This is a genomic window from Streptococcus sanguinis (genome assembly GCF_003943655.1).
Classification (GTDB): Bacteria; Bacillota; Bacilli; order Lactobacillales; family Streptococcaceae; genus Streptococcus; species Streptococcus sanguinis_F.
Map to the genome: position 1 here is coordinate 1 of NZ_RJMM01000018.1, position 46600 is coordinate 46600.

Consider the following 46600-nt stretch of genomic DNA (forward strand, 5'->3'; position numbering starts at 1 on the left):
GAATTAAGAACAATATAAAAATGATTTATGAATTAAGAACAATATAAAAATGATTTATTACTTAAAAATTGATAATTCGTATAAAGTTTGAATATCTATTTAGAAATAAACAAGGAGCACACATGCGTTATGCACTTTTACTCCGCGGCATCAATGTCGGCGGGAAAAACAAGGTTGTTATGGCTGATTTGAAGAAAGATTTAGCAGGGTTGGGTTTTGAAAATCCGGTTTCCTACATCAATAGTGGCAATCTTTTCTTTGACAGCGAGGAGCGGGAGGAGAGGATTCGGGAGATTTTGACGGCTTATTTCAGTCGATCTTATGATTTTCCCCTGCCTTTCGTCCTTGTCAGCTCTGCCATGCTTGAAAAAGAAAGAGCCAATCTGCCTACTTGGTGGCAGGATGAAACAGCCTTTCGGCGTGATGTTCTCTTTTATCTGCCGGAGACAGACAGGGAGAGCGTTCAAGAGCTGGCAGGCATCTGGGCGAATGACAAGGAGCAACTGCATTTTGGGCAGACGGCTTTCTTTTATAGCAATGCTGACCAAGCGGACTATCTCAAGTCAAACTACCATAAGAAACTGCTTAAGTCTAGTTTTTACAAGCAGCTGACTATCCGAAACGGCAAGACTTTCCAGAAGATTGTGGAGTTGGTCGGAAATGAGTGAGCAAACTTTGGAAAATGAAAGGTGAGAAAATAGTGAAGCAATGGAAATTTTCAAGTAAAGTTATTTGGTTAGCACTCTATATTTTGTTATTTATCTTTGTCTTACTACATTTTATATTGAGTTTCTTTGGCTTGTCCTTTACTCCGCTCTTGTGGAACAAATGGCTTTTTCTTCTGGCAGCTGTTATATTTTGCCACTTATGGTTTCTCTTCTTGAAAAATAGAGAGTTCCGCTGGTTCCATCTTGTCTGGGCAATTCTGAGTGTATTTCCTGCTCTTTTTGCATGGTTCTTTGTTTTCTTTCATTTCTCCATCATCGGATCAGAAAATTCTGTCCCGATTAATATGGACTATGTTACTAATGACAATGAAATTATTTTGCGAAAGGGCTTTTTATTAGGTGAATACGATGAACACCATGATTTAGTAAATCCCTATATCATGAAAATCAAGGTTAATCGCGTTCGGTATATTGATTAATAATTTGCAAAGGTTCTCTACTCAACAAACTTGCTATGAGCTATTACAATGTCACTGTAAAATTCTCCATTTGTGTCGAAAGGAAAAAATCCATGTCACGTTCCCAAAAAACAATCCTAACAAACATCTGCCTTGTTGAAGATGTGTCGCGCGGTAAAGTCCTAATGCAGTATCGCTCTCCTGAGCGCTATCCTTGGTCTGGATATGCTTTTCCGGGTGGTCATATTGAAAAGGGAGAATCTCTCCATGATTCAGTTGTCCGTGAGATTTTAGAGGAAACGGGGTTAAATATTTCTCATCCGAAATTGGTTGGGGTTAAGAACTGGCATACGGATGAGGGGATTCGCTACATTGTCTTTTGTTACAAAGCGACTGAATATTCTGGTCAGATTCATTCGACAGAAGAGGGCGAGATCTCTTGGGTAGACAAGGAAACCCTGCCACAGCTGGACTTGGCCTACGATATGTTAGAACTTCTGCGTATGATGGAAGATGAGGAACTGTCAGAATATTACTATCACGAGCGCATCAAAGGCGGCTGGCGCAAGAGTATGTATTAAAAAATGTTTCCTTTTGTGTCTGAAGTGCAAAGATAGAAAGGTGGATGACTGTCATGATTTCATTATGGATTGCTATTGTTGCATTTTTTCTTTTGGGCTTAAACCATTTTTTTCCTTCTAGAAATGCTGGATTCGGTTTGAGATTTCCATTTGCTTTTCATACTTTAAAAGGATGGAAGCAGAGCCAATCTAGGTTTTATAGATCAGTGATTTTGCTTAATTTGCTCATTTTTCTTTATTCTTTGTACACAGATTTAAACGAGAATAGGGTCTTGGTCTTGTCAATTATTAGTATTGTATTTTCTGGAATATTAATTTTTTTAATTTCTTTTAAAGAATAGTTTGATTGTTTTATCAGTGATTTTTATAGCGACTATCTATCATTTGAAAGCCGGTTGGCGCAAGAGTATGTACTAAAAAGACTGACTAGGTTGGGACCTAATCAGTCTTTTTCTTGCTTGTTATTTATCCTGTAAAAATCCTAGGTCTCTCAAGGCGGCTTCTACATAGTCCAAATCCTGCTGGGAGTCGGCTTGTACTAGGTGATAGTGGACTCCATCTGTCAGCTCAGATAAGGGGCGAAAGGCACAGGATGCGACTTGCTGGAGAAAATGCTGGACATCGCGGCGGCAGGTCAGCTTCAGGTAAGTCTGGATTTCGCCATAAACTGGATGCTCAATCAAAATAGTCTGTACGCGTCCACCATTGTCCACGATAGCCAGCAACTCAGCTTCCATATCCTCAGCCCCATGCTGAACCTTGAAGAGCTGATGGACAGCAGCATTTTCTTGGCGGTCTTTATAAAGATAGCCACGATTGGTTGAGAGGATGGGGGCACCATCAGCCCGCAAGAGGGCGATATCTTGAACTATAATCTGTCTGGTCACATGGAAATGCTCCGCCAGTGACTGGCCATTGAGGGCAGCAGATGATGTTTTCAAAAGGTCTAATAGTTCTTCTCGTCTTTGCTTGGTCATAGCTTCATTGTAAACCAAAAGTCAGGAATCTTCAAGCTCTAGCGAATCTTTTTCAGCGCTTGATAGATGAACTTAGCAATGACAAAGTCGACCATGCTATGGATGACCGTACCAAGTCCAACCAGACCAAATAAGATATAGAAAGCATTAGCTGGATAGGCAGAAGTCGTGTAAAAGAAAATGCAGACGACCACTTCACCAAAGGCATGAATCAAGGCTAGTAGGAAATTAAATATCCAAGTCTTCTTCTGGCTGTCCAGTGTGTCCGGGTGCTTTTGCAGATAAAGAGCGCCGATGCTAGCAAAGAGCAAGTGGGATAGGGCTCTGAGCGTGATGATAAAAGGAAGTCCGGACATAAAAAATCCAATAGTGGAGCCAATCACGACAATCACCGTCATGAGAGGGGAGATAAACATAGCCAAAAAGATAGCGACATGACTGGCTAAGGTGAAGGAAGCGGGCGGAATGACAATTTTAATCGGCATAACTAGCGGGATAACAATAGCTAGTGCAGTCAAAAAAGCGGTCAGCGTCATAAACTGATTTTTAGATCTTGGTTTCATAGTGACTCCTTTTTATCTGTATATACACTAGTATAGTACACTGTTTTTGCAGAAAGGTCAAGACCTGTAAAAATCCTAAAAGAGATTTGTCAAAATGCTTAAAATAGCTTATACTAGAAAGGTATGGAAATAGGAGTAAACTAGATTTTTAGAATTTAGTTGACCTTCACATCGATTAGTGTTCTGCTGGACTTGAAAAATGAAAGAAGAGCTTAATCATATATAGAAGGCTGGTATGGGAATTTAGCAGCCTTGACTAGAAATGGAGAAGAAAATGAACAACTTACCAAACTGCCCCAAATGTAATTCAGAGTATGTCTACGAAGATGGAACGCTCTTGGTCTGCCCAGAGTGCGCCTATGAGTGGAATCCAGCTGAGGTCCAAGAAGCAGAAGAAGGACCAGTAGCGATCGATGCTAATGGCAATAAGCTGACTGATGGCGACACAGTTACCTTGATTAAGGACCTGAAGGTCAAAGGAGCACCTAAGGATCTCAAGCAGGGAACGCGCGTGAAAAATATCCGCATCGTAGAAGGCGACCATAATATCGACTGTAAGATTGACGGCTTCGGTGCGATGAAGCTCAAGTCAGAGTTTGTTAAGAAAATTTGAGGTCTCTATGAATCGTCGTTTTATCTTAATTTATCGAATTATTCTTTTTATCCTGGCCTTTTTGGGTGTGTATCTGGAAATCACTAAGTATGGCGTGGGCATGCTCATGTACTATACGGTTTTGTCCAATCTCTTGGTCCTGCTCTTTACGGGCTATCTTGTCTATCTGATGACGAGACCGGACGATGCTTGGAAGGCTCCGAAAATCTTGCGAATCAAGGGCGGGGTGACCATGTCCATCATGATTACTTGTGTCGTTTATCACCTCTTGCTAGCCCCAATTGCGACAGATTTTTACCGCCTGGAGAATTTTTTATGTCATTATATAGTACCCTTGGCCTTTCTTCTGGATACAGTAATCTTTGACAAATCGCGTCAGTACCGCTGGTTTGATCCGATTTCTTGGACAAGTGTGCCTTTGGTCTACATGGCCTTTGCTCTCTTTAATGGCTTTTTCTTGAAAATAGATATTCCAAGATCCAAGGACAATCCATTTCCTTACTTTTTCCTCAATGTCTTTAAGAAAGGCTGGCCTTATGTCATCCAGATGTGTCTGATTATCTTTGCAGCCTATCTTGTTTTTGGTTTTGTCTTTTACGGGATAAAATCCATCTCATTCTCAAAAAAGAAGACTTCTTAGAGACATGTACTTGTAGATGAAAAACAGATTTGCTCTGTTTTTTTTATATTGCTTCGATTTTTTCTTGCCAATATCAGATTTGTATGATATAGTTAACTAGTTAATTATTAACTGGTTAAATAAACAGGAGGAAAAAATGAAACACAATCAGAAACTGTTAAGTCTAGCAGGAATCATTCTTGCTTGTAATCTTTGCTTGGCGGCTTGTCAGTCTCAGCCGTCTCAACAGGAAAGCAGTCAAGAAAAGGTGAAGACCAAGCAAGAAGTGAAGAAGAAAAGCAAGGCGACCAAAAAAGGACAAGTTCCTGGTGTTGATAAGCCGACGGATGATGGTTTTCTCTTCAAAAGCGAGTCTCAAATTAAAGCTAGAACTAGTGAAGGTTTGATTTTAGAGCATGATGGCCATACGCACTTTATTTTTTATTCTGACCTAAAGAATAGTAAATGGGCCTATCTGATACCAAAAGATGGGCAAGTGCCTGCAGACTCCCCTCAGCTGGCAAATCAAATGAGCATTGCTGATGATGGCTATGTCTTTAATCCTAGAGACATTGTGTCAGAAGACCAATATGGCTATGTTGTGCGTCACGGGGATCATTTTCATTATATTTTGAAGCAGTCAGTGGGTAATCTTGCACAAGCACCGAGTTATCGTCCAACGCCGTCTAGCAATCCTACGGGGCATGTTTATCAGCCAACGCTTAGACCATCTATTCCCCAGCAGCAAGGGACAACTAAACGTCAGTTTGCTGGGATTGATTATCCTACAAGTGATGGATTCTTATTTAAAGGTACCGGAGTAACTGGCAAGTTGGCTACTGGTTTGCTGGCAGATCATAACGGTCATACTCATTTCATTCCCTATGAGCAGCTGATTGCTTCACCTTGGGAGTCATTGATTCCCGCAGAACATAAGAAAGCTGCTGAAGATGCCTACAATGGCCGACAAGGGCAAACACAGCCTTCGCCAGAACCGTCGCCAGCACCAGCTCCTACACCTGAGCCTTCACCAAATCCATCAGACGAGAAAGAAATTGCTAAGAAAAAGGCCTATTTGGCTCAGCAATTAGGAATCGATGAAAGCCTGATTCAAGTGAGCGATACAGATAAAGGAAAGGTATTTATCTATCCGCATGGCGATCATAGCCATTCGACCTTGGTCAGTGAGATTGATACGACTAAGGCTTTTGATCCTCATGGAAATCCACACGCTCATGACGCAGTTGGTATGGCAACCTTGAAAACTCTAGGATTTGATGATGAAATCATTGAAGATATTTTACATGCTACGGCGGACAGCCCATTCCCATCAGATGAGAAGGATACGGAAAAGATGAAAGCCTGGCTTGCAACTGTGAAATACTTAAATATCGGCCAGCGCAAAGATCCGCTAGAAAGAAAAGGTTTAGAACTGATGCCAAATATTGAAGTTCTGGGAATAGGCTTTACTCCGATAAAGGACATCAGACCAGTGCTGCAATTTAAGCATTTGAAACAGCTATGGATGACAAAGACAGGCGTTACCAACTATGATTTCTTAAAAGAGATTCCGACCTTGGAAGGTTTAGATATTTCCCAGAATGGCATCACCGATTTAACTTTCTTAAAGGATTACCCAAACCTCAAGACAGTCGCAGCAGCGGGAAATGACCTTACCGATATTTCACCGCTGGCGGAGTTGAAAAATCTGGAGTCATTGAACCTTGACTACAATAATATCTCTGATATTTCTGCTTTGACCAAGCTTTCAAAATTAAAAGCGGTAAGTTTAGAGCATAATCAACTACAAGATGTTTCTGCTCTGAGCCAAAAAGAAGATTTAACAAGACTTTTCTTATCCAATAATCCAAACTTAAATCTCAATACCCTCAAAGCTTCCAAACTTGAAGAATTAACATCTGATAATTCCAATGTTGAGAGCTTGAACTTCCTGAAGGATAATCCAAATCTGACAACTCTAAGCCTAAATGGCAATCGTCTGACTTCGCTGGCAGGAGTTGAAGCTGCTAAGAATTTAGTAACTTTGTCCGCAAGTCAAAACAAGATTACATCTTTGGACATTCCAGCCGCTCAGTCTTCCTTGAAGAATTTAAACTTGGCTGAGAATGAGCTGAAAAACTTGGAAGGAATTAATCAGTTTAGGTCTTTAGACAATCTGGCTGTCAACAAGAATAAAATCACAACCTTAGCGCTGCAGGAACCAAATAAGACGGTGACTTATATCAATGTCAGCGACAATCACATCCCTAAAGCAGAGCTTGAATTGAATGAAAATAAAATTCCGAAAGCCTTGGCGCAGCATTTCCCAGATGTTCAGGGTGGCAGCATTGACAATAATAAGCCGGCTGATCCAAAAGAAGAAAACAAGGAAGCGCCTAAGGAAAGTGAGCCTATGAAGACAGATGTCCAAGGGAAGTCAGCCTCAACTGAAGCAAGCAGTCAAGAAGCTTCAAACGATAGCGAGCATCCAGCTGGATCTGCTGAAGCAGAGTTAAACAATCAAGATGAGAATCTAGAAAACTCTTCTAAGCCATCACCAGAAGAAGTGCCAACTGCTGAAAATCCTGAATTAAAAGACGAGCCAGCTCAAGCAGAAGACAAAGAAAATCCAAAGAATTCAAAAGATAAGGAAAAGGCTGAGAAAGAGGCTAGCCACTAATCCTTACCCAGTCAAGCAGAAAAAATACAATTTTTTCTTGAAATAGTTTTGAATTTGTGATATAGTATAAAAAATTAAATAATCCTTTAATTCTATCCAGAGAGATAGACAAGGAGCAAGTAAAAAGATGGGTGGAGTGTAAGCAAGTGCGTCTTGTTTTAGCTTGCCTGACTAGATTTTTCTGAAGTCTCCTTGTAATAAGGAGACTTTTTCTATTGTTTGAGGAGGAAAGAATGAAAACAAAAGAAGTTGTCGATGACATCACCATGAATCGCGCGATTACGCGGATTACCTATGAAATCATCGAGCGCAACAAGGACTTGAACCAAGTGGTCTTGGCTGGCATTAAGACCCGTGGGGTTCACTTGGCTCACCGGATTCAGAAGCGGTTGGTTCAGTTGGAGAATATCGATATTCCAGTCGCAGAAGTAGATACCAAGCCTTTTCGAGATGATATCAAGGTTGAGGAAGATACGACAGTGATTCCAGTAGATATTACCGACCGTCAAGTAATCCTGATTGACGATGTCCTCTACACAGGACGGACCATCCGAGCAGCTATCGACAATCTGGTCAGTCATGGACGTCCCTCTCGGGTTGGTCTGGCTGTCTTGGTAGACCGTGGCCACCGCGAGCTGCCGATACGGGCAGACTATGTCGGCAAGAATATTCCGACTAGCCAAACTGAGGAGATTATCGTTGAGATGACCGAAACTGACGGTCAAGATCGCGTTTTGATTATGGGGGAGTAATTAGCTAAATGAGTCAAGATGTTAAGTATGATGTGCATGATATGCCAAAGCCAGGTTTGCTTTTAGGACTATCCTTTCAGCACTTGTTCGCCATGTTTGGGGCGACAGTCTTGGTACCGATTCTGGTGGGAATTGACCCAGCGGTAGCCCTCTTTTCCAGCGGTCTGGGAACACTGGCCCATCTGACTGTTACCAAGTACAAAATTCCAGCCTACATGGGATCCAGCTTTGCTTATATCGCAGCCATGCAGATGCTGATGAAGACAGATGGTATCGGAGCGGTTGCTCAGGGAGCCATCACTGGTGGTTTGGTTTACTTTATCGTAGCACTGATTGTCAAGTTTGCTGGTAATGCTTGGATTGACAAGGTGCTGCCTCCAGTAGTGGTAGGGCCTATCATCATGGTCATCGGTCTGAGCTTGGCTGGAACAGCTGTTAGCGATGTGATGAACAAGACTCTAGCTAATGGCGAAAAGGTTTATGATTTGACCCACTTCATTATTGGTATGGTCACTCTCTTAGCAGTCATTCTCTTTAATATCTATGGTAAGAAGATTGTGGGAATCATCCCAGTCTTGCTAGGTCTGATAGTCGGCTACATCTTTAGCTTGATTCTAGGAATCGTGACTGGGCAGGAAATCGTTTCTTTTGCCAAGGTAGGAGAAGCTTCTTGGTTCCACCTTCCGCCCATGAGTCTGCCTTTCTTGGACTATGATGTGAAATTTTATCCTAGTGCGATTTTAACTATGGCGCCTATCGCCTTTGTAACCATGACGGAACACTTCGGGCATGTCATGGTACTGAATAGCTTGACAGGTAAGGACTTCTTCAAGGATCCAGGACTGGACAAGACCTTGACTGGTGATGGTCTGGCTCAGATTATTGCAGGGCTTTTCGGAGCACCGCCAGTTACTAGCTACGGAGAGAATATCGGAGTTATGGCGCTCAATAAAATCTACAGCGTCTATGTCATTGCAGGTGCAGCGGTACTGGCTATTGTCATGAGCTTTGTAGGCAAGGTCTCAGCCCTGCTCCAATCCATTCCGAGTCCTGTACTGGGAGGTATTTCTATCGCCCTCTTTGGGGTAATTGCTTCGAGCGGTCTCAAGATTCTGATCGAAGCACAGACCAATTTTGACAATAAAAAGAATCTCTTGATTGCCAGTGTCATCTTGGTATCTGGTATCGGCGGTCTGACCTTGCAGCTGTCGGGTCTGCAAATCTCAGGAGTTGCCTTGTCAACTATTCTGGGAATTGTACTCTATCTTGTCCTGCCTGAGCCCAAGGATTGAGCTAGGTGCTAAATCATTAACTTTCGTTCAAAATAGCTTGCTCTCAGAGCGACTTTACTTGCAGCACTCTGGAAGCCCTCATTCTTTCATAAAGGAGAATTACATCATGTCATCCAATCAAATCGCTCTTAAGAACCTTGTTTCTATGGAAACTCTGTCAAATGAAGAAGTTATGGCCTTGATTAAACGCGGAATCGAATTTAAAAATGGCGCTAAAGTCCATTATGATGAGCAGCATATCGTGTCTAACCTCTTCTTTGAACCTTCGACTCGTACCCACAAGGCCTTTGAGGTAGCGGAGTTGAAGTTAGGCTGCGATCTTCTGGACTTTGATGTCAAGACCAGCTCGGTCAATAAAGGAGAAACCTTGTATGACACTATCCTGACCATGTCTGCCCTTGGCGTTGATGTTTGTGTCATTCGCCACCCGGAAGTGGATTATTACAAAGAGCTAGTGGAAAGCCCAACCATTACGACTTCTATTGTTAACGGAGGAGACGGTTCTGGTCAGCATCCTAGCCAAAGCTTGCTGGATCTGATGACCATTTATCAAGAGTTTGGTCGCTTTGAAGGCCTCAAGGTTGCGATTGCTGGTGACTTGGACCATTCGCGCGTGGCTAAGTCAAATATGCAGATTCTCAAGCGCTTGGGTGCAGAGCTCTACTTTGCAGGTCCGGAAGAATGGCGGAGCCAGGAGTTTGCGGACTATGGTAAGTTTGTCACTATTGATGAGGTGATTGAAGAAGTGGATGTCATGATGTTCCTGCGCGTGCAGCATGAGCGCCATGACTACGAGTCCATCTTTTCTAAAGAAAATTACCACAGACTGCATGGGCTGACTCAAGAGCGGTATGACCGCATGAAAGATACGGCGATTCTGATGCATCCAGCTCCAGTTAACCGCGATGTAGAAATTGCGGATCATTTGGTCGAAGCACCAAAATCGCGTATCGTTGAACAAATGACCAACGGCGTCTTTGTTAGAATGGCTATTATCGAAGCAGTTCTGAAAGGCCGTCAATAATCTCGGACAGTAGGCCGGGAGTGGGTGAAGCTGTGTGAAGCAATCCCACTCCCTATTATTATATATCTTATGTGGATGGTCGTGGGCGGTCTGCATCTTGGACAGGAGGGAACAATGGCAAAGAGACTTTTAATATTAGAAAATGGCATGATCTTCGAAGGGGAAGCTTTTGGAGCGGATCTTTTTGTGACAGGCGAAATCGTCTTTAACACAGGCATGACAGGTTATCAGGAATCAATTACGGATCAGTCTTATAACGGCCAGATTTTGACCTTTACCTATCCCTTGGTTGGAAATTATGGTGTCAATCGGGACGACTATGAATCCATTCTGCCGACCTGCAAGGGAGTGGTGGTCTATGAGTATGCACGTCGTGCCAGCAATTGGCGCCAGCAATTGTCTTTGGATGAGTTCCTCAAAATCAAAAAGATACCAGGCATTTCGGGAATTGATACAAGGGCACTAACCAAGATTATCCGCCAGCATGGAACCATGCGGGCAACCATTGCCAATGCAGAGGATAGCATTGAGCATTTGCAAGACCAGCTGCAGGCGACAGTTCTGCCGACTGATAACATCAAGCAGGTGTCTACCAAGCAGTCCTATCCAGCTCCGGGAACGGGTCGCAGTGTTGTATTGGTTGACTTTGGTCTCAAACATTCTATCCTGCGGGAGTTAGCTAAGCGCAACTGCAGCGTGACAGTAGTGCCTTATGATACCAGAGCTGAGGAAATTCTCCAGCTCAATCCTGACGGCGTCATGCTGTCCAATGGACCGGGAAATCCGGAAGATGTGCCGGAGGCTCTGGACATGATTCGTGGTGTTCAGGGCAAGATTCCAATTTTTGGGATCTGTATGGGACATCAGCTCTTCTCCATGGCTAACGGTGCCAAGACGCATAAGATGAAGTTCGGCCACCGTGGCTTCAACCATGCGGTACGCGAGATTGCGACAGGCCGAGTTGACTTTACCAGTCAAAATCACGGCTATGCAGTCAGTCGTGAGGATTTGCCAGAATGCCTGATTGTGACTCATGAAGAAATCAATGATAAGTCTGTCGAAGGTGTGCGCCATCGGGACTATCCAGCTTTTTCTGTGCAGTTCCACCCGGATGCTGCGCCGGGACCGCATGATGCAGACTATCTCTTTGATGAGTTTATGGAAATGATGGATGCCCATCAGGCTTACTAGGAAGCAAGATTGAGAGGTGCACTATGCCAAAACGTAAAGATATTCAGAAAATTATGGTCATTGGTTCTGGTCCTATCGTTATTGGTCAGGCTGCAGAGTTTGACTATGCTGGGACTCAGGCTTGCCTGTCCTTGAAAGAAGAGGGCTACAGTGTTGTCTTGGTTAATTCTAACCCAGCGACCATCATGACGGACAAGGAAATTGCGGACCGAGTTTATATCGAGCCTATAACGCTGGAGTTTGTTGCGCGGATTTTGCGTAAGGAGCGGCCAGATGCTCTGCTGCCTACTTTGGGCGGCCAGACCGGACTCAATATGGCCATGGAACTATCCAAGTCAGGACTTTTAGAAGAGCTGGGAGTGGAACTCTTGGGGACAAAGCTGTCAGCCATTGACCAAGCGGAAGACCGGGATCTCTTCAAGCAGCTGATGGAAGAGCTAGGTCAGCCCATCCCTGAGTCAGAAATTGTCAATACAGTGGATGAAGCACTGGAATTTGCGGCTGGCATCGGCTATCCAGTCATTGTCCGCCCGGCATTTACACTGGGAGGAACTGGCGGCGGTATCTGTAGCAATGAAGAAGAGCTGCAGGAAATCGCAGAAAACGGCCTCAAACTCTCTCCAGTGACTCAGTGTCTGATCGAGCGCTCCATAGCAGGCTTTAAGGAAATCGAATACGAAGTCATGCGGGATGGCGCCGACAATGCGCTGGTCGTATGTAATATGGAAAACTTTGATCCAGTCGGCATCCACACAGGTGATTCTATCGTTTTTGCACCTAGTCAGACCATCTCAGACTATGAATACCAGATGCTGCGGGACGCTAGTCTTAAGATTATCCGTGCGCTGAAGATTGAGGGGGGCTGTAATGTGCAGCTGGCTCTGGACCCGCATAGTTTCAAATACTATGTTATCGAGGTCAATCCACGGGTTTCCCGCTCATCAGCCCTTGCCTCTAAGGCGACCGGCTATCCGATTGCCAAGTTGGCAGCGAAAATCGCGGTCGGGCTTACATTGGATGAAATCATCAATCCAGTGACAGGCTCTACCTATGCCATGTTTGAGCCGGCTCTGGACTATGTGGTCGCTAAGATTCCACGCTTTCCATTTGATAAATTTGAGCAGGGTGAGCGCCGTCTGGGAACCCAGATGAAGGCGACAGGGGAAGTCATGGCTATCGGGCGCAATATTGAGGAGAGTCTGCTCAAGGCCTGCCGTTCTTTGGAAGTTGGTGTGAACCACAACGAGCTGCCTGCTCTCAGTCAAGTAAGCGATGATGAGCTGATGAGGAAGATTGTCAAGGCGCAAGATGACCGACTTTTCTATATCTCAGAGGCTATCCGCCGTGGTTACAGTCCGGATGAAATTGCTGAGCTGACCAAGATTGATGTCTTTTTCCTGGATAAGCTGCTTCATATTTACGAAATCGAGCAGGAGCTGGCCAGTCATATCGGAGATAGTTATGTGCTTAAGAAAGCCAAACAAAATGGCTTTGCGGATACTAAGATTGCAGCCTTGTGGGACATGACAGCTGAGCAGGTACGTCGCATCCGACAGGAGCAGAAGATTGTGCCGGTTTACAAGATGGTGGATACCTGTGCTGCTGAGTTCGAGTCTGCGACACCATATTTGTACTCCACCTATGGCTTTGAAAATGAATCTGTCAAATCCAGCAAGGAATCTGTTCTGGTGCTGGGCTCAGGTCCTATCCGAATCGGGCAGGGAGTCGAGTTTGACTATGCGACTGTTCATTCTGTAAAGGCTATTCAGGCAGCAGGCTATGAAGCGATTATCATGAACAGCAATCCGGAGACTGTATCGACTGACTTTTCTGTCTCTGATAAGCTCTACTTTGAGCCGCTGACCTTTGAAGATGTCATGAATGTCATTGAGCTGGAGCAGCCTAAAGGTGTTATCGTTCAGTTTGGCGGACAGACAGCCATTAATCTGGCAGAGCCTCTATCCAAGGCTGGTGTGAAGATTTTAGGCACCCAAGTAGCGGACTTGGATCGAGCTGAGGATCGGGATCTCTTTGAGCAAGCTCTGAAGGAGCTGGATATTCCGCAGCCGCTAGGTCAGACTGCCACTAATGAAGAGGAGGCAGTAGAGGCTGCTCGTAAGATTGGCTTCCCTGTTCTAGTGCGACCTTCCTATGTCTTGGGTGGCCGTGCTATGGAAATCGTAGAAAACGAAGCGGATCTACGCTCTTATATGCGGACAGCGGTTAAGGCCAGTCCAGACCATCCGGTTTTGGTGGATTCTTACATTGTTGGGGATGAGTGTGAAGTGGATGCCATTTCTGATGGTCGTCAGGTCTTGATTCCTGGGATTATGGAGCATATCGAGCGGGCAGGGGTTCACTCAGGGGATTCCATGGCGGCTTATCCGCCGCAAACCCTATCGCAGAAAGTCAAGGATACCATTGCAGACTATACCAAACGTTTGGCTCTGGGACTCAACTGTATCGGCATGATGAATATTCAGTTCGTCATCAAAGATGAGCAGGTCTATGTCATTGAGGTCAATCCGCGTGCCAGCCGGACTGTTCCTTTCTTGTCCAAGGTGACTGATATTCCGATGGCGCAAGTAGCGACTCGTTTGATCCTTGGAGAAAGTCTGGCAGAGCTGGGTTATGAAGACGGTCTTCATCCAGAAAGTTCCATGGTTCATATCAAGGCGCCAGTCTTCTCCTTTACCAAGCTAGCGAAGGTTGACAGTCTTTTGGGACCTGAGATGAAGTCTACCGGCGAAGTCATGGGCAGTGATCGCACGCTCGAAAAAGCACTCTACAAGGCTTTTGAGGCTTCCTATCTCCATTTGCCAAACTTTGGTAATGTCGTCTTTACTATTGCAGATGACAGCAAGGAAGAAGCCCTGCAGCTGGCTCAGCGTTTTGCCAATATTGGCTATGGAATCTGGGCAACCAAGGGAACAGCCTCTTATTTTGAAAATCATGGTCTCCATGTTCGTCTGGTGGAAAAAATCGGCAGTGATGATAACAAGGACATCCCAGCCTATATCCGCAAGGGCAAGGTTCAGGCTATTATCAACACGGTCGGAACCAAGCGGACAGCTGACAAGCATGGTCAAATTATCCGTAGCTCAGCTATTGAGCATGGAGTGCCACTCTTCACAGCCTTGGACACAGCTGATGCCATGCTGAAGGTACTGGAAAGCCGCAGTTTCACTACAGAAGCGATATAGAGCTGGAGTTTTCAGTTCCAGATTGTCATTTGATAGTCTGTAGGTCGGAAAAGTAATCTCATACAGTTAAGCTTGAAAATGCATCTGTCCCAGCTTATTCTGTCCTTTATATTGGAATTAAAATCAAAGAGGAAGTGGGAAAGAATCCTACTTCCTTTTTGCTTTTTTTTCTTAAAAAACTTGACAAAGAAGTTGACAAAGTGTATGATATTAACCAGTTAATAAACCAGTTAATAATGAGTTAAGGAGATGTTATGAAACGAGCTTTAAAAATCTCAGTATGCCTTAGCCTGCTGGCCCTGGCCTTGTGTCTCTGGGCTTGTCAGTCTCAAAAGGAATCCAGTCCATCCAGTACGTCGCAAGGATTGAAGATCGTAACCAGCTTTTATCCTATTTACTCCATGGTTAAGTCTATATCTGGCGATCTGAATGACGTGCGCATGATTCAGTCTAGCAGCGGTATTCATGATTTTGAGCCTTCAGCCAATGATGTAGCAGCCATCTATGATGCAGATGTCTTTGTCTATCATTCACGAACCTTGGAGTCCTGGGCTGGAGAGCTGAATCCCAGTCTCAAGAATTCCAAGGTTCAAGTCCTTGAGGCTTCTCAGGGAATGGAGCTGGATCGAGTCGCTGGCTTAGAAGATGTCCAAGCGGGAGAGGGAGTGGATGAGAAGACGCTCTATGACCCCCATACCTGGTTGGATCCTCAGAAGGCTTCTGAGGAAGCTCAGATTATCGCCGACAGATTGTCGGAGTTGGATAGCGACCATCGGGATACTTATCAGGCCAATGCCCGAAAATTTCAAGAAGAGGCCAAGGAGTTGACGGAGCGCTATCAGAAGATTTTTGATAAAGTGCCCAACAAAACCTTTGTCACCCAGCATACTGCCTTTTCTTATCTAGCCAAGCGATTCGGGCTGGCCCAGCTGGGTATTGCTGGTATTTCACCGGAGCAGGAGCCTAGTCCGCGCCAGCTGACAGAGATAGAAGACTTTGTCAAGGAGCACAAGGTGAAGACTATTTTTGTGGAAAGCAATGCTTCTTCCAAAGTGGCTCAAACCTTAGTCAAGGCGACCGGTGTACAAATCAAGGAGCTGAATCCTATGGAAGCAGACCCGGCCAACAAACTATCTTATTTAGAAAATTTAGAAAAGAATCTAGCTGTTTTAGCTAAAGATTTGAAAGGATAAAGGAAAACCATGAAAAAGAAATATTTCCTTGCTTCAGCAGCTGTATTAGCTCTTGGTCTCGGAACTTACGGGCTTATCCAATGGCAAGTTCAACCTCGAACTCAGACCAAAGATAACAAAGTAGCCTATATTGAGGACAAGACTTCGGGTGACAAGACGGATAAAAATTTGACACCTGACCAAATCAATGATGAGGAAGGTATTGAAGCAGAGCAGATTGTCGTGAAAATCACAGATCAGGGCTATGTCACTTCCCATGGAGACCATTATCATTACTTTGATGGAAAGGTGCCTTTTGATGCCATTATCAGCGAAGAGTTGATTATCCGAGATCCTAACTACACGCTGCAGCAAGCAGATATTGTCAATGAGGTCAAGGATGGTTATATAATTAAGGTGGAGGGGAAGTATTATCTCTATCTCAAGGATGCCAAGCATACCAGCAATGTCCGCTCGGTGGATGAAATTGCTCGGCAGAAGAAGCTGCATAAGACCAAGGAAGAAGGCGATAGTGGCAAATCTTCCACAACAAAATCAAGCAAGACTCGAGATTTCAGCCAGCCCAGCAAGTCCTTAGCTGCAGGAAAGACAGCCGCAGACCTTGCAGGAGTTTCTTATCAAGGCAAAGGGGGATATAGGACGGATGACGGTTATACGTTCAGTCCCTCTGACGTCATCGAGGATACTGGCGATGGTTTTATCGTGCCGCATGGCGGACATTTTCACTACATTCCCAAGAGCGAACTGTCGCCAGCAGAATTGGCTGCGGCTCAGAGCTACTGGAATAGCAGACAAGCTGGCGGACGGGTGAATCCGCCTAACTACGGCAGGACGATTGCTTCTTCCGATACTTGGAATCAGAATAGTGCTATTAATCAGGGTGGACCAGTCTCAAATCCGACTCCACAGCTGCCAAATCATTCAAAGATTGAGCAGCCAAGTCCTGGCTTAGCGGTTACTCAGCCGAGTCCGTCCAATCTGCTCCAGCCGTCTCAACCATCTCAGCCATCCTTGCCAAGTTTGCTGCAGCAACTCTATGCCTTGCCTCAGTCTCAGCGCTATCACGAAGGGGACGGTGTGGTTTTTGACCCACTGAAAATCAGCCGTCGGACAGAAAATGGGATCGTTATCCCCCACGGAGACCACCATCATTTCATTCCTTATGACAAGCTATCAGACTTGGAAGCGAAGATTGCCCGCTTGATTCCTATTGGATATACTTACCAGCCGCTGGGCGATCCTCTGCAAGCTTTGAAGCCTCAGCTACCATCACAGCCTGATCACGACCATGGTTTTCATGCGGAGGCTGTCATTGGCAAGGACGACCAAGGCTATATGGTATCGCATGGAGACCATGCTCATTACTTTTACAGGAAAGACTTGACCTCTGAACAGATTCAAGCAGCTGAGCAGGTCTTGGCCAAGCAGCAGCCAGCAAAACCTTCTGCAGCAGTCAATGATGCTGAACGATATTCTCGCGATGCCAGTGATGAGGAAAAGATTGCTTATATCTGCCAAACCTATGGCGTTCCCAAGGAGGCGGTTCGCATCTCAAATGGTTTCTTTGTCTTTAATAACCCTGACCAAGCCTATGATCCGACTCATATCCACCCCTATGCTGTCCGCAAGGAGCATGTCCGCATTCCTCTGGTAACGGGTAATGCAGAGCTGGACTTCATGAATGAGCTCTACACAACAGCCTTGCGCTCAGGTCTTTCGCCTTACAGTCTGCAGGTAGAAGATGGTCAGTTTGTCATTCCTCATGGCGACCACAATCACTATATCAAGATCCAGTCCAAGGGCGCAGCAGAAGCCTTGAAAAATCGTCTGCCTCAGATTCAATCTAAGTATGAGCAGGGCGATTATGATGAGGCCGCTATTTTACAAAAGGTAGAAAGCCTGAAAGCGGATAGTCAGCGTCTTTATGCCGATAATCCCGTCATGCAGCGGCGGATTGAGCTTGCTTTGGGGCAGTTTGTAGAAACCATGAAGAAGCTGCCTAGCAACTCAACAGCTGGCTACCTGAGCAGTCTGGATAACTTTGATAAGCAGTTTATCCATGTGGATCAGACGGTCAAGCCAATCCAAGAGACCGAGCTAGACAAGACCTATCAAGGGCTTTTGGAGAGAATGAACCGGCTTGATACGGATAGCTATGGGCTGAAGAAAGCTGACTTGCTGCAGCGTCTGCAAAATGCTTATGCTGGCCAGAATCAAGCTGAAATGGCAGAGCTTGGACAATTACTATCCGCTTTAGAAGATTATCATGATCGGACAGGTGTCACAGCGGTTGATTATATGCGTTATTTCTACCAAGCTTTGGAAGATGGACGTTTGAGCCCTGAGCTGCGCAGAAAAGCGGCTGGGCTGACCTTGACACTCTATAAGTCCCAAGCCTTTATAGAAGCGACCAATCTTCAGCAGCTTTTCCCTGCGCTCTATCAGACTAAGAAAGAGATTGCAGCTGCCCTTGCTAGCGGTCAGCTTTCTCCGTCCTCTGAAAAGACAGAGCTGGATCAGGGAGAGCCAGATCAGCCAACCTATAAGGCCATGATTTATGGCTTTTTGAAGGGGATTTATGATGATTTTGGAACCTCGGATGATAGTGAGAAGAGTGCTCAAGCCCTTGTCTTCCTTGGAAAAGCGCAGGAACTGCTTGGAGAAGTAAAGAACCAAAACAGCCGAGCAGACTATGCAGCTAGAATCTTAGAACTAGGCAAGGAATTAAAGAGCAGCAGCTCAGACAAGCAAGCTCTGCTGACAGCAAGTCAGAAGCTTTTAGATCAGATGAGCCGGACTATTGCTGGACAAAAGGAAGAGCTGGCTAATACGGAAAATCAGGAAGTTTATCAACAGCTTTATAATCTACTCATGTCTATCCATCAGTATTTGGAAAAGAATCAAGGAAGTGAGCAGCAATACCAGCAGCTGGACCAGCTTTTTGATAAGCTTGGACAGAGAGCTACTGACAAGAAAGAGCTGCTCAAGGAAATCTTGGCCTTCCAGCAGTCACTCGTCCATCCTGAGGGGTCAAGCGACTCTGATTCTCAGCATAGGGACGATGATGGCTATCATTTTAATCTTCAGGATATGGTTGGAGCGGACGAGCAAGGCTATCGGGTAGCCCATCTGGATCACGAGCACTATATTTACAAGAAGGACTTGTCAGAAGCCGAGCGTCAAGCAGCAGATGCCTATGCGGTGCAAAAAGGCTTCCTGAAAGCACTGGCTGAACAACCTGCTTCTGGTCAGGTATCAAGCAGCAGTGCTCCAGAAACTGCGCAAAATGGCAATCTACCTTCCGAATCTACCACTAGAGAAGCAGCTCAAAACCAATCTGACAAACCAGCAGAAGCTTTGACAGCAACAAACCCAATTGGTCAATCAAGTTTAGCAGCGAGTTTTGGCATGACAGAGGAAGCATTCAACCAGAAATTGCAGGAGCTTTCTCAGCTCTACGGTGTCAGCCCAGATACTTTCAGCTATAATGTAGCAAGCAGAAGCATCAGCTTTACAGGAGCTGACGGCCAACTGAAAACTGTTCAGATTAGCTAAGCTTACATTTTGATGTAAAACAAGAATAAAACGAATGATGAAGATCAAGCCAAGTCTAAGACCATCATTCGTTTTTGATTTTGACACCCCTATACTTATTTGCATNATATTGTGTTAAAATAAACAGAGAACAGTAGTATGCTAAAGCAAGTTCAGAAGGAATTTCTTGAGGACCTTCATAAACAACGTGAGGAAGAAAATCAGAATAATAATCAATAAGGCTGGGAATAAGTTGAAATTTCATTAACTTAAAAGAAGACGCTATATGGCAATAAGAGGAAAAATGATGAAAAGAGATAATATATTCATAGAAGAAAAAATTAATGAATTAATTAAAATTAACAACTCATCAATTGATGAGTTGGTTGAAGAATTGGAAAAATTAAAGCAAGGTATAAATCCCTACAAGCGTCCGATAGAAAAAGTTATCAGATCAGTACAACTTGATAATTCTGTTTGCCAAAAAGAGAATATGATAGCCACCTACACTGCAGGCTACTCTATTGAGAAATTCAAAGAAGAGTACCTTAAATTTGTTGATAGCCTTCTCCCTGTTTGGTTTAGTAATTCAGGATATGATGAAATGATCTATGCCCTTTCCATTGGGATTCTTTTAGAGATTGACGAAGTGACTTTTGATAAATTGGTGGATTTAGTCAAAAAGGATGATCCAGAGGACTATTTGATTGATTATCTAATCCAGTATCGTCATCCAGATTGGAAGATTCGGATAAACTATAATTTCCCAAGACCCTATGGCTTTACTCGAAAGATCATCGAGGAAGAAAATTCTGAAAATGCCGTAGCTCTTCTGAAAGAATATCTGGAGAAAAAATGGTATCAGGGAAGCAGAGATGAAGGCTGGTATGATTTGCATAAGCGGAATATTGATAATTATTATGGCTATTGGTCCTTTGAATCAGGCGCTATTTGCAAAATCAAGGGCTTGGATTACAAGGAATTGGAAGGTGTCCCGTATTTCCCTTATGATTTGGTTGCTGAAGGAGCGAAAGACTAGTGTGTGCTAAGAGATATTTAAGTGATAGAATTAGTGGCTTACAGAAGTAATGGCCGTACCCTTTATAAAAACGAACAAACAAAATTAAAATCAACAGAGGAATGAGAAAGGTAATAAAAAATGAAAACGATTTATTTAAGTCAAAAAGACATGTTGGAAATCTGTCAAGATGGTGATAAGTATTTCTTGCGTTATCCAACTTTTAATATTACCTGCCCAGAAGTGATTAGAGAAATTCCCAAAGAAGCTGCAGATAGTTACATGTCGGGAGAACATACTGGCAAAGAGTTGATGACTTATGCGCAATATGGTTTTTGGAAATCTAAAAAACAGTATACACGAGAAGAATCTGGTAAGCTCTTCATCGAAGATCATCCTTCCTTTATTTTGAAAAATCCTGAAAATAGCCGTCCTCTTTTTACAGCAGAAGAATTTAGACAAATCGCCACTCAAGCCATCTCTTCAGAACTAAAGCCAACTGAACTTGATGCTATTGGTACAGTTGATAATCATTTGGAGCTTCTTCTAGTGGATCCAGTTGACTGGCAGGAAGAAATAGAGGCAGTCCATCTGGAAATTCTGCAGGAAAAAATTAACAACTATATCTACTTCCTCGAAAGTAAGCAGTATGTGGCACGATACGGTGATAACTTTGATAAAAAAGTCATCAATATCACCTTTCAATACTCCCCTTCTGACAACGGATTAGCTTTTCTAGCTGCTGCTCAGAAGACATTGCAGAATACGGATATGAGTTTGAAGATAGAATTGCCGGAGTGAGAAAAAACCACAGAAATTCCTCGTGAAGTTCTGTGGTTTCGTTTTTACTCTTGATAGGAAACAATGCCGATGATGGTATCGACAGCGCGTTCCATGGTTTCTAGGCTGACATATTCGAAGCGGCCGTGCATGTTCTCGCCGCCGGCAAAGAGGTTGGGAGTCGGGATACCCATAAAGGAAATTTTAGAGCCGTCAGTTCCGCCACGGATAGGCTCGATGGCAGGTTGGATGTCTAGGCTTTCCATGACTGCTTTGGCGATATGGATAGGTGTCATGTCCTTTTCAATGACCTGCTTCATGTTGTAATACTGGTCTTTGAGGGTCAGGATAACACGCTCGCTTCCCAGCTCTTGGTTCATCTTATCAGCAATGGCCTGCATAGAAGCTTTGCGATTTTCAAAAGCCTCTGTCTCAAAGTCGCGGACAATGTAGCTAGCTTGAGCTTCTTCGACAGTACCGATCAGGTTCATCAGGTGGTAGAAGCCTTGGTAGCCCTCAGTCTTCTCTGGCCGGTCGGCTTCTGGCAGCTGGTTGTGGAAGTCAATAGCCAGCTGGAGAGCATTGACCATCTGGTCTTTAGCAGTTCCTGGATGGACATTGAGGCCTTGGAAGGTCAGCTCTGCTCCAGCAGCGCTAAAGGTTTCGTACTGGAGCTCACCTAGAGGTCCGCCATCCACTGTGTAGGCAAAGTCCACATCGAAGTCTTCAGCGTCAAACTTATCAGCCCCGATACCGATTTCCTCATCCGGTCCAAAGCCAACTCGAATTTCTCCATGCTTGATTTCTGGATGGGCAGACAGGTATTCGATAGCAGTCATGATTTCAGCAATACCTGACTTGTCGTCTGCTCCCAAAAGAGTGGTTCCATCAGTTGTAATTAAGGTTTGGCCCTTGTATTTATGGAGACTGGAAAAGTCCGCAGGATCTAAGTTAAAGCCAGATTGCCCCAGCGGAATCACTCCACCGTCATAATTCTCAATGACCTGCGGCTGGATGTTTTCCGCGTTGAAATCCGCCGTATCCATGTGGGAAATAAAGCCAATCTTGCGGGTAAAGCTAGGGTCGTTGGCTGGCAGAGTTCCAATCGCAAAGCCGTTAGGCAGGTAGTAGACATTTTCCAAGCCAACCCTCTTCATTTCAGGAATGAGGACCTTGTTGGCAAAGTCCACTTGACTCTGGGTGCTGGGTGTAGTAGTAGATGTCTCGTCTGAGCGCGTGTTGACCTTGACATAGGTCAGGAAACGCTCTAAAAGATTAGGATATTTCATAAATGCTCCTTTTTCATTTCATTTAAATCTATTTTAGCATATTCAGGAGAGAGTGAGAAATGTTTTTCGTTTCTTGGGTATAAAGGCAAAATCTAGCAATTAGTTTTATATCTTGTCAAAATCTGGTAAACTATATCTATGCAAATGGAAAAAATAATCAGCAAAGCTGTGATTTTGGGGGCTTCGGGAGGTATAGGTCGTCAGCTGGCTATAGAACTGGCTCAAAGGACAGACCAGCTGGTCTTGGTTGGCAGAGATGAAGCTAAACTCACTCAGTTGCAAGAGGACTTGTCTGGGGTTCAGGCCAAGCTTTCCTGCAGAGTTTTGGATTTGCTGGATGCAGCTGCGGTAGATGATTTTGCTCAGCAGCTAGATGCGGATCTACTGATTAATTGCTGCGGTCTGGCTAATTTTGGTCCAGCGCTATCTCTTTCGGAAGCTGATGAAAAGGCTCTCTGGCGGGTCAATTACCAAGCGCCGATTCGACTGATCAAGCAAGTTGCGGAGCGCAATCGCAAGATAAGGCTTGTCCAGCTTTCCTCTCTGGCAGCCCTTTGTCCCCATCCTTATCTGGCAGCATACAGCGCCAGTAAGGCCGCTTTGCAGACTTACTGTCTAGCCTTGCAAGAAGAGCTGCGCCTCAAAGGCTCTGAAGTGACAGTTTGTTGTTACATTTTAGGACCGGTTCAGACTGCTATCTTTCCTCCAGAGCTGCAGGATGCTTTGGGTGGAAGTCAGTTGCAAATGAGCCCGGAGATAGCAGCACGACGCATCATCAGACTCCTTCAGCAAGGCTGTTCCTATGCTATAGTGGGCAAGAGATATCGACTACTGGCTTGGCTCATGAAGTTACTTCCACAAAGATGGATTATCCGTTTGATTGGCGCTTATCTACGAAAGGGGCTTTGATCATGAAACTTATTTTTTTCTTGCTGGCTGCTGCCTATTTGCTTCTCTTTATCTTGCGTTGGCTCTTATCTTTGGCTTATTTGAAAAAAGGGCAGAGCTCTTCATCGGACTTTCAAGAGGAGCTTTATACGGTGGTCCAGCCCATCCTATCTGGTGACCCTCGTTTGGAAAATGACTTACTAGCCAATCTCCGGCAGACAGAAGCAGTGGAGTTTTACTGGCTGATTGATCAGTCTGATCCAGAGGCGCAGCGAGTGGCTGATAAGATTTGTCAAAATCCTTCCTATGCCCAGCGTATTCGCGTTTTTCTCATGGGGGATGTCCCCCAGGGGATTAATCCTAAGAGTTATAAAATTGAGCAGATTATAGATGGGCTGACCCGGCCATATCTGATTGTTCTCGATGACGACAGTGTCATTGATTTTTCAAAAATGGGAGAGTTGACAGATTATCTAGGTGAGAGTGTTATTTTGACCGGCATTCCCTATAATCAAGAGCGAAGCAATTTCTGGTCCAAGCTAGTAGCAGCTTTTGTCAATGGAAATTCTTTCATTACCTATTTTACCATGGCAGAAGTTAAAGCTAATCACTCGATTAATGGAATGTTCTACATCCTGCCACTTGAACTGGCTAGGGAGCAGAAGCTCTTCAGTGCTATAAAAGACTATCTTTGTGATGATTTGGCTGTAGCGGATTTTCTGCGCAGCAAGGGAGTGGAGATTATCCAGACGCGGGTGACTTGTAATGTTCGGACTACGATCAAGGATGCCAAGCAATATCTGCTGCAGATGAAGCGTTGGCTGCTTTTTAGCTCTATCTATTTGAAGGAGCACTTGGACTGGAAGGTTATTATTTTAATTGTTCTGCCTAGTTTTCTGCCCTTTCCTGCCTTGCTCATTGCTTTCTTTCTTGGCTGGCCTTTTGTACTTCTGTCTTTGCTTTTTCTCTTTGTCAAAGCGGTTTGGATGCTGGCTTATCGCCGCCTTATCCTAACTGCTCGGCCGCATCCTGATGAGGTGTTTTACGAGGTACTGAATGACTTACTCTTGCCTTGGCTTTTCCTCTATGTCTTGCTCAGTCCGCGGGTGATTAACTGGCGGGGAAGAAAGATTCGAGTGACGGATGGGAAAATCCGCTATGAGTAAGATGAAGCAGTACTTGGATAAGTTGGATGCTTTGTCGCCAGACAAAACCTTGCTAAAATCTAGCAAAGTCTTGCTTTTTCTCAGTGGCAGCAGTCATTTGGAATGCGCTAGTCTGACTGCAGGCCAGCTTGAGTTTCTTGACCAGATTTGTCCACCAGATTTCTCAGTGGTTGCTAGCAATTTTCCCTTTAATCAGAGATTTGAGCATGAGAGACAATCCCCAGTTTCCTTGCTGACAGCTTCCATTTCCAATATTCGTTACTATTGGCAAACTCTCTACAATTCTCGCTTTCAGGAGGCTTTGCAGCGTCACTTTTCTCCTTTACTGGATGTTGAGGATGCTGTCATTATCTGCAAAAGCTCGGGGCTCAATATGCTAACCCAGTGGCTGGAGGATTTGGGTGAGGAAAATCTGCCGATCAGACTGAGAGTGATTGCGCTGGGGCCTGTTTCACGGAGGCTCCTAAATCACAAGGATATTGACTTGCTGGTCATCAAGGGCAGGAAGGATATTTACAGCAGATTTTTAGATGGCCATCCAGCTGATGTGATGGTGGATAGCAACCATTTTGATTATGAATACAGGGAAGATGTGAAAGGATTAGTTTATGACTGGATTAGAAAAAGTGATAAAGATTGATGTGATTAGTGTGCCTTTTAGTGGACATTTGCTGCCTACTTTGACCGTAGTCAAGCCTCTGCTAGCGGATCCGCGTTTTCAGATTCGGGTTATCACTGGCTGTCAAAAGAAAGAGTTAGTAGAGGAAATCGGTTTTGACTGTCTGGCACTCTTTCCAGAAAGACCGACAGTGATGGAGGACATCGCCAATACACCGCAGCAAAGCACTCCTTTGATTACCTATCAGCAGTTTCGAGCCAATTCTAGACTAATTCCAGAAGTTATAGACGAATTAAATCGAATTTGGCAAGAGGGCAGCAAACCGGATTTGGTCATAGCAGATTTTGTTGCTTCGCCAGCGGGAATGATTTCTGATCGCTTTGGCATTCCCTGGATAACTACGATTCCGAGTCCCGTTGCGATTGAGTGCCGGACGACAACTCCGACTTATTTGGGAGGTTGGAAACCTCATCAGGGTGTCTTGTACAAGTTCAGAGATGCCTTAGGCAGGCAAGCTATTCGTTGTGGAAAGAAAATGGCCTTTGCTTTAGTCCGGAAGAGTTTGGGAGACTATCAAGATTTTAAACTCTATCGGGAAGACGGTACAGAAGCCATTTATTCGCCTTACTCTATCTTAGCTTTGGGCATGAAAGAATTAGAATTTCGAGAGGATTTTCCTAAGCAGCTTCGCTGGGTTGGTTACAAATGCCTGTCCTTTGATCGCCTGCCTGCAGCCCATGAGTCTTATTTTGAGACCGAAAAGAAGCGGGTTTTAGTGACTTGCGGCACGCATTTGAAATGGGAGAAGGAGCGCATGGTGGAGCGAGCGAAAAAGCTAAGCCAACTCTACCCAGATTATCTCTTTTATGTCACCTTAGGTGAAGCTAGTGGCTTGGGAAATTCTCCGAAGAGACTTGCTGAAAACCTGCTGCTCTTTGACTATCTGCCCTATACCGATATTTTGGACAAGATAGATTTTGCCATTCATCACGCAGGGACGGGTATCATGATGGCTTGTATCGAGCATCAGATTCCCAGTCTCATTTTGCCACAGGATTATGACCAGTTTGACAATGCCGTTCGTGCTGAGCTGGCCCAAGTGGGACTGGTTTCTCGCAGAAAGAATGATGCAGAAGTGCTGCGCCTTTTTAAAGAATTGACAAATCGCACGGACTGGTCTCAGTTGAAAACTCTTGCCCAGCAAAGCAAAGAATATCAGTCTACAGAGATTCTCTATCAAGAGCTGGGGTGCCTGCTTAATATTGATTTATAACTGGAGAATTCAACAAACTATTAAAGTATGTCTCCAACATTAAAATATCTGAATTATTAAATTTCCCTATTCTTTTCAAGGAATAGGTTTTTTGGTCTATTCAAGTCTTTTTTAAGATGTTAAAATGAAAGTGATTACAAGAAAGTCGTTGGAAAGTCAACTTGGCTTTCTCTGAGTGACAGAAGAGGAAAGATGATGAAGAAAGCAATTCTAATGATGACTTTTGGCTCGCCAGNGGAGATTAGCTTTGAGGGAGTGGCTGAATTTTTCACCAATATTCGCCGCGGTGTCAGGCCGCAAGACCATGAGATTCAGACCCTCTATGATAACTATGTCCTCATCGGTGGAACGCCTCTGCAGCGTATTAGTCTAGAAGAGGTGGAAAAGGTCCGTCAGGGTTTGTCTGGTGAGTATGCGGTTTATTTTGCCAATAAATTCTCACGTCCTTTTATCCCAGACGTGATCGAGCAGATGGAAGAGGATGGTATTGAGGAATGTATCTGTTTAATCCTAGAGCCTCATTTTTCTTACTATTCTGTCATGGGTTATGAGAAGTTTATCCAGAGTGACTCCATCCGCTTTAATATCATTAAGGAATGGTATCAGGAAGAAGCTATTCTTGGTTATTGGGCAGAGGAACTGAGAAAGATTCTTACAGAAGAGGTTGGAGAAGAGACCTTCAAGATTTTCTTTTCAGCCCACAGTGTGCCTATTCTGGCCTTGGATTTCGGAGATCCTTACATTGATCAGATTTATGACAATGCCCGTTTGATTGCTGACAGGTTGGGTTTGACAGAGGAGGATTATCTCAATGTTTGGCAGAGCGAGAGTGACATTGGGCTCCCTTGGATCAAACCTGATGTACTGGACTACATGCGCCAGCAAGAAACACATCCGCAGCATTATATTTTTGTGCCGATTAGCTTTATCAGTGAGCATATAGAGGTTCTTTTTGACAATGACGTGGAGTGCAAGGAACTTTGCGAAGATTTGGGTGTTGCCTATCATAGACCGCCTATGCCCAATGCAGATGACCGTCTAATTGATGCCCTGATTCAAAGTATCCGCCGCCATGAGCATGAACCCTTCAAAGAATGTTTTCCAGAAGAAGAAACCTTCGATGAATTACAGCCATCGGAGGAGAGCAGCCAAATTCTTGCAGAGGATGCAGAGCTGAAAATGCCAGATTTCGTCAAGAAGCTAATTGAGAAAAAGGGGCGTGAGAATGTTAAGATGCCGTATTTTGTCAAGAAAATGCTGGAGAAAGCAGGAAAGCTGCCCAAGAGTTGATTGTTCATATTCGTTGATGACTTTATAAGATTATTCTAGAAGGAGAAAACCGTGAGACTTTGGCACCAAGATTTAATTGAAAAACTTCCGCGCCAGCAGCTTTTAGGTCAGCACCGAGAGTGTGCAGCCTTACGTGGTCGAGGGTGGGGCAAGCCGCATGCGACGGTCAACTATGTTTTTGAGCACAGTCCTTATTGCCTCTATTCTTATCACCTGCTGATTATGGAGGAGATGCAACGACGGGGCTATCAGCCGGACACCCTTTGGCTGGATAAGGACTACCGTGGCAAGACTTGTCCACCTTACCAGCAGTTGCCAGCTGAGGAGCTCGAACATCCCATTTATCCTGAGCATGACGCAGCCTATCTGCAAGAATGCTTGGAAAATCTTAAGGAGAAAGGAATAGATATTGCCTGATTTCCAAGTGCCAAGACGGCATAGTATTAAAAATATAGAACAAAAAGAGGAAGAGACAGTGCTCTTCCTTTTTGACTTTTATGAGTTCAAAATAAATTTCTCAATAGCTGTAGCGACCCCATTTTCGTCACAGCTGTCTGTGACGGCATCGGCTAGGCTTTTGACATAGTCTGAAGCATTGCCCATGGCTACACCGAGACCTGCATATTCCAGCATCTCGATGTCATTGTTGGCATCGCCGATTGCCATGATTTCCTGAGGCTTGACGTCCAATTGTTTAGCCAATCGCTCTAGGGCAAAGGCTTTGGTCACACCGGCTGGCATGGCCTCGTAAATGACTGGCTGAGAACGAACGCCGCTGAAACGCTGGCAGATTTCTTGGCCAAAGTCGGCTTCAAAAGCATCTACCTGCTCTTGGCTGCCTAAAAACATAGCTTGAAACATTCTGTATTGACCGCTGCATGCCTCTTCCAGACTAATCTCGGTTGGACTAGTAAAGACTAAGCTAGCGTCATTCACAACATAGGAACTGGCTTTTTCTCCGACGACGAAATAATGCTCTTCATCAAAGAGAGTCAGCTGTACAGGGCTATTTTCAGACAGGCTGTAAAGATAGCGAATATCCTGACCGCTCAGCTCTTGCCAGTCCACCAAACTCCAGTCGCTGGTCTGATGTGTAGCGCAGCCATTGTCCACGATGACATATTCGTTTTCTTGTGCAAGGCCCAGCTTGTTGTAATAAGGCTTGACGCCGACCAAGGGGCGACCTGTACAAAGAACCAATTTGACTCCTTTTTCAATAGCTTGGTGCAGAGCTTCGATGTGAGCCTGGGGAATTTCTTTTTTGCTGTTGAGCAAGGTGCCGTCCATATCAAGTGCAAGAATTTTAATCATAAAGTGTCTCCAAAATTATTCTGTGATAAGTATAGCATAATTTACAGAGAAAGTCCGAGTCTATAGGAAAAATCACTGGTCTTGTGTTATAATAAATAGAATACCCTAAAAGGATGAGAAAAATGAATTTAGAAGATTTGAAAAAACGTCAGGAGAAGATCCGCAATTTCTCCATCATTGCCCACATTGACCACGGAAAATCAACCTTGGCCGACCGGATTTTGGAGGCGACGGAGACGGTTTCCAGCCGGGAAATGCAGGCCCAACTTTTAGACAGCATGGACTTGGAGCGGGAGCGCGGCATCACCATTAAGCTCAATGCTATCGAGCTCAATTATACCGCCAAGGACGGCGAAACCTATATCTTTCACTTGATTGACACACCGGGACACGTGGACTTTACCTATGAAGTATCGCGGTCATTAGCGGCCTGCGAAGGGGCTATTTTGGTCGTGGATGCGGCTCAGGGGATTGAAGCTCAGACCTTGGCTAATGTCTATCTAGCGTTGGATAATGACTTGGAAATCTTGCCAGTCATCAATAAGATTGACCTGCCAGCTGCGGATCCAGAGCGGGTGCGGGCAGAGATTGAAGACGTGATTGGACTGGATGCTAGCGAAGCCGTATTGGCTTCTGCAAAGGCTGGCATCGGAATTGAGGAAATTTTAGAGCAGATTGTGGAAAAAGTTCCAGCTCCGACTGGAAATGTAGAAGCACCGCTCAAGGCCTTGATTTTTGACTCGGTCTATGACGCCTATCGTGGGGTAATTCTGCAAGTGCGGGTTATGGACGGTGTGGTTAAGCCGGGGGATACCATTCAGCTCATGAGCAATGGCAAGACCTTTGATGTAACAGAGGTCGGTATCTTTACGCCCAAGGCTATTGGACGTGATTTCTTAGCGACAGGGGATGTTGGCTATATCGCAGCCTCTATCAAGACGGTACAGGATACTCGGGTCGGAGATACAGTGACCTTGGCGGATAATCCAGCTGCAGAGCCACTAGCCGGCTACAAGCAGATGAACCCGATGGTCTTCGCCGGTCTCTATCCGATTGAGTCCAATAAATACAACGATCTGCGTGAGGCGCTTGAAAAGCTCCAGCTAAACGATGCCAGTCTGCAGTTTGAGCCAGAAACATCTCAGGCATTAGGATTTGGTTTCCGTTGTGGCTTCCTGGGCTTGCTGCACATGGACGTCATTCAGGAGCGTTTGGAGCGTGAGTTTAATATTGATTTGATCATGACGGCGCCATCCGTTATCTATAAGGTCAATATGACGGATGGTGCTTCAATTGATGTGTCCAATCCGAGCGAGTTTCCGGATCCGACCAAGATTGATTCCATTGAGGAGCCTTATGTCAAGGCGCAGATTATGGTACCGCAGGAATTTGTCGGAGCGGTGATGGAGTTGGCTCAGCGTAAGCGCGGTGACTTTGTGACCATGGATTACATCGATGATAATCGGGTCAATGTCATTTATCAAATCCCACTTGCTGAAATCGTCTTTGACTTCTTTGACAAGCTCAAGTCCTCTACTCGTGGCTATGCTAGCTTTGACTATGAAATTTCTGAGTATCGCTCGTCCAAGCTGGTGAAGATGGATATTCTCCTCAATGGCGACAAGGTTGATGCTCTCAGCTTCATTGTTCACAAGGAATTTGCCTATGAGCGTGGTAAGCTGATTGTAGACAAGCTTAAGAAAATCATTCCTCGTCAGCAGTTTGAAGTACCCATCCAGGCAGCCATCGGACAGAAAATCGTGGCTCGGACAGACATCAAGGCCCTGCGTAAAAATGTCTTGGCCAAGTGTTATGGTGGTGATGTTTCTCGGAAGCGCAAACTCCTAGAAAAACAAAAAGCCGGTAAAAAACGGATGAAAGCTATCGGTTCTGTCGAAGTCCCACAAGAAGCCTTCCTCAGTGTCCTGAGTATGGATGAGGAATAAAGTCCGGTGGACTTTATTCGCCTAAGCCCTGGATTATAAATGCGAAGGAAAAACCAGTTAATGTTTTTCACCCGAGCTAGGAAATAGGAGTGTGAGTCAAATCTTGGATAAAACGATTATCATGATAGTAGCCATAAGTTTCTTTATTGGGCCTTACAAATTTAGTTTTATACCTATTCTATCGACGGGAGAAGAATATTCAGAAAAAATGTACTTCTAAAATTTCAGGTATAGTGGTTGATTATGATAACCGTAATGAAATGGTTATTCCTTTGCCTGTTGTAGAATATATCGTGAATGGGACAACATACAGAAAAAAATTTGAATATGCTTATTATGTAGAAACTCCTAGGAAGAAAGAGCAAAAAGATGTCTTTGACAGGAAATATATTCTTAGCGCTGGAAAGAATTTACAGTTAAGAGAAATATTCCCAAAAGGCTTGGCCATGACGGTTTATTATAATCCTGAGAAGCCTGAAAAAGCCTTTGTAGAACGTTATGCAGGCCTTGATAGAATCTTTAGGTTGCTAGTAATAATCTTTTCCATAATTGGTTTTGTTCTTATCGCAATAGTTCTAGTAATTTCCTGTTAGAGTTGCTACTTATTTGAAACTAGTTTGCTCATTATTCTGCATTTTCAGCTATGAAATGCCCTAGTCTCAAAAATGTCTTCTAGCTTTCCTGATAGTCTTGGTAGCTTTATCTCTTGTTACTTATAGTCTAATGAAAATTATAGCAATCATAAATCGTCAAATTTTAATTTTGCTTCACAAAAATATAGTAACAAATCAGAAAAAACGTTCGACTGCTATCAAATCTAAGTAAAAAGACTTACAAAAATTTGTAGGTCTTTTCTTGAAATCCGAACGTTAGGAAATCTTTTTTTGATTTTACTTGACATTTTCTGAAATAGGAATATGATAAAATGTGAACACTGCATAAGACAAACCTTGTGCGTGTTCGAAAATAATAGAGCGTTGCATCCGTAAGTCAATTTGACACGGCTCTTAAAAAACAAAAGGAGAAAGAATGAATACTTATATCCAAAAGAAAATCGCAAACATGAAGCTGACGCTTTCTGAAATGTCTGGTGGCTACAAACGAATGGTGACTAGCATGAAGAAGCTCGGCTTTTCTGGTACCTTGAAACTTATCTGGGACGATTTGTTTGCTCATCGCAGCCTAGGTCAATGGGTTTATCTCTTGATTCTAGGGAGTTTTCCGCTCTGGCTGGAGCTGATATATGAACATCGCATCGTGGATTGGACGGGGATGATTTGCAGTCTGACTGGGATTATCTGTGTGATCTTCGTTTCTGAAGGACGGGCTAGCAATTACCTCTTTGGTTTGATCAATTCTGTGATTTACTTGATTTTGGCTTTGCAGAAAGGCTTCTATGGCGAGGTCCTGACGACTCTTTACTTTACCATCATGCAGCCGATTGGACTCTTAGTGTGGATTTATCAAGGTCAGTTTAAGAAAGAAAAGCAAGAGTTTGTTGCTCGTAAGCTAGATGCCAAAGGATGGACAAAGTATCTATCGCTTAGTGTGCTTTGGTGGTTGGTCTTTGGCTTGATTTATCAGTCTGTGGGTGCCAATCGTCCTTATCGTGATTCAATCACAGATGCGACAAATGGAGTAGGGCAAATCTTGATGACGGCTGTTTATCGCGAACAGTGGATTTTCTGGGCAGCGACCAATATTTTTTCTATTTACCTCTGGTGGGGTGAAAGTCTTCAGATTCAAGGGAAATATCTGATCTATTTAATCAACAGCTTGGTCGGATGGTACCAGTGGAATAAGGCTGCTAAAAAAGCATAGTCCTATAAACAGAAAAGAAATTGGATGCGACAATGTCTCTCTTTCCTTTCGTCCTAAAAATATGGTAAACTAGTATTAGTAAAATTTATTAGATTTAGGAAGGAATGACCATGAAAAAGAAGTACTTTCTGCTCTCCCTGATAATCTTAGCCGGCCTCTCCCTGTCCTCTTGTAGCCTTATTAAGAGCTATAGCAGTCGGAAAGCATCTGATTCTTCCAGTCGGGTTTCCCTGAGAGATGACAGCGATACAAGTAGTAGCAGTCGTAAAGAAAAAGATTCGTCAAAGACAACTGGTACGCAGCGGGTTGGTTCTGATGATTATGGCTATATTAGTATTCCTGATAATTGGATTAAGTTTACAGATGTAGATGGTGGCGACAGCGTCCAGTATACGGATGGAAGTGGCTATAATATTGTCACGATGAACGCTTATACGAAAGAAAAAGCCAATATCGGAGAAGGTGAAGAATTCAACGCCGAAACCATTGCCCAACGCATTGCTTATCACTGGAAGGATAATAAGGAAGTCGATGATTTTTGGGGAGCAAAGAGTACCGTAGCTGGAAATGAAGCCTTTCAGATTAATGTTGTTTTAAAATCCACTCAAAATCTAACGGTTTGGGTCTTCAAACAAGGCGATAAGGTCTATATGATGTCCTTTGAGGGCGATGAAGATACTCTGTATGAGTTTATCCCCTATATCGAAGAAACTTGGAGCACTAGCAAAGACGGCGGGACAAGCATTTGATGATAACTCTCTAAGTTAATAAAAAGCAAATCTGAGACTCGTTCTCAGATTTTTTTGTGAGGTGGAGTATGTCATATTTTTGGGGTTTGATAACATTTAAGAGGGCCCATTTTATGATATAATAAAAACAATTTGAATACAGAAAGAAAAATATATGACTCAAGAAATCGACCTTGAAAAGTACCATCAGTTAGCTCTGCAGAAGCAGAAAGAGCACCGAAAATTTTTAGCCAGTCTCAAGAAAAAGCCACCAAAAAACCTCGATAAGCTTGCCCAGCAGATCCATGATGAGGTCTTTGAGGAGATTGACTGTACAGCCTGCGCCAACTGCTGTAAAACTCTGGGACCAGACTTTAAGGAAGCCGACATTGTCCGTATTGCCAAGTATTTCAAGATGAAGCTGCCGGCTTTTGAAGAGGAATTTCTGCAGGTGGACGAAGACGGTGACAAGGTTTTCAAGGCCATGCCTTGTCCTTTTTTAGGTGGAGACAATCTCTGCTCAATCTACGATGTCCGTCCCAAGGCCTGCCGTGAGTTCCCTCACACAGACCGCAAGAAGATTCACCAGATTAATCATCTGACAATCAAAAATACCCTGACCTGTCCAGCGGCTTATCTTTTTGTGGAGAAGTTGCGGGATAGGTTGTAGAATCCCCCTCTAAATCTTGTACAAAAATTCTAGGGCGGAAGTATCTTATATCTGTTAGACTATAGTTAGAATTGAACACGGCCTAAAAGCTGTGTGAAAAAGATAAAATTTTCTCGGAGCAGGAGCACCTCCGTTAATTTTCCTATTTTCACTTTGCTTTTAACGGTCTTAGTATCTTTTATGAGGTGAAAAANAATATGATGCATCAATTCAATCGAACCATGGAATATCTGGAAAGTAAGTTGGACGAAGAAATGGATTTGCAGAAATTCCAGCAGCTGTCAGGCTATTCATATGCTCTCTTTAGCAGGCTCTTTTCCATCCTGGCGGATATGACTTTAGCAGAATACTTGCGCAATCGTAGGCTGTCAGAAGCTGTGACGGACTTGCGGGAAAGCTCTGAGAAAGTCATTGATATAGCACTGAAATACGGCTATGAGTCTTCGGATGCCTTCAGCGCAGCCTTCAAGAAATTCCATGGTGCGACCCCCTCAGAAGTTCGAAATGGAAAACCTTATAGGGTCTTTCCTAGACTTCAATTATCCTTAAAGATTACAGGAGGAAAGAACATGGATATCAAGATTCAAAAGAAACCTGCTTTTACCGTGGCAGGTGTCCTATTGGAAGCTATTGACAATAGCCAGTGCCCGTCTGCATGGGAGCAGCTCTATGCAAATCACAGCTTTGAAAGCCTAGAAAGTCTGGGCAGTGGCCAATCCTTTGGTGTCTGCTCGGATGTCAAAGAAGGCGAAATCATCAACTATATGGCTACCTATGATGTGAAGAATAAAGCGAAAGCAGAAGAACTAGGTCTGTCAATCAAAGAAATCTCAGAAGCAGAATATGCCATCGTACCAGTCAAAGGCGCTATTCCAGCAAGCATCCACCATGCTTGGAAATATGTCTTGGAAGTCTTTTTCCCAGAAACTGGCTATCGCCACTCAGGAGCACCAGATTTTGAAGTTTACTCCGAGGGTGACATGTCCTCGCCAGACTATCAAATGGAACTCTGGATTCCTGTTGTGAAATAAAATGGTGATTGCAAGTCATTTTTTAGGTGTCGATTACAGAGGAGGATGATGCTATGCAGATATATTTTGGGGACGTTTCTCTTTGTTATACATATTCACTTGCGATGGCGTTGCATTCGTATGGTTATGATGTTCGCCCTGAGTTTTTGGAAGCCATTATGGTGATGGGAAATGGTTCTAGTATTATAAAGGAAGATGAAAAACACCCCTTAGTCTTCTTTGATAATGGGATGCCAGATAGTTCTATCAGCCATTCTTTAAACATTCTGGGTTTTACATATGATGAATACTATATAAAGGATTCAAATGCGGTGGATCTTCTCTCTATCAGAGAGATTTTCAGTAAGTTCTTGCTCAGCGGGCCAGTTGTTCTTGGCCCTTTGGACATGGGTTATCTCACTTATAATCCCAATCACATTCATTTGTATGGGGTGGACCATTTTGTTTCAGTTTATGATCTAGATGATGAGTTCATCTATTTCCATGATCCAGCAGGTTTTGCTTGTATGAGAATGACTTTCTCAGAATTTTCGAAAGCCTGGGAAGCTAAAAATATCGACTATAAAAGAGGTTCTTTCTCCATGTGGGGAAACTTTAAAAAAATCAAATCTCCAACTTCCAAAGAGATTTATCAGAAAACATCTATGCTGATGAAGCAACGATATGAGCACGGCGAGGAGAATGTGATAACAAGATATGCTAAGTCGGTAGCGGACAATGGTTTGAATGAAGAACAAAAACATCTTCATCAATACTTTAGTTTCAAATTAGCTTCTATCAGAAATCTATACATGAGTAACTTCTTAAAAGACCACGATACGGTCAGATCTGAACTAAAAGAAAATTTAGCAAAGTTGTTCGGCCAAGCTCATCTATTTTGTATCAAGGAGGATTATCAGAAACTGTCAGAAGTCTTGTATGATATTGCAGCGCTAGATAATAAGTTTAGAGATTTGTGTATTCACTATAAAGAAGAGTAGAAGAAGTGAGAAAAACGAAGATGCTGTTTGGTAATGCAGCAGGATTGAAAGAAGGGATAGCAGACTATCAAATGGAACTCTGGATACCTGTGGTGAAATAGATTAGAAATCAGCCGTTTATTTTTGAGCGGCTGATATTTTTGTAGCTTGTGGTATAATGAAGCTACTACAGTTATAGAAAGGATTTATACCTTGTCATACAAATTTCTACTATTCGACCTTGATCATACGTTGCTGGATTTTGATACGGCAGAAGATATTGCTTTGACTCAGTTTTTGGAGGAGCAGGGCGTAGCGGAGATTCAGGCCTACAAAGACTATTATATTCCCATGAACAAGGGGCTTTGGCAGGATCTGGAGCGGGGGAAAATCACCAAGCCGGAGCTTGTCAACACTCGCTTTTCTCGTCTTTTTGCCCATTTTGGCATTGAGAAGGATGGCGCCGAGTTGGCCCTTCTCTATCAGCAGTATATTGCTCAGCAAGGACAAACATATGCTGGTGCTAGCGAGCTTTTGGACAGTCTGACAGAAGCTGATTATGAGATTTACGGAGCGACCAATGGCATCACGGCTATTCAGACCGGCCGCATGGCCCATTCCGATATTTCTCCTTATTTTAATCACATTTTCATCTCAGAAAAGATGGGGACTCAGAAGCCCGAAGCTTTGTTTTATGAAAAAATAGCAGAGCAAATACCAGATTTTGACCTGTCTCAGACTTTGATGATTGGAGACTCTTTGACAGCTGATATTGCTGGCGCTAATAATGCTGGATTGGACTCTATCTGGTACAATCCCAAGCAGCTAGAAAATGAAAGTCTTTTTCAACCGACCTATACCGCTTATTCTTATGACGACATTATCAGACTATTGGTTCCATAAGGAGACTGCAAATGAAAAACTATTGTCCGTTTTAACAAGAAAGACTAATCTAAAAAATTTTTAACTCTGTCAAGAAAAAAACTTGACAGCTGTTTTTAATCTGCTATAATAGAACATGTGCTTAATAGCTTTGCTATTTCACCAAAAGAAAAAAATAAAGAAAAGAGACCTTAATAATGGCAGTAAAAATCCGTTTGACTCGTATGGGTTCTAAGAAAAAACCTTTCTACCGTATCAATGTTGCAGACTCACGTTCACCTCGTGACGGTCGTTTCATCGAAACAGTTGGTACGTACAACCCACTTGTAGCTGAAAACCAAGTGACTTTGAAGGAAGACCGTATCCTTGAGTGGTTGGGTAATGGTGCACAACCTTCTGATACTGTACGCAACATCCTTTCAAAAGAAGGCGTATTGAAGAAATTCCACGATTCAAAATACTCTAAATAATAGAAGCGTAGGTTGACATATGGACACGATTGAAAATCTAATTATTGCGATAGTGAAACCCTTGATTTCACAGCCAGATGCCTTAACTATCAAGATTGAGGATACACCTGAATTTTTAGAATATCACCTGGATCTTGCTCAGAGTGATGTTGGACGTGTAATCGGTCGTAAAGGTCGTACTATCTCCGCTATAAGGACGATTGTTTACTCTGTCCCAACTGAAGACAAAAAAGTTCGCATCGTCATTGATGAGAAATAAGAAGCAGCGGGGCTATGTGTCCCGTTTTTTTCTATTTCTCTTAGCGAACTGAGTGCGCAGCTCTCAAGTGAGCTTAGGGAAATTGATGCCCAGCAAAGCGTGGGTACAAAGCCATTAATGAAACAAGCCGTTAGGTGTAGTTGCATTTAGGACCATTGATGCAGTTCGACCTTCGTGAGAACTAGACACTTCGTTTAAGAGAAGAACGAAATGCAGGGGCGAGTTTAGAAAAATTCGAAACTGGAGGGCATATGAAGTCAGAAGATTATGCTTGGAACGCTCATGAGCGCAAGTCTTATGAGAATGATCAAGTGATTTTACCGAGCCCTTATAAGCTAAAAATTCTGGATGATAGTGAGAAGAGATTGGAATTGGAGCTTGTTTTGGAGGAACTTCCTCAGGAGCAACTGGCTCGATGGGCTATGAAAATGGCGTCAAGCTTTATAGCTCTGATAGATGCGGAAGATGAGTCTGAAAAGCAGAAGATTTTGACTCAGGTAAGAGAGGTTTTTCAGGCTCGACTTGATGGGAGGGCATCTGCCTATGAATTAAGGCAGGCTGGTTTCTTGGCTAACAAACTGTCGCAGCAAGCCCAATCACAAATCGGTAAATATGCTGCGCGTGTTTTTGCTCAAGCAGTCGCAACAGGCCACATGCGGGGCCATGCTATTGTCGCAGCGGATTATGCCATCAAAGTCAGAAATTTGCAGAGTCCAGATGATATGCAGCGGGCTGGCAAGGAAAGAGAAGGGCAGATAGAGCTAGCCTCTGCTTTTATTAGATCAGGAAAGGAAACTTTATGAAGCATTTATTTTCACGCTTGTCACCAGCGCAAAAGATTATCTTGTCTTTTCTTCTGGTGATATTCTGTGGCTCCTTGCTACTCAGTCTGCCTTGGGTGCAGACGGCTAGTTCCCAAGCGGGCTATCTGGATCATCTTTTTACAGCTGTCTCGATGGTCTGTGTGACAGGGCTTTTTACTCGATCGGTTGTGGATACATACAATGTCTGGGGGCAGCTCCTTTGCATGTTACTGATTCAGATTGGTGGCTTGGGCATCCTGACCTTTATCGGTTTTTTCACCATGGAAAGTCGGAAAAAGCTCAGCCTCAAGGATCGCCGTATTCTGCGGGATAGTTTTAGTTATGGTAACAATCGTACCTTAGGTCAATTTGTCCGTTCGATTTTTATCACGACTTTTAGTATCGAAGGACTGGGTGCGCTCCTTCTCATGATTCGCTTCATTCCCAAGTTTGGTCTGAGAAAAGGGATTTTTAATTCTATCTTTTTAGCCGTTTCTGCATTTTGTAATGCGGGCTTTGATAATTTTGGCAATGATAGCCTACTAGGCTTGCAGACAGATGTTTTGGTCAATATCACCTTGGCTCTCCTCATCATTACTGGAGGACTGGGCTTTATGGTCTGGTTTGACTTGGCGACTAAATTGGGAGGAAAACAGAAGGGGCTGCACTTTCATACTAAGGTAGTCTTGCTGCTGACTGCTGGTCTCCTCGTTTTTGGGACGGTCACGAGTCTCTGGACGGAGTACAATAATCCTGGAACGATTGGCAATCTTTCCTTTGGCGATAAGCTACTGGTCAGCTTTTTTCAGACAGTCAGTATGAGGACAGCTGGCTTTGCTTCCATTGATTATACAGCTGCTCGTCCAGTAACCCTGTTTATCTATCTGCTCCAGATGTTTCTGGGAGGGGCTCCGGGTGGTACAGCGGGCGGTCTGAAAATTACGACCTTCCTAGTTCTTTTGCTTTTTGCTCGAAAGGAAATCCTGGGCTTGCCTCATACCAATATGGGACGGAGAACGCTGTCTCCTCAGCTAGTGCAGAAGGCTTTTGGTGTGACAGTGATTTTTCAGCTGACATTTCTGCTTGGTCTTTTGGCTCTTGGGCTAGTGACCGATAGCAGTCATCGTTTTATTTACCTGATATTTGAGACTGTGTCGGCATTGGCTACAGTTGGTGTCACGGCCAATATCACTACCAGCCTCAATACAGCTGGTATGATTGTGATTATGTTGCTAATGTTTATTGGACGGGTGGGGCCGCTGACTCTTATGGTCAGTCTCAACCATTATCAACCGAAGAAGGCTGCAACCTTGCATTACAGCAAGGCGGACATTATGATTGGATAGGAGAAAAGAAATGGCAAATCAAACAGTTGGAATCCTCGGTTTGGGGATTTTTGGACAGAGTATCATTGAGGCCTTGATTTCTCAAGATGTAGAAATCATTGCGATTGATAATCACGAAGAGACAATCAATCAGTATGAAGACATGATTGCCGTTGGTGTGATCGGGGACATTACTGATATGGAGCTTTTAGAGGCGGCAGACGTTGGGTCCTGTGATACGGTCATCGTAGCGACGGGAGAAAGTCTGGAATCCAGCGTCCTAGCGGTCATGCACTGCAAGGCATTGGGCGTTAAAAATGTCATTGCCAAGGTCAAAGATGAAGTAACTCAGCAGGTGCTGGAAAAGGTGGGAGCTGATCTGGTTATTCTGCCTGAAGTGGAGGCTGGTATTTCATTGGCCAAGACTATTCTCTTGAACCATTCGATTGAGGTCTTCCAGCTGGATGACGATGTAGTAGTGGCTGAGTTTGAACTGCCTGCTAGCTGGGTCGGGAAAACGGTCCGTGAAGTAGATGCTCGCAGGCTTTATCATCTTAATATTATCGGCTACCGTCTGACAAAAAATCAGCCTTTGGAAAGCAAGTTTACTCCAGACTTTGTTTGGCCAGAAGGCGTCAGCATTATGGCTGTGACTGATAACCAGCATTTGGATAATTTACGTGAAATAGTGAGTAGCAGCTAGGATAATTCCTCTTCGGTGGGGGCCAACCGATTCTATCTAGGCATTCGGCACCTTTCTATTATATGAAGAAAAAATGGATACATAGGAGCTCTTTCAGGGCTCTTTTTTGAAACCAGTTGCAAAATTTATTATACTATCACTAGAAAAGGAGTGATTTTATGAGCTTAACCAGCCAGATCATTACAGCAGATTTTCCAGATTTGGATAAGGTAGAAGCCTTGAATAATGAAGGTTTCCCAGAAGAGGAAAGGATACCGCTCAGTGAATTTTTACGATATGAGGAACAGGAGGATGCTAATTTTTTCGCCTTTTATCATGAAAAGGAATTTGTTGGTTTTGCCTTTGCAATCTCCAACGCGCAAGCCTTTTATGTTAGTTTCTTTGCTATTATGCCCCACTTGCGCAGCAATGGCTATGGCGGTGAAATCATCGAAAAGCTGGTCAATTTCTATCAGCGAACCATGCTTTTAGAAATCGAGCGCCTAGATGAGCCGTGTGATAATCTTGAACAGCGTCAGGCTCGCTGGGAATTTTATAAAAGCAAGGGTTTCCGCTCGTCGAATGCATTTCTGGAATATGAGGATCTTAGCTTTGAAATTCTTTATCGAGGGGATTCTTTTGACGAAGAATCTTTTTCGATACAAAGTCCTTGCCAGCCTTCCTCGCACTCATCCCAGTAGAAAAAACGCTCCAGATTTTTAGGTCTGCCAAATAGTTTAGCTATGATTTTGGCTATTACAGGAATGCCCGTATTTTCCAGTAGCTCAATATAGGGGCCTTGACTAAAGTATATTAAGGCATTGTTGGGTTTTTTCCTTCTGCCGTATTCGACGACAAAACCCTTTTCTTCCCATTCCTTGACCGCCTGCCGTAAGCCTTTTACCTTGTAAATCAGATGGCCGCTTCTTATCATAGTAGCCCCTCCTTTTCGTATTCTGCCTTTACCTTAGCATAGATTTTTAGGAAAAACAAGCCTTGAGATTAGCCTTCATTCACAGTGCAAGCGACTGCCTCTTCTAGCACGAATCTTGGTTGAATATGAAAAAATTTTGGTATATAATTTTGGGTATTGGGGTGTCCTTATTCTGATAGTAAAATAGCTAACTCTCAGATAGTAGTGTGTGCCCAGATAATATTTGTAAGAATTGATTGGAAACATTNTGAAAGAAAAAATCATCAAAACGAAAGTAGGACAGCTATTTGTGTCCTATCAACCTGCGGAAAAGATTGCTGTGTTTTTAAGCGGTGCAGGGAGTCTGCCGACCTATGAAAATTTTTTGCCAGTTATTCGGAAGTTACCTAAAAATTGGGGCTATTTAACGATAGATTACCCTAATGCTGGCCAAAGTCCACTCGAAAATCAAGAAAATTTTGCTTTGGACGATTTGGTTCAGTCTATTTTGGAGGTTTTATCACATTTTAAAGTCCTCCAGTATGCTGTTTGCGCGCACAGTATTAGTGGTCTTGTAGCAGTTAAAGTTGCTGAGTCAGAGCCGTTTTGTCAGGGACTAATCTTAATTGAGCCGACCACTTATTCTGTTCTATATGGCGAATTAGCTCAGAATCCTTATCCCGAATTTTTATCCTTACAGGAGAAAGTTCAGACGCTCGGTGGAGGATATGAATATCTGAAAAAAATAGGACAAGAGAGTTTTTTAGTAGCTGATTTTAAAATCTTATGGGCGAAGGAAGAAAGGAGTTCAGATAGATTAAAATCTGTACAAGAAGGATTTCAACATTATTGCAGTATCGCAAAAAGTGATTTTCAAAACTTAGATCTCTCTTTTCAATTTCCGATTTTTATCCTGAGTCAGGCCTATCGAGAACAAGAATATAAAGATTCCGAATTTGCTTCACAAAATACTCGGATTATTTTAGGAGGCAACCATCACTATTTACATTGGAGTCAGTCAGAAAAGATAGCTGAGCTTCTTTTAGAAATGTGATTGTGAAGCCAGCTTTTAAAAGAAAGATAATGATGTGTAGGGAAGCTCTAAAGTAATATAAACTCTTCTTTACTAATGAGCGATATTATCCTGTATTGTTTTGTAATAGATTTGCAATGATATTATAATAAAAATGCTACAGACAAAGGCTAGTATGTATAATAAAGGAGAAAAAAATGACTAAAATTAAAAGTAATATATCAGATGCTCAGAACTATGCAACAAAAATCAAACAAGGGAGTTCCAATTTATCAGGAATCGGACAGGCTCAACAGGATGATAAAACGACTGTTTCGGGGAATTCAAATGCTCATGAGGTTATGAAGGCATCCCAAGATGCCAGACAAGGCATTTCTAATGCTCTCTCTGAAATGGTGACGAATATCCATAGTGTTGCTGGAGAATTTGAAGCAGTGGATCAGCAGATAACTGAGTCTGTAAATGGCTAGATAAAATACTCTGACTATTCTGGAAATCAAGGAGGACAGACTGCTCATGGAAGAAGAAAATAAAGAGAAGCCAGTTAAGTTTGTATATGATCCTGATATGACTCTGGCAGAACGATTGCAAGCGCAACGAGAACAGATGCAGAATCTGCGGGAGCAGGAAGAGTTGAAGCGAATGCTGGCTAACCAAGATAAGGTCATGTATAAGATAAGCCGGCACTTCCAGGAAGATCAAAAAGTTAAGGAAAAGATCAAATCTCCGGAGGAGCAGATTGAAGACCTTCGCTACAAAGAATCAGAATTATTGGAAAAGGAATATCAGATAGACGGTGATTTAAAAAAAGTAACAGAATACTATGAATCTGTGGAGTCTGACGCACATAAAATGCATGCTTTATTAGATGAACTAGCCTATCGCTACAGTCCTCAAAACGGCTTTGAGCATATGCGTGATGAATTTTTGCAGAACTGGCAGAGTTTTCGAGCAAACTTTGAAGAAGATAGCGAAGTATTGAAAAAGCAAAAAAGAAAGGTCTCTGAAGAATATGATAAGGCCTACCATGAGCGTATTCGGATAGTAAACAGTTTAGAAGATAAGAGGAACTACCAATGAGTATAGACATGTATTTGGAAGATTCGCAGTCCCAAGCGGCCAGTACCCAGAAGATGATGCAAGAGGAAATTAAAGCTTACGAAGAACTGGAAAGAAGTTTGATAGATTTTGAAGCCAGCACAGAATCGCTAAAGGGAAAAGCCTATGATTCAGCACGAAGTTATTCTGAACGGGTTCTTCGTCCTTTGGCACATGGCGGAAAGCTACTGTCGGAAGCAGTGGGTAAGACAGTTAAACAGTTTCCAGAATCATATATTGCGCAGGTTGCTAATGAAAGCCTAAAGGAGTCTGACATAGAAGCTAATATTCAAGGATTAACCAATATTATCACTATTCAGGAAACTAGCGTATTTGGGGTAAAAGCAGTTGGACTATCGGAGTTAGTGAAGAATCAGCAGAAAATGATTGATACATTGACTGATGCAAGACAAGTACTTCAAGAGAAATTAGATAAACTTAGAGAATTCAATAATTCATCGCCTCAAATTTTCTCAGAGATTGAAAATTTGAAAAATATGATTACTACAGGACTTAACCATTTGAATAATGCATGGGATGCAAAGAAAGGAGTTTATGTTTTGCCAGCTAATCTGGATTGGGCAACACAAATAATGAATTATACTCCACCTTCAAATTTGCAAGACTCACAATCTAGGGATAAAGACTTTATAAATAATCTCATCGAACAATACGGTTATGATGAAGATACTGCTAAAAAAATATTGAAACTTAAAGAGGGGATTGATAAAAAATATCCTAGAATGTCTCAGAAGAAAAAAGATTATCTGCTCAATCGTTCTTTAGGAGCTCCGGTATATGATGGTTATAAATGGGATCAGACAGCTGGTGATCTAGACGGGGACTCAGCTCAAGAGTTTTATATAAGAATGGGCTTGACTGATGCTGAATCCAAAAGTTTATATTATGAAATAGAAAAGCAGCATTTTTTTTCTAACTTTACTACAGGTACAATAGTAGATCCTGCTGCAGAAGGAGATGCAAAATACACTGATCGTTTAAAATTGTATAAGGAAACTCACAATATTTCAGGTATGTCTGATTCTGAAATAAAAGCAGCTTTTTTAAATAATTGGAAGGAGCAAAATAAACGCTATGCTAATAAAACAGATTTTGCTCATCAGTTCATCACGACTGCAACTCACCTCAACCTTTCTTTGCCACCAGGCTATATGATGCTAATGTTTGGAGGAAGAAATGGAATTGAAGCAGTTTCGGGCTGGCGTGGTGATGCTACAACGGATGCAGAAACAAAACCATCTATGGGGAATGATGATTTTAGAGCAGATTTAGATGCCGTAAATATCACGAGCATCATGAATGAAAAGAAACTTTCTTTTTTGGAAGCTTCTAACTATTATTACCGACAGTTAGAAGATAAAACAGATTCCAAAACGGATAAGATGACACGTTCAGAATTCTTTCTCAAATATACTGATATTAATGATGTAAAAAAAGAGATTTTCAAGATGGTTCCTAAAAAGTTTTATGAAGGTGCCAAAGATACGTATACTGAGCCAACTGAGGAAGAAAAACGTGCCTATATCAAAAAACATTATCCTGATTCTTATAATTTCCTTAGAAGTTTGGAGGAACGAGATAATCAATTGGGAACTTATGCGGAAAGGGAATGATTATTATGAAAAAGGTTCTAATTTTTATATTAGCGCTTGCCTTGCTTTTGATAATTGGTTTTCTAACCTTCTACAATCAACAGGGCAGTCAGTCTAGCAGTATTTTTGATGAAATTTACAAGGATGAAATCCAATATGCAGGTGCTGGAGATAAGAGTCAGATGAAGCTCTTGAAAATAAAAGGAGCTGACCTTGTTACGGAAAAGGACAGTTCGGATTTTCAGGCAGGCACAGTGATGGTGGTATTCCAATCAAAGGATTTCCCGGAAAACAGCAATCTCAATATTATCGCAAATAAAGATCAGATGCTTATTTTTGACTATGAGGAGAAATGGGATGAGAACGTTCAGCTTTCCTTGACAGCTAGTTATGACATAAAGACGAAGTCTCTCACACAGGAAGCTAAACTGCTAGACTATGAAAGCAAAGATGTTGTCATTCCTAGAGATAAATTTGAAAGTTATGGCTTGACTCAAGCTAAGACTGAAGAAAAGTTTTCTTTGTTTGAGAAAGTTTTCCTCAAAGAATGGGAAGCTGTTTCAAGCGGCCGCTTTTCTCCCAGTGATAAAGGCAATGTAAAGGTTGTAAAAAAATGGAAGTGAGAGAGGAATAGCTGTGATAATATGAATTATCTATCTAACAAAGAGATAGTGGAAAAATCTTCAATAGTCAAAACGCATAAAATTAATGCTTCTGTAAACATTGATTTTATGCGTTTTTTTATGTAAACTATTATCATATTTGACTTTGAAATTGACTCTCTTTGAAATAAGTAAAACTTTCGTCGAGCTTGCCGTTTAATTTTTACTGACTTCGTTTGTTTTAGCTGGTAATTTTAATATTAAGATGTGTCTACCCTAGTATCTCAGCAATAGCATCTCGAATTTCCCGAACGGTTGCGGATTTGCTATGGTCACTGGTATCAAACTCGATGTATTGACCATCAGCATCAACAGTTCCACCGACAGGCCCTTCGGATCCATCGACTGATGTTCCAATGGCAGGGGGTTGGCTTGTATCTGCATAGTCTATCTCAATAACGATGATGCGCGTATTGGACTCCAAATCATCTATCATTGGAAGAGACGATGCAGAGGTCATGTTCTGACTAGCATAGTATTCTAGGAAAGCCTTGATGGTTGGGTTATCAATTTGAGCAATTTTTTCGTCTAGGGCTGAGAGATTTCTAGTTTCTCTCGTTTCGCTTTCCATTGCTTGGCCTTTTTTGACCTGTGTCAAAGCAGTCAGACTGGCAGCTGTGGTGGCTAGAAGAGCAGTAGAGAGCAGGAGTTTGCTTAACTTTTTTCCCATAGGTATCACCAACTTCTTTCTGGTTTTGCGTAAATACACTTGGGTATTTATAG

At 43.1% G+C, this 46600-nt stretch carries 47 protein-coding genes; 41 read left to right on the plus strand and 6 right to left on the minus strand.

The features are described 5' to 3' along the window. Window positions 1–122 precede the first annotated feature (122 nt). The 4 genes from D8886_RS08045 (at window position 123) to D8886_RS08060 (ending at window position 2048) form a co-directional block, all read left to right on the plus strand. Entirely contained in the window at window positions 123–668 is a 546-nt protein-coding gene (locus D8886_RS08045) for a DUF1697 domain-containing protein (protein ID WP_125435010.1), read from the plus strand. 32 nt (window positions 669–700) lie between these two features. Continuing rightward, a complete protein-coding gene (locus tag D8886_RS08050; protein WP_125435012.1) occupies window positions 701–1147 on the plus strand; it encodes a hypothetical protein in 447 nt (148 codons plus the stop codon). 92 nt (window positions 1148–1239) lie between these two features. Further along, the gene (locus D8886_RS08055) at window positions 1240–1707 is read left to right on the plus strand and encodes an 8-oxo-dGTP diphosphatase (RefSeq protein ID WP_125435013.1); all 468 of its coding nucleotides are present in this window, start codon (window positions 1240–1242) and stop codon (window positions 1705–1707) included. Window positions 1708–1751: 44 nt separating this feature from the next. Next, window positions 1752–2048, plus strand: coding sequence for a hypothetical protein (locus D8886_RS08060; protein ID WP_002912660.1), 297 nt, complete (start codon window positions 1752–1754; stop codon window positions 2046–2048). Window positions 2049–2168: 120 nt separating this feature from the next. Here the strand turns inward: D8886_RS08060 and D8886_RS08065 are convergent, their stop codons facing one another. Both D8886_RS08065 and D8886_RS08070 read right to left on the minus strand, forming a co-directional pair. Further along, the gene (locus D8886_RS08065; protein WP_185761276.1) at window positions 2169–2702 is read right to left on the minus strand and encodes a transcription repressor NadR; all 534 of its coding nucleotides are present in this window, start codon (window positions 2700–2702) and stop codon (window positions 2169–2171) included. A gap of 20 nt (window positions 2703–2722) precedes the next feature. Further along, the gene (locus D8886_RS08070) at window positions 2723–3247 is read right to left on the minus strand and encodes an ECF transporter S component (protein WP_125435015.1); all 525 of its coding nucleotides are present in this window, start codon (window positions 3245–3247) and stop codon (window positions 2723–2725) included. 274 nt (window positions 3248–3521) lie between these two features. On the opposite strand from D8886_RS08070, the gene D8886_RS08075 reads away from it, so the two are divergent. The 12 genes from D8886_RS08075 (at window position 3522) to D8886_RS08130 (ending at window position 21167) form a co-directional block, all read left to right on the plus strand. After that, window positions 3522–3860, plus strand: a complete 339-nt coding sequence (locus D8886_RS08075; protein ID WP_002920966.1) for a zinc ribbon domain-containing protein YjdM — start codon at window positions 3522–3524, stop codon at window positions 3858–3860. A gap of 7 nt (window positions 3861–3867) precedes the next feature. Next, the gene (locus D8886_RS08080) at window positions 3868–4500 is read left to right on the plus strand and encodes a Pr6Pr family membrane protein (protein WP_125435016.1); all 633 of its coding nucleotides are present in this window, start codon (window positions 3868–3870) and stop codon (window positions 4498–4500) included. A 136-nt stretch (window positions 4501–4636) separates the two neighbouring features. Next, on the plus strand, window positions 4637–7159 hold the full coding sequence (locus tag D8886_RS08085) for a pneumococcal-type histidine triad protein (RefSeq protein ID WP_125435018.1): 2523 nt from the start codon (window positions 4637–4639) through the stop codon (window positions 7157–7159). Window positions 7160–7392: 233 nt separating this feature from the next. Beyond that, window positions 7393–7911: a bifunctional pyr operon transcriptional regulator/uracil phosphoribosyltransferase PyrR gene (pyrR, locus tag D8886_RS08090; protein ID WP_002900180.1), complete on the plus strand. Its 519-nt coding sequence runs from the start codon at window positions 7393–7395 to the stop codon at window positions 7909–7911. A gap of 8 nt (window positions 7912–7919) precedes the next feature. Continuing rightward, on the plus strand, window positions 7920–9203 hold the full coding sequence (locus D8886_RS08095) for a uracil-xanthine permease family protein (RefSeq protein ID WP_125435020.1): 1284 nt from the start codon (window positions 7920–7922) through the stop codon (window positions 9201–9203). A 106-nt stretch (window positions 9204–9309) separates the two neighbouring features. Then, window positions 9310–10227: an aspartate carbamoyltransferase catalytic subunit gene (locus D8886_RS08100; RefSeq protein ID WP_002895276.1), complete on the plus strand. Its 918-nt coding sequence runs from the start codon at window positions 9310–9312 to the stop codon at window positions 10225–10227. A gap of 114 nt (window positions 10228–10341) precedes the next feature. Further along, on the plus strand, window positions 10342–11418 hold the full coding sequence (locus D8886_RS08105) for a carbamoyl phosphate synthase small subunit (protein WP_032914151.1): 1077 nt from the start codon (window positions 10342–10344) through the stop codon (window positions 11416–11418). Between the two features lie 23 nt (window positions 11419–11441). Continuing rightward, complete coding sequence (carB, locus tag D8886_RS08110; protein ID WP_125435024.1) at window positions 11442–14621, plus strand: carbamoyl-phosphate synthase large subunit; 3180 nt, start codon at window positions 11442–11444, stop codon at window positions 14619–14621. A gap of 254 nt (window positions 14622–14875) precedes the next feature. Further along, on the plus strand, window positions 14876–15814 hold the full coding sequence (locus D8886_RS08115; protein ID WP_125435026.1) for a metal ABC transporter solute-binding protein, Zn/Mn family: 939 nt from the start codon (window positions 14876–14878) through the stop codon (window positions 15812–15814). 9 nt (window positions 15815–15823) lie between these two features. Then, on the plus strand, window positions 15824–19369 hold the full coding sequence (locus D8886_RS08120) for a pneumococcal-type histidine triad protein (protein ID WP_125435028.1): 3546 nt from the start codon (window positions 15824–15826) through the stop codon (window positions 19367–19369). 265 nt (window positions 19370–19634) lie between these two features. Next, complete coding sequence (locus tag D8886_RS08125) at window positions 19635–20387, plus strand: PoNe immunity protein domain-containing protein (protein WP_002909579.1); 753 nt, start codon at window positions 19635–19637, stop codon at window positions 20385–20387. A gap of 120 nt (window positions 20388–20507) precedes the next feature. After that, the gene (locus D8886_RS08130) at window positions 20508–21167 is read left to right on the plus strand and encodes a DUF6572 domain-containing protein (RefSeq protein ID WP_002909580.1); all 660 of its coding nucleotides are present in this window, start codon (window positions 20508–20510) and stop codon (window positions 21165–21167) included. Window positions 21168–21211: 44 nt separating this feature from the next. On the opposite strand, the gene pepT is transcribed toward D8886_RS08130, so the two are convergent. Next, window positions 21212–22435: a peptidase T gene (gene pepT, locus D8886_RS08135; protein WP_002909581.1), complete on the minus strand. Its 1224-nt coding sequence runs from the start codon at window positions 22433–22435 to the stop codon at window positions 21212–21214. Window positions 22436–22573: 138 nt separating this feature from the next. Here pepT and D8886_RS08140 point away from each other — a divergent pair, with 138 nt between their 5' ends. The 6 genes from D8886_RS08140 to D8886_RS08165 all read left to right on the plus strand — a co-directional run bounded on the left by D8886_RS08140 (window position 22574) and on the right by D8886_RS08165 (window position 28088). Further along, a complete protein-coding gene (locus D8886_RS08140) occupies window positions 22574–23344 on the plus strand; it encodes an SDR family NAD(P)-dependent oxidoreductase (protein WP_004186623.1) in 771 nt (256 codons plus the stop codon). 2 nt (window positions 23345–23346) lie between these two features. Then, entirely contained in the window at window positions 23347–24489 is a 1143-nt protein-coding gene (locus D8886_RS08145; protein WP_004186625.1) for a glycosyltransferase, read from the plus strand. Then, complete coding sequence (locus tag D8886_RS08150) at window positions 24482–25129, plus strand: hypothetical protein (protein WP_004186628.1); 648 nt, start codon at window positions 24482–24484, stop codon at window positions 25127–25129. The genes D8886_RS08145 and D8886_RS08150 overlap by 8 nt, the downstream gene beginning before the upstream one ends. Further along, window positions 25098–26381, plus strand: a complete 1284-nt coding sequence (locus tag D8886_RS08155; protein WP_125435030.1) for a glycosyltransferase — start codon at window positions 25098–25100, stop codon at window positions 26379–26381. Before D8886_RS08150 ends, D8886_RS08155 begins: the two co-directional genes overlap by 32 nt. 195 nt (window positions 26382–26576) lie before the next feature. After that, a complete protein-coding gene (gene hemH / locus D8886_RS08160) occupies window positions 26577–27671 on the plus strand; it encodes a ferrochelatase (RefSeq protein WP_185761281.1) in 1095 nt (364 codons plus the stop codon). A gap of 51 nt (window positions 27672–27722) precedes the next feature. Continuing rightward, window positions 27723–28088, plus strand: a complete 366-nt coding sequence (locus tag D8886_RS08165) for a TIGR02328 family protein (protein ID WP_009659510.1) — start codon at window positions 27723–27725, stop codon at window positions 28086–28088. Window positions 28089–28166: 78 nt separating this feature from the next. Here the strand turns inward: D8886_RS08165 and D8886_RS08170 are convergent, their stop codons facing one another. Then, on the minus strand, window positions 28167–28982 hold the full coding sequence (locus D8886_RS08170; RefSeq protein WP_125435034.1) for a Cof-type HAD-IIB family hydrolase: 816 nt from the start codon (window positions 28980–28982) through the stop codon (window positions 28167–28169). 122 nt (window positions 28983–29104) lie between these two features. On the opposite strand from D8886_RS08170, the gene lepA reads away from it, so the two are divergent. The 14 genes from lepA (at window position 29105) to D8886_RS08240 (ending at window position 41259) form a co-directional block, all read left to right on the plus strand. Further along, window positions 29105–30928: a translation elongation factor 4 gene (lepA, locus tag D8886_RS08175; RefSeq protein ID WP_032908149.1), complete on the plus strand. Its 1824-nt coding sequence runs from the start codon at window positions 29105–29107 to the stop codon at window positions 30926–30928. Between the two features lie 233 nt (window positions 30929–31161). Then, window positions 31162–31521 carry a DUF3592 domain-containing protein gene (locus D8886_RS08180; protein WP_260469507.1) on the plus strand — a complete coding sequence of 120 codons (360 nt, stop codon included), beginning with the start codon at window positions 31162–31164 and terminating at the stop codon, window positions 31519–31521. Window positions 31522–31957: 436 nt separating this feature from the next. After that, window positions 31958–32749 (plus strand): nicotinamide riboside transporter PnuC, encoded by a 792-nt coding sequence (pnuC, locus tag D8886_RS08185; protein WP_002895303.1) that lies wholly within the window; start codon window positions 31958–31960, stop codon window positions 32747–32749. 104 nt (window positions 32750–32853) lie between these two features. Beyond that, on the plus strand, window positions 32854–33498 hold the full coding sequence (locus D8886_RS08190) for a hypothetical protein (RefSeq protein ID WP_125435037.1): 645 nt from the start codon (window positions 32854–32856) through the stop codon (window positions 33496–33498). Window positions 33499–33652: 154 nt separating this feature from the next. Further along, window positions 33653–34147: a YkgJ family cysteine cluster protein gene (locus D8886_RS08195; protein ID WP_125337189.1), complete on the plus strand. Its 495-nt coding sequence runs from the start codon at window positions 33653–33655 to the stop codon at window positions 34145–34147. A gap of 197 nt (window positions 34148–34344) precedes the next feature. Then, a complete protein-coding gene (locus D8886_RS08200) occupies window positions 34345–35178 on the plus strand; it encodes an AraC family transcriptional regulator (protein ID WP_125435039.1) in 834 nt (277 codons plus the stop codon). 53 nt (window positions 35179–35231) lie between these two features. Beyond that, window positions 35232–36158: a YobF C-terminal domain-containing protein gene (locus D8886_RS08205; protein WP_125435041.1), complete on the plus strand. Its 927-nt coding sequence runs from the start codon at window positions 35232–35234 to the stop codon at window positions 36156–36158. A 192-nt stretch (window positions 36159–36350) separates the two neighbouring features. Next, complete coding sequence (pynA, locus tag D8886_RS08210) at window positions 36351–37040, plus strand: pyrimidine 5'-nucleotidase PynA (RefSeq protein WP_125435043.1); 690 nt, start codon at window positions 36351–36353, stop codon at window positions 37038–37040. A gap of 176 nt (window positions 37041–37216) precedes the next feature. Further along, on the plus strand, window positions 37217–37489 hold the full coding sequence (rpsP, locus tag D8886_RS08215; protein WP_002895310.1) for a 30S ribosomal protein S16: 273 nt from the start codon (window positions 37217–37219) through the stop codon (window positions 37487–37489). 19 nt (window positions 37490–37508) lie between these two features. Continuing rightward, window positions 37509–37748, plus strand: coding sequence for an RNA-binding protein KphA (kphA, locus tag D8886_RS08220; RefSeq protein WP_125435045.1), 240 nt, complete (start codon window positions 37509–37511; stop codon window positions 37746–37748). Window positions 37749–37999: 251 nt separating this feature from the next. Continuing rightward, window positions 38000–38551, plus strand: coding sequence for a putative immunity protein (locus D8886_RS08225; RefSeq protein ID WP_125435047.1), 552 nt, complete (start codon window positions 38000–38002; stop codon window positions 38549–38551). Continuing rightward, window positions 38548–39897 carry a TrkH family potassium uptake protein gene (locus D8886_RS08230; RefSeq protein WP_125435048.1) on the plus strand — a complete coding sequence of 450 codons (1350 nt, stop codon included), beginning with the start codon at window positions 38548–38550 and terminating at the stop codon, window positions 39895–39897. The genes D8886_RS08225 and D8886_RS08230 overlap by 4 nt, the downstream gene beginning before the upstream one ends. Before the next feature lie 10 nt (window positions 39898–39907). After that, window positions 39908–40579, plus strand: a complete 672-nt coding sequence (locus D8886_RS08235) for a potassium channel family protein (protein ID WP_032913402.1) — start codon at window positions 39908–39910, stop codon at window positions 40577–40579. A 158-nt stretch (window positions 40580–40737) separates the two neighbouring features. Further along, window positions 40738–41259 (plus strand): GNAT family N-acetyltransferase, encoded by a 522-nt coding sequence (locus D8886_RS08240; RefSeq protein ID WP_125435050.1) that lies wholly within the window; start codon window positions 40738–40740, stop codon window positions 41257–41259. Here the strand turns inward: D8886_RS08240 and D8886_RS08245 are convergent. Next, window positions 41181–41492, minus strand: a complete 312-nt coding sequence (locus tag D8886_RS08245; protein ID WP_125332419.1) for a VOC family protein — start codon at window positions 41490–41492, stop codon at window positions 41181–41183. The two genes, D8886_RS08240 and D8886_RS08245, sit on opposite strands and share 79 nt — an antisense overlap. Before the next feature lie 247 nt (window positions 41493–41739). On the opposite strand from D8886_RS08245, the gene D8886_RS08250 reads away from it, so the two are divergent. From D8886_RS08250 to D8886_RS08270, 5 genes are all read left to right on the plus strand, one after another. Then, window positions 41740–42525, plus strand: coding sequence for an alpha/beta fold hydrolase (locus D8886_RS08250; protein WP_125444972.1), 786 nt, complete (start codon window positions 41740–41742; stop codon window positions 42523–42525). A 176-nt stretch (window positions 42526–42701) separates the two neighbouring features. Continuing rightward, window positions 42702–42974, plus strand: coding sequence for a TIGR04197 family type VII secretion effector (locus D8886_RS08255; protein WP_125435052.1), 273 nt, complete (start codon window positions 42702–42704; stop codon window positions 42972–42974). A gap of 46 nt (window positions 42975–43020) precedes the next feature. Next, on the plus strand, window positions 43021–43584 hold the full coding sequence (locus tag D8886_RS08260) for a DUF3958 family protein (protein WP_125435054.1): 564 nt from the start codon (window positions 43021–43023) through the stop codon (window positions 43582–43584). An 8-nt stretch (window positions 43585–43592) separates the two neighbouring features. Beyond that, on the plus strand, window positions 43593–45236 hold the full coding sequence (locus tag D8886_RS08265; protein WP_185761279.1) for a T7SS effector LXG polymorphic toxin: 1644 nt from the start codon (window positions 43593–43595) through the stop codon (window positions 45234–45236). Next, window positions 45233–45838, plus strand: coding sequence for a TipC family immunity protein (locus tag D8886_RS08270; protein WP_125435058.1), 606 nt, complete (start codon window positions 45233–45235; stop codon window positions 45836–45838). The genes D8886_RS08265 and D8886_RS08270 overlap by 4 nt, the downstream gene beginning before the upstream one ends. A 250-nt stretch (window positions 45839–46088) precedes the next feature. On the opposite strand, the gene D8886_RS08275 is transcribed toward D8886_RS08270, so the two are convergent. After that, window positions 46089–46547 carry a hypothetical protein gene (locus D8886_RS08275; RefSeq protein WP_125435060.1) on the minus strand — a complete coding sequence of 153 codons (459 nt, stop codon included), beginning with the start codon at window positions 46545–46547 and terminating at the stop codon, window positions 46089–46091. Window positions 46548–46600 lie beyond the last annotated feature (53 nt).

What these genes read in the sequence shown, in the direction of transcription:
- D8886_RS08045 (WP_125435010.1), top strand. Translation starts at nt 123, where the DNA reads ATGCGTTATGCACTTTTACTCCGCGGCATCAATGTCGGCGGGAAAAAC.
- D8886_RS08055 (WP_125435013.1), top strand. Translation starts at nt 1,240, where the DNA reads ATGTCACGTTCCCAAAAAACAATCCTAACAAACATCTGCCTTGTTGAA.
- D8886_RS08060 (WP_002912660.1), top strand. Translation starts at nt 1,752, where the DNA reads ATGACTGTCATGATTTCATTATGGATTGCTATTGTTGCATTTTTTCTT.
- D8886_RS08070 (WP_125435015.1), bottom strand. Translation starts at nt 3,247, where the DNA reads ATGAAACCAAGATCTAAAAATCAGTTTATGACGCTGACCGCTTTTTTG.
- D8886_RS08075 (WP_002920966.1), top strand. Translation starts at nt 3,522, where the DNA reads ATGAACAACTTACCAAACTGCCCCAAATGTAATTCAGAGTATGTCTAC.
- D8886_RS08080 (WP_125435016.1), top strand. Translation starts at nt 3,868, where the DNA reads ATGAATCGTCGTTTTATCTTAATTTATCGAATTATTCTTTTTATCCTG.
- D8886_RS08085 (WP_125435018.1), top strand. Translation starts at nt 4,637, where the DNA reads ATGAAACACAATCAGAAACTGTTAAGTCTAGCAGGAATCATTCTTGCT.
- pyrR (WP_002900180.1), top strand. Translation starts at nt 7,393, where the DNA reads ATGAAAACAAAAGAAGTTGTCGATGACATCACCATGAATCGCGCGATT.
- D8886_RS08095 (WP_125435020.1), top strand. Translation starts at nt 7,920, where the DNA reads ATGAGTCAAGATGTTAAGTATGATGTGCATGATATGCCAAAGCCAGGT.
- D8886_RS08100 (WP_002895276.1), top strand. Translation starts at nt 9,310, where the DNA reads ATGTCATCCAATCAAATCGCTCTTAAGAACCTTGTTTCTATGGAAACT.
- D8886_RS08105 (WP_032914151.1), top strand. Translation starts at nt 10,342, where the DNA reads ATGGCAAAGAGACTTTTAATATTAGAAAATGGCATGATCTTCGAAGGG.
- carB (WP_125435024.1), top strand. Translation starts at nt 11,442, where the DNA reads ATGCCAAAACGTAAAGATATTCAGAAAATTATGGTCATTGGTTCTGGT.
- D8886_RS08115 (WP_125435026.1), top strand. Translation starts at nt 14,876, where the DNA reads ATGAAACGAGCTTTAAAAATCTCAGTATGCCTTAGCCTGCTGGCCCTG.
- D8886_RS08120 (WP_125435028.1), top strand. Translation starts at nt 15,824, where the DNA reads ATGAAAAAGAAATATTTCCTTGCTTCAGCAGCTGTATTAGCTCTTGGT.
- D8886_RS08125 (WP_002909579.1), top strand. Translation starts at nt 19,635, where the DNA reads ATGGCAATAAGAGGAAAAATGATGAAAAGAGATAATATATTCATAGAA.
- D8886_RS08130 (WP_002909580.1), top strand. Translation starts at nt 20,508, where the DNA reads ATGAAAACGATTTATTTAAGTCAAAAAGACATGTTGGAAATCTGTCAA.
- pepT (WP_002909581.1), bottom strand. Translation starts at nt 22,435, where the DNA reads ATGAAATATCCTAATCTTTTAGAGCGTTTCCTGACCTATGTCAAGGTC.
- D8886_RS08140 (WP_004186623.1), top strand. Translation starts at nt 22,574, where the DNA reads ATGCAAATGGAAAAAATAATCAGCAAAGCTGTGATTTTGGGGGCTTCG.
- D8886_RS08145 (WP_004186625.1), top strand. Translation starts at nt 23,347, where the DNA reads ATGAAACTTATTTTTTTCTTGCTGGCTGCTGCCTATTTGCTTCTCTTT.
- D8886_RS08150 (WP_004186628.1), top strand. Translation starts at nt 24,482, where the DNA reads ATGAGTAAGATGAAGCAGTACTTGGATAAGTTGGATGCTTTGTCGCCA.
- D8886_RS08155 (WP_125435030.1), top strand. Translation starts at nt 25,098, where the DNA reads ATGACTGGATTAGAAAAAGTGATAAAGATTGATGTGATTAGTGTGCCT.
- D8886_RS08170 (WP_125435034.1), bottom strand. Translation starts at nt 28,982, where the DNA reads ATGATTAAAATTCTTGCACTTGATATGGACGGCACCTTGCTCAACAGC.
- lepA (WP_032908149.1), top strand. Translation starts at nt 29,105, where the DNA reads ATGAATTTAGAAGATTTGAAAAAACGTCAGGAGAAGATCCGCAATTTC.
- pnuC (WP_002895303.1), top strand. Translation starts at nt 31,958, where the DNA reads ATGAATACTTATATCCAAAAGAAAATCGCAAACATGAAGCTGACGCTT.
- D8886_RS08190 (WP_125435037.1), top strand. Translation starts at nt 32,854, where the DNA reads ATGACCATGAAAAAGAAGTACTTTCTGCTCTCCCTGATAATCTTAGCC.
- D8886_RS08195 (WP_125337189.1), top strand. Translation starts at nt 33,653, where the DNA reads ATGACTCAAGAAATCGACCTTGAAAAGTACCATCAGTTAGCTCTGCAG.
- D8886_RS08200 (WP_125435039.1), top strand. Translation starts at nt 34,345, where the DNA reads ATGATGCATCAATTCAATCGAACCATGGAATATCTGGAAAGTAAGTTG.
- D8886_RS08205 (WP_125435041.1), top strand. Translation starts at nt 35,232, where the DNA reads ATGCAGATATATTTTGGGGACGTTTCTCTTTGTTATACATATTCACTT.
- rpsP (WP_002895310.1), top strand. Translation starts at nt 37,217, where the DNA reads ATGGCAGTAAAAATCCGTTTGACTCGTATGGGTTCTAAGAAAAAACCT.
- kphA (WP_125435045.1), top strand. Translation starts at nt 37,509, where the DNA reads ATGGACACGATTGAAAATCTAATTATTGCGATAGTGAAACCCTTGATT.
- D8886_RS08225 (WP_125435047.1), top strand. Translation starts at nt 38,000, where the DNA reads ATGAAGTCAGAAGATTATGCTTGGAACGCTCATGAGCGCAAGTCTTAT.
- D8886_RS08230 (WP_125435048.1), top strand. Translation starts at nt 38,548, where the DNA reads ATGAAGCATTTATTTTCACGCTTGTCACCAGCGCAAAAGATTATCTTG.
- D8886_RS08235 (WP_032913402.1), top strand. Translation starts at nt 39,908, where the DNA reads ATGGCAAATCAAACAGTTGGAATCCTCGGTTTGGGGATTTTTGGACAG.
- D8886_RS08240 (WP_125435050.1), top strand. Translation starts at nt 40,738, where the DNA reads ATGAGCTTAACCAGCCAGATCATTACAGCAGATTTTCCAGATTTGGAT.
- D8886_RS08245 (WP_125332419.1), bottom strand. Translation starts at nt 41,492, where the DNA reads ATGATAAGAAGCGGCCATCTGATTTACAAGGTAAAAGGCTTACGGCAG.
- D8886_RS08255 (WP_125435052.1), top strand. Translation starts at nt 42,702, where the DNA reads ATGACTAAAATTAAAAGTAATATATCAGATGCTCAGAACTATGCAACA.
- D8886_RS08260 (WP_125435054.1), top strand. Translation starts at nt 43,021, where the DNA reads ATGGAAGAAGAAAATAAAGAGAAGCCAGTTAAGTTTGTATATGATCCT.
- D8886_RS08265 (WP_185761279.1), top strand. Translation starts at nt 43,593, where the DNA reads ATGTATTTGGAAGATTCGCAGTCCCAAGCGGCCAGTACCCAGAAGATG.
- D8886_RS08270 (WP_125435058.1), top strand. Translation starts at nt 45,233, where the DNA reads ATGATTATTATGAAAAAGGTTCTAATTTTTATATTAGCGCTTGCCTTG.
- D8886_RS08275 (WP_125435060.1), bottom strand. Translation starts at nt 46,547, where the DNA reads ATGGGAAAAAAGTTAAGCAAACTCCTGCTCTCTACTGCTCTTCTAGCC.